At 39.8% G+C, this 55819-nt stretch carries 60 protein-coding genes and 2 pseudogenes (1 of these 62 only partly in view); 28 read left to right on the forward strand and 34 right to left on the reverse strand.

The window, feature by feature from the left end:
• The 3 genes and pseudogenes from LBC_RS03345 to LBC_RS03355 form a co-directional block, all read left to right on the forward strand.
• Nucleotides 1–393, forward strand: the 3' portion of a protein-coding gene (locus LBC_RS03345; protein WP_221254689.1) for a hypothetical protein. The gene continues 570 nt to the left of window position 1, outside the view; only the last 393 of its 963 coding nucleotides appear in the window; its start codon lies beyond the left edge, outside the window; the stop codon is at nucleotides 391–393.
• Nucleotides 390–1034 (forward strand): MBL fold metallo-hydrolase, encoded by a 645-nt coding sequence (locus tag LBC_RS03350; protein WP_221254690.1) that lies wholly within the window; start codon nucleotides 390–392, stop codon nucleotides 1032–1034. The genes LBC_RS03345 and LBC_RS03350 overlap by 4 nt, the downstream gene beginning before the upstream one ends.
• Nucleotides 1035–1051: 17 nt before the next feature.
• Nucleotides 1052–1642 (forward strand): annotated as a pseudogene (locus LBC_RS03355) (magnesium chelatase domain-containing protein); the annotation flags it as partial.
• A 111-nt stretch (nucleotides 1643–1753) separates the two neighbouring features.
• Here the strand turns inward: LBC_RS03355 and LBC_RS03360 are convergent.
• Nucleotides 1754–2194 carry a fatty-acid--CoA ligase gene (locus tag LBC_RS03360; RefSeq protein ID WP_221254691.1) on the reverse strand — a complete coding sequence of 147 codons (441 nt, stop codon included), beginning with the start codon at nucleotides 2192–2194 and terminating at the stop codon, nucleotides 1754–1756.
• Between the two features lies 1 nt (nucleotide 2195).
• Nucleotides 2196–5360: a cytochrome c biogenesis protein CcsA gene (gene ccsA, locus LBC_RS03365; protein ID WP_221254692.1), complete on the reverse strand. Its 3165-nt coding sequence runs from the start codon at nucleotides 5358–5360 to the stop codon at nucleotides 2196–2198.
• Nucleotides 5361–5555: 195 nt separating this feature from the next.
• Between ccsA and LBC_RS03370 the strand changes: the two genes are divergently transcribed.
• The 5 genes from LBC_RS03370 (at nucleotide 5556) to LBC_RS03390 (ending at nucleotide 9827) form a co-directional block, all read left to right on the forward strand.
• Nucleotides 5556–6899 carry an FAD-dependent oxidoreductase gene (locus tag LBC_RS03370; protein WP_221254693.1) on the forward strand — a complete coding sequence of 448 codons (1344 nt, stop codon included), beginning with the start codon at nucleotides 5556–5558 and terminating at the stop codon, nucleotides 6897–6899.
• 146 nt (nucleotides 6900–7045) lie between these two features.
• Nucleotides 7046–7264 carry an acyl carrier protein gene (locus LBC_RS03375; RefSeq protein WP_221254694.1) on the forward strand — a complete coding sequence of 73 codons (219 nt, stop codon included), beginning with the start codon at nucleotides 7046–7048 and terminating at the stop codon, nucleotides 7262–7264.
• Complete coding sequence (locus LBC_RS03380; RefSeq protein WP_221254695.1) at nucleotides 7265–8356, forward strand: ketoacyl-ACP synthase III; 1092 nt, start codon at nucleotides 7265–7267, stop codon at nucleotides 8354–8356. It begins immediately after the preceding gene.
• On the forward strand, nucleotides 8353–9078 hold the full coding sequence (locus LBC_RS03385; RefSeq protein WP_221254696.1) for an SDR family NAD(P)-dependent oxidoreductase: 726 nt from the start codon (nucleotides 8353–8355) through the stop codon (nucleotides 9076–9078). The genes LBC_RS03380 and LBC_RS03385 overlap by 4 nt, the downstream gene beginning before the upstream one ends.
• On the forward strand, nucleotides 9075–9827 hold the full coding sequence (locus LBC_RS03390) for an SDR family NAD(P)-dependent oxidoreductase (RefSeq protein ID WP_221254697.1): 753 nt from the start codon (nucleotides 9075–9077) through the stop codon (nucleotides 9825–9827). Before LBC_RS03385 ends, LBC_RS03390 begins: the two co-directional genes overlap by 4 nt.
• An 83-nt stretch (nucleotides 9828–9910) precedes the next feature.
• On the opposite strand, the gene LBC_RS03395 is transcribed toward LBC_RS03390, so the two are convergent.
• Nucleotides 9911–10465 carry a hypothetical protein gene (locus LBC_RS03395; protein ID WP_221254698.1) on the reverse strand — a complete coding sequence of 185 codons (555 nt, stop codon included), beginning with the start codon at nucleotides 10463–10465 and terminating at the stop codon, nucleotides 9911–9913.
• A 68-nt stretch (nucleotides 10466–10533) separates the two neighbouring features.
• Complete coding sequence (locus LBC_RS03400) at nucleotides 10534–11808, reverse strand: O-acetylhomoserine aminocarboxypropyltransferase/cysteine synthase family protein (protein ID WP_221254699.1); 1275 nt, start codon at nucleotides 11806–11808, stop codon at nucleotides 10534–10536.
• A 164-nt stretch (nucleotides 11809–11972) separates the two neighbouring features.
• On the opposite strand from LBC_RS03400, the gene LBC_RS03405 reads away from it, so the two are divergent.
• The 12 genes from LBC_RS03405 (at nucleotide 11973) to pseI (ending at nucleotide 22552) form a co-directional block, all read left to right on the forward strand.
• Nucleotides 11973–12305 carry a hypothetical protein gene (locus LBC_RS03405; RefSeq protein WP_221254700.1) on the forward strand — a complete coding sequence of 111 codons (333 nt, stop codon included), beginning with the start codon at nucleotides 11973–11975 and terminating at the stop codon, nucleotides 12303–12305.
• Nucleotides 12302–12928, forward strand: coding sequence for an HAD family hydrolase (locus tag LBC_RS03410; RefSeq protein ID WP_221254701.1), 627 nt, complete (start codon nucleotides 12302–12304; stop codon nucleotides 12926–12928). Before LBC_RS03405 ends, LBC_RS03410 begins: the two co-directional genes overlap by 4 nt.
• Nucleotides 12929–12961: 33 nt before the next feature.
• Nucleotides 12962–13213, forward strand: a complete 252-nt coding sequence (locus LBC_RS03415) for a DUF2018 family protein (protein ID WP_221254702.1) — start codon at nucleotides 12962–12964, stop codon at nucleotides 13211–13213.
• A gap of 74 nt (nucleotides 13214–13287) precedes the next feature.
• Nucleotides 13288–13701, forward strand: a complete 414-nt coding sequence (locus tag LBC_RS03420; RefSeq protein WP_221254703.1) for a hypothetical protein — start codon at nucleotides 13288–13290, stop codon at nucleotides 13699–13701.
• Nucleotides 13702–13704: 3 nt separating this feature from the next.
• The gene (locus LBC_RS03425) at nucleotides 13705–14598 is read left to right on the forward strand and encodes a polyprenyl synthetase family protein (protein ID WP_221254704.1); all 894 of its coding nucleotides are present in this window, start codon (nucleotides 13705–13707) and stop codon (nucleotides 14596–14598) included.
• Entirely contained in the window at nucleotides 14598–15863 is a 1266-nt protein-coding gene (gene hemA, locus LBC_RS03430) for a glutamyl-tRNA reductase (RefSeq protein WP_221254705.1), read from the forward strand. Before LBC_RS03425 ends, hemA begins: the two co-directional genes overlap by 1 nt.
• Entirely contained in the window at nucleotides 15860–17569 is a 1710-nt protein-coding gene (locus LBC_RS03435; protein WP_221254706.1) for a proline--tRNA ligase, read from the forward strand. Before hemA ends, LBC_RS03435 begins: the two co-directional genes overlap by 4 nt.
• Complete coding sequence (locus tag LBC_RS03440; protein WP_221254707.1) at nucleotides 17560–17979, forward strand: FxsA family protein; 420 nt, start codon at nucleotides 17560–17562, stop codon at nucleotides 17977–17979. Before LBC_RS03435 ends, LBC_RS03440 begins: the two co-directional genes overlap by 10 nt.
• Nucleotides 17976–18899 (forward strand): hydroxymethylbilane synthase, encoded by a 924-nt coding sequence (hemC, locus tag LBC_RS03445; protein ID WP_221254708.1) that lies wholly within the window; start codon nucleotides 17976–17978, stop codon nucleotides 18897–18899. Before LBC_RS03440 ends, hemC begins: the two co-directional genes overlap by 4 nt.
• A complete protein-coding gene (locus tag LBC_RS03450) occupies nucleotides 18899–20707 on the forward strand; it encodes a menaquinone biosynthesis decarboxylase (protein ID WP_260173437.1) in 1809 nt (602 codons plus the stop codon). Before hemC ends, LBC_RS03450 begins: the two co-directional genes overlap by 1 nt.
• A 42-nt stretch (nucleotides 20708–20749) precedes the next feature.
• Complete coding sequence (gene pseF / locus LBC_RS03455) at nucleotides 20750–21472, forward strand: pseudaminic acid cytidylyltransferase (RefSeq protein WP_221254709.1); 723 nt, start codon at nucleotides 20750–20752, stop codon at nucleotides 21470–21472.
• A gap of 42 nt (nucleotides 21473–21514) precedes the next feature.
• Nucleotides 21515–22552 carry a pseudaminic acid synthase gene (pseI, locus tag LBC_RS03460; RefSeq protein WP_221254710.1) on the forward strand — a complete coding sequence of 346 codons (1038 nt, stop codon included), beginning with the start codon at nucleotides 21515–21517 and terminating at the stop codon, nucleotides 22550–22552.
• Between the two features lie 342 nt (nucleotides 22553–22894).
• Here pseI and LBC_RS03465 read toward each other — a convergent pair whose 3' ends face one another.
• From LBC_RS03465 to LBC_RS03480, 4 genes are read right to left on the reverse strand one after another with little or no spacing between them, the layout of a single operon-like run.
• Nucleotides 22895–25840, reverse strand: coding sequence for a hypothetical protein (locus LBC_RS03465; protein ID WP_221254711.1), 2946 nt, complete (start codon nucleotides 25838–25840; stop codon nucleotides 22895–22897).
• The gene (locus tag LBC_RS03470) at nucleotides 25841–26575 is read right to left on the reverse strand and encodes a hypothetical protein (protein ID WP_221254712.1); all 735 of its coding nucleotides are present in this window, start codon (nucleotides 26573–26575) and stop codon (nucleotides 25841–25843) included.
• Nucleotides 26572–28431 (reverse strand): excinuclease ABC subunit UvrC, encoded by a 1860-nt coding sequence (gene uvrC, locus LBC_RS03475; RefSeq protein WP_221254713.1) that lies wholly within the window; start codon nucleotides 28429–28431, stop codon nucleotides 26572–26574. Before uvrC ends, LBC_RS03470 begins: the two co-directional genes overlap by 4 nt.
• The gene (locus LBC_RS03480; protein WP_221254714.1) at nucleotides 28419–28892 is read right to left on the reverse strand and encodes a hypothetical protein; all 474 of its coding nucleotides are present in this window, start codon (nucleotides 28890–28892) and stop codon (nucleotides 28419–28421) included. The genes uvrC and LBC_RS03480 overlap by 13 nt, the downstream gene beginning before the upstream one ends.
• Before the next feature lie 405 nt (nucleotides 28893–29297).
• On the opposite strand from LBC_RS03480, the gene nhaD reads away from it, so the two are divergent.
• The 5 genes from nhaD to ade all read left to right on the forward strand — a co-directional run bounded on the left by nhaD (nucleotide 29298) and on the right by ade (nucleotide 37948).
• Entirely contained in the window at nucleotides 29298–30671 is a 1374-nt protein-coding gene (gene nhaD, locus LBC_RS03485; RefSeq protein ID WP_221254715.1) for a sodium:proton antiporter NhaD, read from the forward strand.
• Complete coding sequence (gene guaA / locus LBC_RS03490) at nucleotides 30671–32206, forward strand: glutamine-hydrolyzing GMP synthase (RefSeq protein WP_221254716.1); 1536 nt, start codon at nucleotides 30671–30673, stop codon at nucleotides 32204–32206. The genes nhaD and guaA overlap by 1 nt, the downstream gene beginning before the upstream one ends.
• 36 nt (nucleotides 32207–32242) lie before the next feature.
• On the forward strand, nucleotides 32243–35335 hold the full coding sequence (locus tag LBC_RS03495; protein WP_221254717.1) for an ATP-binding protein: 3093 nt from the start codon (nucleotides 32243–32245) through the stop codon (nucleotides 35333–35335).
• Between the two features lie 347 nt (nucleotides 35336–35682).
• Nucleotides 35683–36270, forward strand: coding sequence for a GNAT family N-acetyltransferase (locus LBC_RS03500; RefSeq protein WP_221254718.1), 588 nt, complete (start codon nucleotides 35683–35685; stop codon nucleotides 36268–36270).
• The gene (ade, locus tag LBC_RS03505) at nucleotides 36263–37948 is read left to right on the forward strand and encodes an adenine deaminase (protein ID WP_221254719.1); all 1686 of its coding nucleotides are present in this window, start codon (nucleotides 36263–36265) and stop codon (nucleotides 37946–37948) included. The genes LBC_RS03500 and ade overlap by 8 nt, the downstream gene beginning before the upstream one ends.
• 1092 nt (nucleotides 37949–39040) lie before the next feature.
• On the opposite strand, the gene ppk2 is transcribed toward ade, so the two are convergent.
• Nucleotides 39041–39865: a polyphosphate kinase 2 gene (gene ppk2, locus LBC_RS03510; RefSeq protein ID WP_221254720.1), complete on the reverse strand. Its 825-nt coding sequence runs from the start codon at nucleotides 39863–39865 to the stop codon at nucleotides 39041–39043.
• Between the two features lie 152 nt (nucleotides 39866–40017).
• On the opposite strand from ppk2, the gene dsbD reads away from it, so the two are divergent.
• Complete coding sequence (dsbD, locus tag LBC_RS03515; protein WP_221254721.1) at nucleotides 40018–41796, forward strand: protein-disulfide reductase DsbD; 1779 nt, start codon at nucleotides 40018–40020, stop codon at nucleotides 41794–41796.
• Here dsbD and LBC_RS03520 read toward each other — a convergent pair.
• The 16 genes and pseudogenes from LBC_RS03520 to LBC_RS03595 form a co-directional block, all read right to left on the reverse strand.
• Nucleotides 41793–42410, reverse strand: coding sequence for an MBL fold metallo-hydrolase (locus tag LBC_RS03520; protein ID WP_221254722.1), 618 nt, complete (start codon nucleotides 42408–42410; stop codon nucleotides 41793–41795). The genes dsbD and LBC_RS03520 overlap by 4 nt on opposite strands.
• 163 nt (nucleotides 42411–42573) lie before the next feature.
• A complete protein-coding gene (locus tag LBC_RS03525) occupies nucleotides 42574–43593 on the reverse strand; it encodes a site-specific integrase (protein WP_221254723.1) in 1020 nt (339 codons plus the stop codon).
• Nucleotides 43590–43898 carry a hypothetical protein gene (locus tag LBC_RS03530; RefSeq protein WP_221254724.1) on the reverse strand — a complete coding sequence of 103 codons (309 nt, stop codon included), beginning with the start codon at nucleotides 43896–43898 and terminating at the stop codon, nucleotides 43590–43592. The genes LBC_RS03525 and LBC_RS03530 overlap by 4 nt, the downstream gene beginning before the upstream one ends.
• Nucleotides 43895–44215: a hypothetical protein gene (locus tag LBC_RS03535; RefSeq protein WP_221254725.1), complete on the reverse strand. Its 321-nt coding sequence runs from the start codon at nucleotides 44213–44215 to the stop codon at nucleotides 43895–43897. The genes LBC_RS03530 and LBC_RS03535 overlap by 4 nt, the downstream gene beginning before the upstream one ends.
• Nucleotides 44216–44235: 20 nt before the next feature.
• The gene (locus tag LBC_RS03540) at nucleotides 44236–44553 is read right to left on the reverse strand and encodes a hypothetical protein (protein ID WP_221254726.1); all 318 of its coding nucleotides are present in this window, start codon (nucleotides 44551–44553) and stop codon (nucleotides 44236–44238) included.
• Nucleotides 44554–44655: 102 nt separating this feature from the next.
• A complete protein-coding gene (locus tag LBC_RS03545) occupies nucleotides 44656–45381 on the reverse strand; it encodes a hypothetical protein (protein WP_221254727.1) in 726 nt (241 codons plus the stop codon).
• A 17-nt stretch (nucleotides 45382–45398) separates the two neighbouring features.
• Entirely contained in the window at nucleotides 45399–46178 is a 780-nt protein-coding gene (locus LBC_RS03550) for a phage antirepressor (protein WP_221254728.1), read from the reverse strand.
• Complete coding sequence (locus tag LBC_RS03555) at nucleotides 46178–46399, reverse strand: hypothetical protein (RefSeq protein WP_221254729.1); 222 nt, start codon at nucleotides 46397–46399, stop codon at nucleotides 46178–46180. Before LBC_RS03555 ends, LBC_RS03550 begins: the two co-directional genes overlap by 1 nt.
• A gap of 373 nt (nucleotides 46400–46772) precedes the next feature.
• Entirely contained in the window at nucleotides 46773–47003 is a 231-nt protein-coding gene (locus tag LBC_RS03560; protein WP_221254730.1) for a helix-turn-helix transcriptional regulator, read from the reverse strand.
• The gene (locus LBC_RS03565) at nucleotides 47000–47935 is read right to left on the reverse strand and encodes a P63C domain-containing protein (protein ID WP_221254731.1); all 936 of its coding nucleotides are present in this window, start codon (nucleotides 47933–47935) and stop codon (nucleotides 47000–47002) included. Before LBC_RS03565 ends, LBC_RS03560 begins: the two co-directional genes overlap by 4 nt.
• Nucleotides 47936–48000: 65 nt before the next feature.
• Entirely contained in the window at nucleotides 48001–48174 is a 174-nt protein-coding gene (locus tag LBC_RS03570) for a hypothetical protein (protein WP_221254732.1), read from the reverse strand.
• A gap of 60 nt (nucleotides 48175–48234) precedes the next feature.
• Nucleotides 48235–48828 (reverse strand): ERF family protein, encoded by a 594-nt coding sequence (locus LBC_RS03575; RefSeq protein WP_221254733.1) that lies wholly within the window; start codon nucleotides 48826–48828, stop codon nucleotides 48235–48237.
• Nucleotides 48829–48861: 33 nt separating this feature from the next.
• Nucleotides 48862–49248 (reverse strand): annotated as a pseudogene (gene ssb / locus LBC_RS03580) (single-stranded DNA-binding protein); the annotation flags it as partial.
• A complete protein-coding gene (locus LBC_RS03585; RefSeq protein WP_221254735.1) occupies nucleotides 49241–49558 on the reverse strand; it encodes a hypothetical protein in 318 nt (105 codons plus the stop codon). The pseudogene ssb and the gene LBC_RS03585, both read right to left, overlap by 8 nt.
• 2 nt (nucleotides 49559–49560) lie before the next feature.
• Entirely contained in the window at nucleotides 49561–50397 is an 837-nt protein-coding gene (locus LBC_RS03590; protein ID WP_221254736.1) for a lambda-exonuclease family protein, read from the reverse strand.
• Nucleotides 50387–50713: a hypothetical protein gene (locus tag LBC_RS03595; RefSeq protein ID WP_221254737.1), complete on the reverse strand. Its 327-nt coding sequence runs from the start codon at nucleotides 50711–50713 to the stop codon at nucleotides 50387–50389. The genes LBC_RS03590 and LBC_RS03595 overlap by 11 nt, the downstream gene beginning before the upstream one ends.
• Nucleotides 50714–50766: 53 nt before the next feature.
• Between LBC_RS03595 and LBC_RS03600 the strand changes: the two genes are divergently transcribed.
• Nucleotides 50767–51162, forward strand: coding sequence for a hypothetical protein (locus LBC_RS03600; protein ID WP_221254738.1), 396 nt, complete (start codon nucleotides 50767–50769; stop codon nucleotides 51160–51162).
• Nucleotides 51163–51286: 124 nt separating this feature from the next.
• On the opposite strand, the gene LBC_RS03605 is transcribed toward LBC_RS03600, so the two are convergent.
• The 7 genes from LBC_RS03605 to LBC_RS03635 form a co-directional block, all read right to left on the reverse strand.
• Nucleotides 51287–52009, reverse strand: a complete 723-nt coding sequence (locus LBC_RS03605; RefSeq protein WP_221254739.1) for a hypothetical protein — start codon at nucleotides 52007–52009, stop codon at nucleotides 51287–51289.
• 3 nt (nucleotides 52010–52012) lie between these two features.
• A complete protein-coding gene (locus LBC_RS03610; RefSeq protein WP_221254740.1) occupies nucleotides 52013–52198 on the reverse strand; it encodes a hypothetical protein in 186 nt (61 codons plus the stop codon).
• Between the two features lie 16 nt (nucleotides 52199–52214).
• Nucleotides 52215–53027 (reverse strand): hypothetical protein, encoded by an 813-nt coding sequence (locus LBC_RS03615; RefSeq protein ID WP_221254741.1) that lies wholly within the window; start codon nucleotides 53025–53027, stop codon nucleotides 52215–52217.
• 140 nt (nucleotides 53028–53167) lie between these two features.
• Entirely contained in the window at nucleotides 53168–53419 is a 252-nt protein-coding gene (locus LBC_RS03620) for a DNA-binding transcriptional regulator (RefSeq protein ID WP_221254742.1), read from the reverse strand.
• 2 nt (nucleotides 53420–53421) lie between these two features.
• Complete coding sequence (locus tag LBC_RS03625) at nucleotides 53422–54018, reverse strand: NYN domain-containing protein (RefSeq protein ID WP_221254743.1); 597 nt, start codon at nucleotides 54016–54018, stop codon at nucleotides 53422–53424.
• 226 nt (nucleotides 54019–54244) lie between these two features.
• Nucleotides 54245–54391: a YlcI/YnfO family protein gene (locus LBC_RS03630; protein WP_221254744.1), complete on the reverse strand. Its 147-nt coding sequence runs from the start codon at nucleotides 54389–54391 to the stop codon at nucleotides 54245–54247.
• 10 nt (nucleotides 54392–54401) lie between these two features.
• Complete coding sequence (locus LBC_RS03635) at nucleotides 54402–54818, reverse strand: hypothetical protein (RefSeq protein WP_221254745.1); 417 nt, start codon at nucleotides 54816–54818, stop codon at nucleotides 54402–54404.
• Nucleotides 54819–54909: 91 nt separating this feature from the next.
• Here LBC_RS03635 and LBC_RS03640 point away from each other — a divergent pair, with 91 nt between their 5' ends.
• Nucleotides 54910–55077, forward strand: a complete 168-nt coding sequence (locus LBC_RS03640; protein ID WP_221254746.1) for a hypothetical protein — start codon at nucleotides 54910–54912, stop codon at nucleotides 55075–55077.
• On the opposite strand, the gene LBC_RS03645 is transcribed toward LBC_RS03640, so the two are convergent.
• Together LBC_RS03645 and LBC_RS03650 are read right to left on the reverse strand one after the other, a co-directional pair.
• Nucleotides 55038–55250 (reverse strand): hypothetical protein, encoded by a 213-nt coding sequence (locus tag LBC_RS03645; protein WP_221254747.1) that lies wholly within the window; start codon nucleotides 55248–55250, stop codon nucleotides 55038–55040. The two genes, LBC_RS03640 and LBC_RS03645, sit on opposite strands and share 40 nt — an antisense overlap.
• Nucleotides 55251–55350: 100 nt before the next feature.
• A complete protein-coding gene (locus LBC_RS03650; protein WP_221254748.1) occupies nucleotides 55351–55803 on the reverse strand; it encodes a type II toxin-antitoxin system PemK/MazF family toxin in 453 nt (150 codons plus the stop codon).
• Nucleotides 55804–55819 lie beyond the last annotated feature (16 nt).

Consider the following 55819-nt stretch of genomic DNA (forward strand, 5'->3'; position numbering starts at 1 on the left):
CTAGGGCCTGCTATGAGCGCGGCTAGAAAGGAGGCTATGCTATCGGTAAAAAAGCCGAATTTAAGCTTTGTTGATAGTCCGCTGGGGCTTAGTGAGCTTATTTTAAATAGCGATTTGTTGCTTACTCTAGGGGGGATGAGTACGTATGAGGCGATGTGCCTAGGAGTGCCTGCGGCTGCGGTTGGCTGGAGCTATCTGGCGTGGATTGTAAAGAGCTTTGGCGAGCTTGGAATGATAAGTGATTTGGGTGAGATTAGTGGGGCTTATGAGCGGCTTTTGGGGCTTAATGTACAAAGCGTAAATGAAATTTGTAAAAACGCTCATAAAATAATTGATGGCAGTGCGCTAGAAAATATTAAAAAAGCGTTAGATGAGATTAGGATGGGGAAGTGAGCATTGATTTAAAGGTGTGCAATGAGAATGATTTTAGGATAAACTCATATATCCTAAGCGTGGGCGAGGCGTCTATTGTCATAGACCCAAATAATTATGACAAAATAAAGCAAGCCCTTGGCAAAAATAGGCTTGATTATATTATTTTAACCCATGAGCATTTTGATCATATAATGGCGGTAAATGCCCTAAAAAACGACTACGGCGCACAGGTCATAGCTCAGAAAAAAGCTAGCGTAAATATCACCTTGCCTTTAAAGAATTTATCACGCTTTGGTGGATATTTGCTAGGGCTTATGAACGCACAATCAGACGCAGTGGTAAATGAGATAAGCCTAGATAGGGCTGATGTGGAATTTGATGATGGCTATGATTTAAAATGGCAAGGGCTTAATATTAGGCTTTTTCATACGCCAGGGCATAGCGAGGGTAGCAGCTGTATTATTGTAAATGACTGGCTCTTTTGTGGAGATAGCCTTTTTAGCCATACGGATACTTCATTTATTGGTGGTGCTAGGGCTAGGAGGGTGTATGAGCAAAAAAGTGTGCCGTTTTTTAGCTCGCTGGATAAAAATATGCGAGTTTTTGCAGGGCATTATGATAGCTTTTTGCTTAAGGACGCTTTTATTTTTAAAAATTAGGCTTTGGCTTACAGCTGGGCTTTAAAAACCGCTTTGGCTCAACCAGCGAGGTTGGAATTTTTGAGATGAGCCCACAAGGATTAATAAGTGCTACTGAAATATCTAGTAAATTCTTTACTCGTGGAGAGGCAATAAGTGGCTCAGCTATTACAATCATAATGGAAGGCTCAAGAGCATTAAGTGTAGAAGTACAAGCCCTAGTATGTGAAAGCAGCTACCCAAAGCGAAGTGCAACAGGCTATGAAAGAAATAGATTAGACATGCTCTTAGCCTTACTTGAGAGAAAGCTAGAGCTTGCCTTAGGACATTATGATGTATTTATAAATATCTCAGGTGGTGTTAGAGTAGGAGAGACTGCAGCTGATTTAGCTGTCATTGCAGCTATTGTCTCAAGCTTTAAAAATAGACCCATAAGCAAAGAGAGTGTATTTATAGGAGAGCTAAGCCTAAATGGAGAGATAAGAGATGTCTTTAACCTAGAGCAACGCCTAAAAGAGGCTAGTACTCAAAAATTTAAAAATGCAATAATTCCTTCAAAACCTGCAAATTTAAATGGCATAAAAAGCTACATAGTAAAAGACATAAGGCAGGTTTTAGAATGGATGTAAGAATAAATTTAATTGGGATAAAATGATAGCTATTCATGCTAGAGGTAATGAAAGTATAGGCATAGGTAATCTTTCACGCTGCTTTGAGCTTTTTAAATTTATGTCCTAGGCTTACTTTTTTCTGCTTGAAAGTCCCATGTTTTCATACTCCTCTATTAGGTTAGAATAGGCTGGATTTAGCTTTTTTGCCTCACTGTTTAGATAAGTTACCAGCTTTGCGTCTGAGTTTTTATGGCTTGCAATAAGCAGTATAAAGCTTAGATAAAGCTCTGCTTCTTTGCTTACTGGATTGCTAAACTGTGGCCACTTAAGCTGACAAAAAACATATACTAAATTCGCTAGATCGTTTCTACTTTTTGAGCTATCGCTTGCAAATTTAAGTAGCTCTTTTATATCTGGCGTTTTGCTCTCATTTTCTGAGATTTTAGGCTCATTTTTTGTCTCTTTTGAAGCTACTTTTTCTGTGTTAGAGGCTAGCTTTAGAGCTAAAAATATAAGCAGTACAACAAGCCCTAAAAGTATAATTAGGGCTATGATTAATGCTATTTTCACTTTAAAGCTTTGCTTTAAATGCACTTTTTGCTCTTGTGGCAAGAAGTGCTAGAATTATCATAATAGCTATGGCTACGTAGACAAAATTTGGCACAGGTAGAGGATCTCCAGCTGCGTATGAGTGCATGCCAGATAGGTAGAAATTTACCCCAAAATATGTCATGATAATAGCCCAGTATGCAAACATAGAAAGTGCGGCAAAGGCGTATTGATTATTAAGTCGTGGTACAAAGCGAATATGTAGCACAATGCTATAGACTAAAATTGACACTAGCGCCCAGGTCTCCTTGCTATCCCAGCCCCAGTATCGCCCCCAGCTCTCATTCGCCCACACGCCGCCTAGGAAATTGCCCATAGTAAGCAGGCTTAAGCCTAGTATCATCGCCATTTCGTTTATTCTTGTAGCTTCTGTGATATTGCGCTCTATGTTTGTATTTACGCGATCGCCTTTTATGGCTAGTAGGATAAGCGTAAAGGCTCCGAGCATAGCACAAAGCCCTAAAAATCCGTAGCTAGCTGTTATTACAGATACATGGATGGTTAGCCAGTAGCTTTGAAGCACTGGTACGAGGGTTGTAATCTGTGGATCAAGCCAGCTAAGGTGCGCAACAAATAGCGTAACTCCAGCAAGTATCGCTGTAAGCGAAAGAGCAATAGGGCTTCTGCGAGAAAAAATAAGCCCAGAAAGCGCAAGCGCCCACGCTATATACACAAGCGACTCGTACGCATTAGACCATGGCGCATGTCCTGATATGTACCAGCGCAGTCCAAGTCCAGCTGTATGGGCTAAAAATGCTAATGAATTTATAAAAAGTACTAGCTTTGAGGCTAGATTTAAGCTTAGCTTTGGCGCTAGAATTCGTACAAAAACAAGCACGAGTAAAATAAGCCCAGTGATAAGGTAAATAGGCGTAAGCCTATCAAAAATATCCAAGCGGTTAAAGAGCATTTCTGCGTCTAGCTTTGAAGCGCTAGGCATTACCGCAGCACCGTATTTGCGCTGGTATTCTTTTATTTTTCCTAAGGCATTGTCTGCCTCGCTCCAGCTGCTATCTTTAAAAAGCGCATTATTTATTGCACCAAAATAATCCTTTATAAGCCAGCCCACCTCTGCGCCTTCTTTTGAGCCAAAACTCATCATAGCGCTTGCTGGGGCGTACCATGTGTTATTTTTGTCATCAGGTTTTGGAAAGGCTTTAAAAATCTCCCCTATAAATACCATATAAAGTACGTTTAATCTCTCGTCTACTTTGATGACGTCTTTATCAAAGGTATCCCTTGAGCCAGGGTGCTTACGGTTTGCTGCTTCTACGGCGCGGTTTAGCTTATACTCCATTGCGCCATTTTTCTCTTTTATGAAAAAATCATCAAAGCTAGCGTATTTTGCGCCCTCGCTTATGCCTAGCGCCTCTTTTAGCCTTTTACTCGTACCTACTGCGATAATGGGCTGCTTTTGCCAGTAATCAGGTACGCTCATAAGCGAGATTAGGGCTTGATCTGCATCCATGCCATCTAGGCTATCACTTCTGTGAAATTTGTTTAAAATCTCCCTAGCCACAGTATCTAGAGGCTTCATGCGTCCGTCTGTGCTTTGGATTATTAGCGTGGAGAGCTTTTGGGCGTGTTCTTTGCTTATTACTGGTGTAAAGCTCTTTGCCGGCTCTATTTGCAGTGATTGTGGCGTGCTTGAATTTATCGCATTTATAGAGTTTGCTACATCGTCGGCTTTAAGCATATTTGGGTGTGTTAGGGTACAGGCAGCTATTAAAATAGCGGCTAGTTTTGCGCTTTTTGCCCCCTTTTGTGCGTCTATTAAATTTGAAAGCTTTCTAAAGCGGCTGTTTGGATTTATTACATTTAGCACAAGCCCTAGGCAGAGCAGGAAATATCCTATATATGTAGGCATTTTACCTGGGTCTTTATTAACCGATAGTATCGTTCCTTTTTCGTCTTGGTCGTACGAGCTTTGAAAAAATCTATATCCTTCATAATCTAAAACATTATTCATAAATATCCTATAATCAAATTTATCACCATTTGCGCCTTGTACTTCGACATCGCTGGCATAGCTCATAGGAGACTGCGAGCCTGGGTATCTAGCTAGCTCAAAATCCTTAAGATGCAGGCTAAAAGGTAGCGTTACCTCGCTAGCACCCCAGTTTGCACTAAAAATAATGCCGTCTATTTGCACGTGGGCTGCTCGTCCTATGGCATAAAAAATATCCATCTCTTTGCTTTGATTATCGTATACTAAAGTTGCCTTTATAGCGTCAAACTGTCCGTTAGGCGTGCTTTCAAGCTCTCTTTTTGCGCTTTTTAGTATGGTTTTTGGAGCGAAGTTTATATCATTTACAGTGTAAAGAATTTTGCTTAATTCATGTGGGGTTTTCGCACTTAGAGTCTGCCTTTGGTTTGAGAGCATGTTAAACTCACTTAGCTCCTCACTCGAGCTTATATTAAACTTACCCTCGTTATCCAGGCTAAAAAGTACGTATTTTGGCGTATCAGACACGTTAGCATCAAAGGCAAATGTAACATCATCAACTATTGCTTTTTCGCCTTTTAGCAGATAAACTTCCTCTTTATCGCCGCCTTTTGAAAGCACTAGCTCAATGACCGCCTCTCCATCTTTTGCCTCTTTAAAGGCGTATGAGGCGCGAGGGATAAATTTATCAAACCTAAGCTCAGCTTCGCCCTTTGGCAGGGTTAGCCTTAGATTAAAGTTATTCTTTATCGCATTTGGATTTAGTTTTATGCTCGCGCTTTGTTTTTTGCCTTCTGGTATTAAGGCGTTAAATTTAAGCTCAGTATCTTTTGTGGTTATGATATTTGAGCTTGCGCCCTCTCTTATGTGCATATCGCCCTCAAAGCCCCAGTATCTGGTAATTATGGCGCCCAGCAGTATGACTACAAAGCCAGCGTGAAATAGCAGCGCAGGAAGCTTTTTTGCGCTTATTAGCTTATAAGCAAAGATATTATAAGCCAAATTTATTCCAAGCAGTAGCTGTACCGCTCCAAACCAAGTAGTGCCATACACCAAAGCCCAAGCCGCAGCCGTGGACTCTGAGCTTTCTATGATAGTAGCAGTACCACTTGCTATGGCAAAAATGAGCATCAAAATAAGCGCACTTGCCATACTAAAGAAAGATTTTACGTAATAAAACATCGAATGTACCTTTATTAAAAATGCAAAATTATATATTAAAAATGCAAAATTATACATTAAAAGTAACTGTTACGAATTGTTATATAAAATCTTAATAAAAAGTATGCAATGTAAATTTAATTTAAATATTATATTTTTTAAAGAAAAAATATGCCAAACTTACTAATAAATTTAAAACTTATCAAAAGGCAGGAAATGAAGCAAAATAACTATGACGTAGTCATCGTAGGCGGAGGCATAAGCGGGGCTGCTCTGTTTTACGAACTAGCAAGCTTTAGTGATATTAAGCGGGTGGCTTTGGTTGAAAAATACGAGTGCATTGCGCCTTTAAATACGTGTGGCAGATCAAACTCTCAGACTATTCACTGTGGCGACATAGAGACAAATTACACCTTTGAAAAAGCTGCAAAAGTGCGCGATGTGGCCAAAATGGTGGTAAATTACGCCCTAAAGTACGGATATGAGAATAAATTTATGTTTGCTCATCAAAAAATGGCTTTAGGTGTCGGAGATGCTGAGGTAGAGAAAATTACTGCTAGATATGAGAAATTCCGCGAGCTTTATCCGTATTTGGAGCTTTTTGATAAGGATACCCTGCGCCAAATCGAGCCTAAGATAGTCGAGGGCAAAGACGGCAAAGACCGACCAGAAAATATCGTAGCCATGGGTGTTAGGGATGGGCAGTACACGACTATGGATTATGGCGCAATGAGTGATTCGCTAGTAAAAAATGCAAAAAATATAGGCGGAGATGGTTATGACGTGTTTTTAAACACGCGCATAGATGAGATTAAAAAAGTGGGCGATACGTTTTACCTAAAGGCAGCCGACGGACAGGCGTTTAGCGCTAGTTATGTGGTTGTTGATGCTGGGGCTCACTCTCTGTTTTTAGCGCATAAAATGGGCTACGGCGAGCATTTGGGTGCGCTTCCTATTGCGGGTAGCTTTTATTTTACAAAAAAGCAGCTATTACGAGGCAAGGTGTATATGGTGCAAAATGACAAGTTGCCTTTTGCTGCGCTTCATGGCGACCCAGACATACTAGCTGATGGCAACACTCGCTTTGGGCCAACTGCACTAGCGCTTCCAAAGCTTGAGCGATATAGGGGGCTAGGCAGCTGTGTTGATTTTTTAAAATCTTTAAATTTTGATGGCAAAATCGCGAGTATTCTTGCTGGGCTTTTAAAAGACAGCGACATTAGAAACTATGTCGGTAGGAATTTTGTTTTTGAGATTCCTTATATCAACAAGCGCGAATTTGCTAAAGATGTGCAAAAGATAGTTCCAACTATCACAGCTGCTGATATAACCTATGCTAGCGGCTTTGGCGGAGTGCGTCCGCAGGTGCTAAATAAGCAAACTGGTAGACTTGAGCTAGGTGAGGGCAGGATAGCGACAAATGATGGTATAGCCTTTAACATGACGCCAAGCCCTGGGGCTACGAGCTGTTTTGAGACTGCTCGCATAGATATGGTTGCGCTTTGTGAGTATTTGGGCAAGAAATTTGATGAGGATAAATTTAAAAGCGAGTTAGCTTAAATGTAGGGCTTTTTAATATGTATATAGGCTTTGTGTGTTTGGCTTTATTTACGAAGGTTTGCTGAAGCTAGCTTTTTAAGCGTCCTTAAAAATTTTTTGCTTATAATGCTAAATTAAATAAATTTAAGCAACATAGGAGTTTTATTATGGAATTATCACAAAAAATGGAACTTATAGCAGAGCTTTTAGAGCTTGAGACTAGCGATTTTACTCCGCAAACTTCACTTGATGATTTGGAGGAATGGGATTCTTTGGCGGCTATTTCTTATGTTGTTATAATGGATGAGAAATTTGGTATTGCGGCAAAGCCTGAGGAGATTCAAAACTTTAAAACCATTCAAGATATACTAGATAGTATGAAATAAATGGCAAAAGCTCACATTAAAAATGTAAAAATCTCAGCAGTATGTTGTGCTGTACCAAAAGATAGGCTTAGCTACGAGGATTTTTACGCAAAAATAGACAAAGATACGGTGGATAGATTTGTCAAAGAAGCCGGCGTAAAGCAGAAGTTTTATAGCAAAGATAAAACCACCATAGCCTCTGATTTATGCTGTGCGGCTGCGGAGGAGATATTTAGCAAAAAGGGCATTGATAAATCTAGTATTGATGCGCTTGTTTTGGTTACTCAATCGCCTGATTATCCATCTCCTGCTACCTCAAACACGCTTCAATATAGGCTTGGTTTAAATGAGGACTGTCTAGCATATGATGTAAATTTGGGCTGTTCCGGCTATGTATATGGTCTTTATCTAGCGGCTAGTCATATTAGCTCAGGTGCAGCAAAGCGTGTGTTATTACTCGCTGGAGATACCAATGGTGGCTTTGGTGTGGCAAGTGGGCTAAATGAGCTGCTTTTTGGGGATTGTGGGAGCGCGACTATTATTGAATACACGGACGAGTTAGAGTATGCAGATGGGTTTAGGTTTATCCTTAAAACCATGGGTAGTGGCTTTAAGGCCTTGGGTGCAGTGTCTGGGCTCAGATATGCTTGTGTGGATAATCCAGAGGTAAGACCTGAAATTTATATGGACGGACTTTCTGTATTTAGTTTTAGTATTACAAAAGTACCTGCGCTTTTTAGGGAGTTTTTTGAGAGCTTTGGTGGAGGCGTAGATGATTATGATAGCGTCTTGCTTCATCAAGCAAACAAATCCATAATAGATATGATAAGTAAAAAAATCAAAGCCAAAAACGTCCCCATATGTCTAGATAGATATGCAAATACAGCCTCAGCCACAGTTGCAAATGTAATGTGCGATCATTATGCAAAAACGGTCATGGGGGGGGGTAGCGACGAGAGTTTAAAAATGGTAAAAATAATAATGTCAGGCTTTGGTGTGGGGCTGTCTTTAGCTATTGCGGACACTCATGTAGACACTAAAAATATCCTACCCATCATACACACAAACTTAACGTGGGACGAGGGCAGACAGAAGGTTTTAAACGCAAAATGATAAATTTAAAGGATAAAAATATCCTCCTAATAGGTGCTACTGGTAGAGTTGGTGCTAGTATAGCTCATACCTTAGATGCTTTAGACGCAAATATAACACTAATTGCAAAAGACGAAAAAAGGTTAGATACGCTTTTATCTAGCTTAAATTTAAAATCTAAGCATAAGACTTTGTGTCTTGATATGTGCGATATAGGCTTAGTGGAAGGGCTTATGAAAGATGCTTTAAGTCTTAATGTGGGTAAATTTGATGGACTTGTTTATGCGGCTGGAGTTATTCCTATAATGCCGATTAAAAACACCACTTTTAAACTTTTGCTGGATACGATGAGTGTGAATTTTTTCGCATTTGTGGAGTTTGTGCGCATTTTTAGCAATCGCAAATTCCATAACCTAAACAGTAGCATAGTCGCACTCTCGTCATTTGCAGCCCTTAGTCCTGATAAGGGTCAGATTGCTTATGGTGCTAGCAAGGGTGCTATGGATAGTGCTGTAGTTGCTATGGCAAAGGAGCTTTTTAAAAAGCAAATCAGAGTAAATGCCATACGCCCAGCCATCGTGCGCTCAGACGCTAGGTTAAGCCCTCGTGAAAGCCAGCTAGCCGAGGCAATGGGTGGCACGATAGAGCCAGCTAGCATAGCTGAACAGGTGGCATTTTTGCTTAGTGATTTATCGTCTGGTGTATATGGCAGGTGTTTTGACGTTAGGGGATATTTATCGTGATTAGCTTTCATGGTAAAAAGATACTCGTAACTGGTGCTAGTTCTGGAATAGGGCGTGAGGTTTGCATTAGGCTTAGTGAGCTTGGTGCACAGGTGGTTTTAGTCGCTAGGAGTGAGGAGGGGCTAAAGCAGAGCATTTCTTTAATGAAAGATAGTGCACGCCATAGATATTTTTGTTATGATTTAAGCCAAACGCAAGGCATAGGTGAGCTTGTGGAGGAGGTTGTTAAATTTGACGGAATTAAATTTGACGGCTTTGTACATAGTGCTGGAGTAGCTGGCATATGCCCAGCAAAGGTGCTAAGCCTTGATTTTTTAGATGAGATTTTTAGGATTAATACATTCTCTTATCTTGAAATTTCAAAGCATCTTTGCAAAAAACAGCACTCAAATAACGCTGCTTCTATAGTATATATCTCTACTTTTTTGACAAAATTACCTAAAAAAGCGCAGGTCGCTTACATCGCTTCTAAAGCAGCCGCTCAAAGCGTGCAAAAGGTGCTAAGCCTTGAGTATGCTAAGCGCAAAATCCGATTTAATGCCGTATTGCCAGGTGAGGTACATACAGATATGATAGAGCGTACTAGCCATTTTAGGCAGCTAAAAGGTGAGTATGATAATTTTGTAGGCGAGGAGACTTTTAGGGTTCTTTCTGTAAGTGAAGTTGCAAATATGATACTGTTTTTGTTAAGTGATAGCGCTAGGTTTATAATGGGAGAGAGCTATTTTATCGACGGAGGGGGGGGGTAATTTAGGTAGTTATAAATTTTTATCCTCTAGCTTTTTTGATTAAAGCACTAGGTTTACTTGATAGCTTAAATTTAAAGTGCTATTTATAAAATACACTCTTTTATTTCATACATTTTATCAAATAGTTTGCGCTGTTTGGAGTTTAGAATTTCTAGGGAGTTGTAGCTATAAAGCTTAGTAGTTTGGGTAAATGAGCTATCGTTTTCTTTGTGTGCTACGACTTCGCCCATTTTACCTGTTCGCAGATTTCTTGTCGTGGTGTAAAGAATGTCATAACTAATAAATTTAGCGCCTAGCTTTTCACAGATATAGTGCGTGCAGAATTTATTAACCACCCCACCGCCTTCAAATTTATACACCTCATTTACTAAATAATCCCCTATATAAAACGTATCATCGTTTACTTTTTTAAGGCTTATAACGGCGTAGTCTTTATCGTCCACTGTGATTAAAAACGCAAAAAATAGGTCTTGCTTTTTGAGTAGGTTTAGATAGTTTTCGTGCTGATTTTTTGTGATTATATCTGTATTTAGGGAGGCTTCTCTTACGTATTTTTGATTTCTGTATTCTAAGATTTTGTCATATTTTTCAGGGCTTAGGTGTAAAAAATTCACTATTCTTACGCTTTTTTGTTGCATTTTTTGCCTTTTTTAGTCGATATAATAGCAAATTAAATTTAATGCCAGCCTTTTAGCTGGCATTAAATTTAAATTTTTCTTAGAGCTTCATCTAAGTCGGCTATTAGGTCTTTTGCGTCCTCGATGCCTACGCTTAGGCGGATTAGCCCAGGTGCGATGCCTGCTTTTTCCAGCTCAGCTGCACTTAGCTGCTGGTGAGTGGTGCTTGCTGGGTGGGTTATTATTGATTTGCTATCACCTATATTTACAACAATACTAAAGATTTTTACGTTATCAAGCACAGCTATGGCTGCATCTGCGCTACTAACCTCAAAGCTAAGCAGCCCGCTAGCTCCGCCATTTAGATACTCTTTTGCCCTGTTTTGAAATTTATCTCCATTTAATCCAGGATAGTTTACCGATTTTACCTTTGGATGAGTACTTAAAAACTCAGCTATTTTTAGTGCGTTTTGGCTGTGAGCTTTCATGCGAAGTGGCAGGGTTTCAAGCCCCTGTATAAGCTGAAACGCAGCTTGCGGCTGAAGTGTCGCGCCTATATCTCGTAGCAGTGATAGTCTAATGCGCAGGGTAAATAGATCAAACACCTCGACCAAACTAGCGTACACTAGCCCATGATAGCTCTCATCAGGCTCGTTAAAATGGGCGTATCTAGGATTATTTACAAGTAGGGAGTTTGTCTGCTTTGCGCTTGCTATGATGCCTGCTATGTTTAGTCCCTGACCGCTTATGTATTTGCTAGCTGAATGAACTACTACATTTACACCTAAATTTATTGGATTGCAAAGTATCGGCGTGGCGACGGTATTATCGGCTATTGTGATTATGCCGTGCTTTTTGGCGATTTCTACTATGCCGCTTATATCTGGTATGGCAATTTGTGGATTTGATAGCGTCTCAAAGTAAATAGCCTTTGTCTTTTCATCTATAAGCGCCTCTAATCCATCGCTACTATCTGCGTCAAACACACGCGCTTCTATGCCAAAGCGTTTTATGGTGTGCGTAAGAAGTGTGGTCGCTCCGCCATAAATTTTACGCGCAACGATGATATTATCCCCAGCCTCTGCTAGATTTGCCACGGCGTAAAAAATTGCAGCCTGACCGCTTGAGGTGCTAATAGCGGCAGCTGCACCTTCAAGCGCAGCAACTCTCGCCTCAAAGACATCACAAGTAGGATTTGTTAAGCGCGAATAAATAGGACCTAGCTCACGAAGCGCAAAGCGCGCCGCAGCCGTATCTGCTGAGCCAAAATCAAAAGCCGTGCTTTGATAAATAGGCACTGCCATAGAGCCAAAGCCTGATTTTGAATCATAGCCAGCGTGAGTGGCGAGTGTTGCTTTTTGCATTGTGTCTCCTTTAAATATTATTTAATCTTATTTTACCATATGTTTAGCTTAAAAGTAAATTATAAATAATAAAATAATATAAAAACGATAAAAATTTTCTCAAATTTATATAATCATAAAATCAGGCAAGCTCTGCTATAATCACTCTCTAATAAAGGAGCAAAGTGGACGTAGTAGAGGAAAAAACAAGGCGGGTAAAGTATATAAGAGCGCTTGAGAGAGTGGCAAAGGCTGCAATTTCTGGGCTAAAGCGTGCGGATTTTGACGAGGTGGCTTTTAAAGAGCGGGTGCGTAAAAATATGCAAGTGCTTGATAAAATAGAGCCTGTTTATTTAGATCAGCCTTATACAAAAGCGCTTGAGGCATTTGTAAATGGACTTTTAACACATGCCACAAAAGAGCAGCTTTTAAAAAGCGCAAATGCTCTTGAAAAATTAAAAAATCAAAGAACCTACAAAAAAGATAAACACAAGAACAAATTTAAGGAGGAGAGATGAGGGTTGTTGTATTTGACATGGACGGTACAGTCCTTGATAGCGCTGATGCTATAGCTATAACAGTAAATGAGGCTAGAATGGAGCGAGGTTTAGCGCCTTTAAGTGTTGAGAGAATTATCACAGACGTAAATACTCCAGGTAAAAATTTAGCACTTGAGTTTTATGGCATAGACGAACCAAATGCCAAATTTAAAGATTTGTTTGAGGATAAATTCCGCAAAAATTATGAGCTTTATGCTAGACCTTTTAAGGGCATGGGCGAGTTTTTGTCAAAGCTTAAAAAAGACGGCATGAAAGTAGCCATGGCTAGTAACGCTCCAGCTAGCACGCTTGAGGAGATTTTAAGGCGTGGTGGGATATACGAGCTTTTTGACGTAATAATAGGCGCAAGCGACACTATGCCTCAAAAGCCAGATCCAGCTATGGTGCTTGAGGCGATGAGGCTTACAAACGCAAGCGAGGCTATATTTTTAGGGGATAGCTTAAAAGATGAGGGTGCGGCAAAGGCTGCGAAGGTGCCTTATATGCAGGTTTGTTGGGGATTAGCAGATCCAAGCGCTAGTGCTGAGTATAATGCAAATACGCTTGATGAGGCTTATGGGATTTTGCATAATTTAAAATAAATTTTTGTATAATCACGGCTTTTGGGGGTTAAAATGGATATATTTGACGCTTCTCCTAGGGAAAAATTTTATGACATTATTTTTGCGGCAAATCGTGACATAGTCGAAAATGAACTAGACAAGCTATTTGTTCGCATGATAGCACTTGAGGCGCTTTGTGAGAAGCATGGCGTAAGCGAAGGAGAGATTGCTGGCTTTGTGGCAGAGAATGCTTTTGAGATAGAGCAGGGGCTAAATGATATATATATAGGTATGAGCGGCGATATTTTAAGCCAAAATGAGTAGGCTAAAATATGCGCCTACGCTCTTATTTTGGCTTGAATTTTAAGGCTTTCGGGGCTGAAAAAACTAGGTCTGGTTTGATATTTTTATTTATGGCTAGTCTTTTTAGTAGTGCTTTTGCTTTGGCGCCAAACTTTAGCGCAGAGCATAAATTTGAGCTAAAAAAGGACGAGTGGGGTGTTATTAGGTTTACTGATTTGACTAATCAAAAGGTAGAGGAGTTTAGCTTTCGCTGGACTTTGTATGATTGGACAAATTTAAGCCTTCAGAGCTTTTACAGGCTCTATCCTAGGCAGCATGTCTTAAGCCTACGAATAGGTGGCAGGACGTTTTTGCAGGTGCTTCGTCCACCCACTAAATATCCCCCTAGTGATGAGGTTAAGCTTATGATAAGTTTTACTGGTTTTAGTGCCGGCGTGGCTAGTTTTCACGCTGGAGTTTTAGACGCTGCTGGCAGAATGAGCGCAGAATTTATAGATCCAAAAAGGTAAAAAATGCAAGAGATTAACTCTTTAATATCATCTTTTATAAAAGAGCTTGATTATGAGCCGATTTTACAAATGTATGAGCGTATTAGCACCGGCAAAATGCTGCGTTCTAAGCTCATAATGGCGATAGCTGGCTCTAGCGAAAACGCCATAAATTTATGCGCTATTGTTGAGATGATACACCTTGCTAGCCTTTTGCATGATGATGTTATAGACGAGGCTGACACTAGGCGCGGCACTCCTAGCATAAATGCGCTTTATGGCACAAAAGACGCCGTTATGCTAGGCGATGTGCTTTATTCAAAGGCATTTAGCAAGCTTAGTGGCTTTGCCCCTGAAATTTCAAATAAAATTTCAAATGCCGTGGCTGGACTTAGTGTAGGCGAGCTTATGGATGTGCGTCTTGGTGATGGCTTTAGTGTGGATGTTGAGGCGTATTGGCGCATGATATATTTAAAAACGGCTATTTTAATAGAAGCTAGTGCTTATTCAGCTGCAGTGCTTGCGGGATTTGATGCGGATAAATTTGGTGTGTATGGTAAATCCTTGGGGCTTGCTTTTCAGATTATTGATGATGTGCTTGATATTACGCAAAGCTCGGAGGTTTTAGGTAAGCCTGCGCTTAATGATTTTAGCGAGGGTAAAACTACACTGCCTTATATTTATCTTTATGAGCGTTTGGGAGAAAGTGATAAAGAACGACTAAAAAGCCTTTATAAAAAGAGCCTAAGTTATGATGAGGTTATGTGGCTAAAGAAGGTCATGAGAGAGAGCGGTGCGATAAATGAGTGTGTAAACCGTGCAAAAACTTTAGCCGCCGAGGCTCTTGAGGCTATAAGCGAGTACAAAAATGAAAAACTACAAAGTATCATTAAAAATATGATAGATAGGGAGTTTTAATGCACTATCTAAGCGTGAGTTTCACGCATAAAAATACCACACTAGAAGTCAGAGAGAAGCTTGCCGCAGAGACAGATAGTAAAAAAGAGCAAATTTTAAAGCTCTTAAAAGCGAGTAAAAATATAGATGAGGCGATGATATTAAGCACCTGTAATAGGGTGGAGGTACTAGCCCTTACTGATGATTTGGCTAAGGCAAGCGATCACGCAATGCGCTGCATGGCTGTAAGCAGTGGGGTGTTTGAGGATGAGCTTTTTGAGCGGGCAGACATATATGAGGATAGCGGTGCGATACATCACCTTTTTTCAGTAGCAAGCTCTCTTGATAGTTTAGTTGTTGGCGAAACGCAGATAGTAGGGCAGCTAAAGCAGGCGCATAAATTTGCCTGCTCTATAAAAAGCAGCGGCGATGGCTTAGCGCGTGCGATAGAGGGAGCTACAAAATGCGCTGCTAGAGTGCGAAACGAGACTCAAATTTCAAAAAATCCGATTTCAGTCTCAAGCGTAGCCGTGGCAAAGGCAAAGGAGCTTGTGGGGGATTTGGCTGGTAAAAGCGCAGTTATTGTGGGGGCTGGCGAGATGGGTGAGCTAGCTGCAAAGCACCTAATAGCAAGTGGGGCTAAAGTCATAATCATAAATAGAAGTAGTGAAAAAGCTTTAAAATTAGTCGATGAATTAGGCGAGAATGCGACTTGGGATAGCATACTAAAGCTAAAAGAGTATGTAAACTCTCATGAGCTTATATTTTCCTCCACTTCAGCCCCTCATGTAGTAATCACTGATGAATTGATTGAACCAGCTCCGTTTAAGCGATACTTTTTTGACATAGCGGTGCCTAGGGATATAGCCCTAACTCAAACAGACGATATAAAAGTCTATGCTGTTGATGACCTTGAGGAGATAGTTCGTAAGAACATGACCTTAAGAGAGGAACAAGCTCAGCTAGCTTACTCTATAGTCGCGCAAAGCACTAGCGAGTTTTTTCAGCAGATAAAAAAAAGTGTATCTACGCCCATTATAAAAGCTATACGACAAAGGGCAAAGGAGTGCGCTGATTATGAGCTTAATCTAGCCTTAAAAAAGGGCTACCTAAAGCACTCTGATAAAGATGAGGCTAGACGGCTTATTCATCAGGTGTTTAAGGCGTTTTTGCACTCTCCTACTATGCGGCTAAAAGAGCTAGCCCAGCGAGATGACGCTAGCGATATAGCGGCTGCGACGCAGTATATTTTTGATATAAATTTAGACGAAAAGGAAAGCGAATGAGATTTTCTAAATTCTACGCACCAACTTTTAAAGAGGCGCCAAAAGAGGCGAGCCTGCCTAGTCATATATTTCTCACTCGTGCAGGTTTTATCGAGCAAAATGGCGCTGGGCTTTATAACTTTTTGCCTTTGGGGCAGATGGTGCTTGATAAAATCACTAGCGTAGTCAAAGATGAAATGGACTCTGCGGGCGCACAGCAACTTAGCTTTAGCGTGGTTACAAGTGGCGATTTATGGCGTCAGAGTGGGAGATTTGATGTCTTTGGTAAGGAGCTTTTACGCTTTAAGGATAGAAAAGAAAGCGATTATGTAATAAGCCCCACAAACGAAGAAAGTGCCGTCGCTTGCGTGCGTGGAAAGCTCACTAGCTACAAGCAGCTTCCTATAAATTTATATCAGATTAATACTAAATTTCGTGATGAAGCACGCCCTAGATTTGGGCTTTTAAGAGGGCGTGAGTTTATTATGAAAGACGCATATAGCTTTCATGCTAGCGAGACTGATTTAGACCGTGAGTTTGAGCTAATGCACGAGACTTACTCTCGTATTTTTACTAGGCTTGGGCTTGATTTTAGGGCTGTTGAGGCTGATAGCGGAGCGATAGGTGGCTCTGGGAGTAAGGAATTTATGGTGCTAGCAAATAACGGTGAGGATGACATAATATGCTGTAGCGCTTGCGATTATGCGGCAAATATAGAAGCAGCCAGTCGTGCGCCTAGACTTAGTGATATTGCTGCACCAGAGGCAGAGGCGGCGAAGTTTTACACTCCAGGGACAAATACCATAAAAGATGTGGCTGAGTTTTTCCGAGTTGATGAGTTTTATACGATTAAGGCCGTGATAAAAAAGGCGATTTATGCTGATAGTGAGCGTGTAGTTGTATTTTTTGTGCGAGGGGATGATGAGCTTCAAGATGTCAAAGCTCAAAATGCAGCTGGGGCGCTTGAGCTAGTTGTGGCTGAGGCTGAGGATATAGCAAAGGCTGGGCTAGTGGCAGGATATTGTGGGCCTGTGGGGCTAGCTAGTGGGGTGGAGTTTTTCATTGACCGTGAGCTAGAGGGTGCCACGCAGATGATATGCGGTGCAAATGAAAAGGACTATCACTTTGTTGGTGTTAGTGTGGCTAGCTTTAATGCGGATAGGTTTAAGGATTTAGCCGCTGTTAAAGCGGGCGATAAATGCCCAAAATGCGGCGCACCGCTCGAGGTAAAAAAAGGCATTGAGGTAGGACATATCTTTAAACTAGGACAGAAATACTCAAGCGCTATGAGTGCGACTTTTTTAAATGAAAATGGCAAGGCAGAGGCCTTTTACATGGGTTGTTATGGCATAGGCGTAAGTCGCCTAATGGCTGTAGCTATCGAAGCTAGTCATGATGAGAAGGGTTGCATATGGCAGAGACAGATTTCGCCATTTGACATATCAGTGATACTTTTAAATTTAAAAGATGATGAGGCGGTTAGTTATGCAAACTCTATCTACAGCGAGCTAAAATCCCTTGGTATTAGGGTGCTTTATGATGATAGAGATGAGAGATTTGGTGTGAAAATGAGCGATTATGAGCTTATGGGATTTCCTTATGCGCTGCTTGTGGGTAAGGGGCTAAAAGAGGGCAAAGTCGAGCTTATAAGTAGAAAAGGGTTAACCAAAGAGAGCATTGAGGCAAGTATGGCGTTTGAGATTATAAGGCAGAGGCTATGCGTCTAGGCTGGCTTTGGCTGATTTTAGAGGCGGTTGCGGCTTATTTTTATATGATTAAATTTGGCTTTGGCTCACTTTTATTAGAGTGCATAATAACCGCGATTTTTGGTTTTGTGTTGGCTTTTAGATTTGGGCTTGCTGGACTTTTTAACCGAGTTATGTTTTATGGGGTTAAGGACATTTTTAGCTCACTTGGGTACGGCATAGCTGGGGTATTACTCATAATCCCTGGCTTAATTAGCGATTTTGCAGGTGTTATTATCCTGCTTTTATCACTTATTATAGGGCAGAGCGCACCACAAGATAGGGGCTTTAATCCTCGTAATGGTTTTTACTCGCAAAGCCCTAAAAACCCAGATGATGAGGGCGAGATAATAGACGTTGAAATAATCGAGGAAAGCAGGGGGATAAAATGATAAAAATAGCAACTAGGCAGAGTGTTTTGGCGCTGTGGCAAAGTGAGTTTATAGCGTCAAAACTAGCTGATGAAGGCAAAAGTAGCGAGCTAGTAGGAATGAAAACAAAAGGCGATGTGGTGCTTGATACTCCGCTCGCTAAAATAGGCGGCAAGGGGCTATTTACCAAAGAGCTTGAGGAAAGCATGCTCAGAGGTGAGACAGACATAGCGGTACATAGTCTAAAAGATGTCCCCACTACCTTTCCGCAGGGGCTTGTGCTAGCTGCTGTGTGTGCTAGGACGGATGCTAGAGACGCCATGCTTTCACAGCAATATGCTAGCTTTAGCGAGCTACCATACGGCGCAAAAATTGGTACTACAAGCCTAAGAAGACGCATGCAGCTACTTGCTATGCGCCCTGATTTAGAGATTATTAGCCTGCGTGGAAACGTCCAAACTAGAATAAAAAAGCTAAAAGAGGGTGAATTTGATGCTATTATCCTGGCTATGGCAGGGATTTTGCGACTGGGGTTAAAAGATGAGGTTAAATTTATTCACGCTTTTGATATACAAGAGATGGTGCCAGCTATGGGGCAGGCTGCACTTGGCATAGAGGCTAGGGAGGATATGAGAGAGTGTGTTGAGTTTTTAAACGACCCAGTCTCTGTGGTAGCTACTACTATTGAGCGCGATTTTGTCCATGCTTTAAATGGTGGTTGTCAAGCCCCTATCGGAGTGCATGCTATCCTTGATGGCGAGAGTGTGCTGGTGCGTGCAGTGCTTGGCATGCCCGATGCTAGCGAGATTTTAAGTGATGTTGTTCGCTTTGATGTGGGGGCTTATAAGATAGCTGGAAAGCAGCTAGCGGATAAATTTATAGCCCGTGGTGCGAGAGAGCTTTTAAAAAAAGCTGAGGCGATGGCAGCGGAGATTATCTGATGATAGATGCTGTCTCTTTGCTACGCAAAAATGGGCTGCTTAAGCAGATTGATGAGCGGGTGGATATTGATTTAGAGATAGCTCACACTAGCTACATAGAGGTAAAAAAGTCTGATAGCAAGGCACTTTTATTTACAAATGTAACGGATAAATCGGGGCGCAAGTACCCACCTGTGCTTACAAATTTATACGGCTCAAAGGAGGCTACTAGGCTTATTTTTGGCTGCGAGCCTGATGTTATAGCAGAGCGTATAGAGGCGCTGTTAAAGCCTAAAAAGCCAAAGAATTTTAAACAAAAGCTCGATTTTTTAGCCCATCTTTACTCTATGAAAAACACCCTCGTAAAGCGAGAAAGTGGGCGTGGAGAGTGTCAGGAGAGGGTGCTTCTTGGCGATGAGGCTAGGCTTAGCCTTTTGCCAGCCTTGCGTACGTGGCAAGGCGATGCTGGGCGGTTTATTACCATGGGGCAGGTTTACACTCAAAGTCTTGACGGCGAGCAGGCAAATCTAGGCATGTATCGCTTGCAAATTTATGACGATTTTCGCCTTGGAATGCACTGGCAAATACACAAAGACGGTGCGCATTTTTTCCACGAGTATAAGCGTGCTGGGCGCAAAATGCCAGTCTCTGTGGCAATAGGTGGCGATCCACTTTATATCTGGTGTGGACAAGCCCCGCTTCCAAAGGGTGTGTTTGAGCTTTTGCTTTACGGATTTATTAGAGGTAGGGGTGCACGGCTAGTTAAATCAATCACAAATGAGATTTATATCCCTCATGATGCGGACTTTGTCATAGAGGGTTTTGTTGATACTGATAAATTTGAAATAGAGGGGCCTTTTGGAGACCATACCGGATTTTACACTCCAGCAGAGCCTTTTCCTTTTATGCAAGTAAGCGCAATTACCTCAAAGCGTGAGCCTATATTTTACGCTACTGTGGTGGGCAAGCCTCCGCTTGAGGATAAATTTATGGGATACGCCACAGAGCGGGTGTTTTTACCACTGCTTCGCACTACTGTGCCTGAGCTAATTGATTATAACATGCCTGAAAATGGCGTCTTTCACAACCTAATCCTAGCAAAAATAAACACCCTTTATCCAGCCCATGCAAAGCAGGCTATGCACGCTTTTTGGGGTGTGGGGCAGATGAGCTTTGTCAAGCATGCCATATTTGTACCTAGCGATGCGCCGCGACTTGAGGATTATGATGGTTTTAGCGATTATGTGCTAGATAGATTTGCACCGCATGCGATGCTTATTAGCGAGGGTGTTTGCGACCAGCTAGATCATGCTAGCCCAAACTCCTGCTTTGGAGGAAAGCTCGGCATTGATGCGACTATTGATTTTGCGCCAGTGGCACCAAATTTATTAAGCGATGGTGAACTTTTGGATAAATTTAATACCATCTTGCCAGCATTTAGTGAGCTTTACACCTATAAAAGGCAGAGCAAAAATCCTATCTGTGTGGTTAAATTTGACAAAAGTGTAAGTGCGGCTTTGGTGCTTGAGAGACTCGGTGCTTTAAGGGAGCATTTTAGGATAATTGTCTTACTTGATTCTGATGCTAGGCTTAAAAATCCTTACATGATTATTTGGAGAGTTGTTAATAACATTGACGCTAAACGTGATATTTATATAAATGGCGAACTTGTCTGTGTTGACGCTACGAAAAAGGGCGAAAACGACGGCTATACTAGGGCTTGGCCAAATATGACAGATTGTACTAAAAGTGTGGTAAAAAGTCTAGCGGATAGAGGCATCGTGGGTTATGATGAAGTTCTTTTTGAAAAATTTGAGATATTCGGTTAGGGCTAGGGTTAAAATTTTACACTTTTTGACGATATAGAAAACATGAAAATAAACGAGCAAATTGCGCCCATTGCTATCATACCAGCTCGTGGCGGTAGCAAGCGCATAAAAAACAAAAATATAAAACAATTTTGTGGCAAGCCACTTATAGCCTATTCTATAGAAGCGGCGATTAAAAGTGGGGTTTTTGGCAAGGTTATAGTTACAACTGATGATGAGACTATCGCTAAAGTCGCACGCGAATACGGTGCTTTGGTACCATTTATGCGCCCAGATAGTTTAGCTGATGATTTTAGCACTTCAGGAGAAGCGGTAAATCACGCTATTGAGTTTTTAAGCTCTAATGCCGAGCTTGGGCGATTTGTCTGTACGATATACGCCACTGCACCGCTACTTTCTTTGCGCCCTGAGCTTTTATCGCAGGCTTTTAAGAGGTTAAAATCAAGCGGTGGGGCTAGGCAGGTATTTAGCGCTACTTCTATGAATTTTCCGATATGGCGTAGCTTTAGCGTAGATGAGGATAGCAGGTGCGAGATGTTTTTCCCAGAATACTTTAGCACCCGCTCGCAAGACTTAGTGCCAGCTTACGGTGACGCAGGGCAGTTTTACTTTGATGATTTAGCGGCTCCTGCTGGAGAAATTGGCTTTAGCAAGGATAAGCTTGCATTTATTCTGCCTAGGCATATGGTTTGTGATATAGATACGATTGAGGATTGGCAGATGGCTGAGGTGCTTTACGAACTAAATAAAAAATTAAATTCGTAATTTTAAAGCTTGCGTGTTAGGCAAAAAATCAAAGGAAAAACTGTGAAAGATAGAATAAAAATAGATAGTAAAGAGCTAGGCAGGGGCTGTGCGCCTTACATCATTGCAGAGCTTTCAGCTAATCATGGCGGCGATATTGAGCTAGCCAAAAAGAGCATTTTTGCAGCAGCAAATGCTGGTGCGAGCGCAGTCAAGCTTCAGCATTATAAGCCTGAGACTATCACTTTTAACTCAAATGCGCCTGAATACATGATAACGTCTGGTCCTTGGGCTGGACAGAGCCTTTATGAGCTTTATAATGGAGCTTTTATGCCGTGGGAGTGGACGGCGGAGCTGGTAAAAACTGCAAAGGAAGCTGGTATTACGCTCTTTTCGTCGCCTTTTGATAAGAGTGCGATAGAGCTTTTGGAGAAATTTGATATGCCAGCTTATAAAATAGCCTCGACCGAGATTATTGACACGGCGTTAATAAAGCTTGCCGCAAGCACCAAAAAGCCGCTTATAATCTCAACTGGCAATGCAAGCTTAGCTCAGCTTGATGAGGCGATACAGACTGCGCTAAAAGCAGGGTGCGAGGAGCTTGTCGTACTAAAATGCACCAGTCACTACCCGAGCCTGCCTGAGGAGATGAACCTCTCTGCTATTAAAATGCTTTCAAAAATTTATGGCTGTGTTGTAGGGCTAAGCGATCACACAAGGGGTATTGCCGTGCCTGTGGCTGCTGTGGCTTTGGGGGCTAGTGTGATAGAAAAGCATTTCATGCTTGATTGTAGCGTAAAAAGCGCAGATGACTTTTTCTCTGTTACGGCTGATGAGTTAAAAGAGCTAGTAAGTGGCTGCAATGATGCATTTAAGGCCATTGGAAAGCCTGTGCTTGAGAGTGTAAATTTAAAAGCAGGACGCTCTTTAATTGCGGTTAAGGATATTGTAAAAGGCGAGAAGCTTATTTTTAATAAAAACTTTACCTCACTTCGTCCAGGCGGTGGCATAGAGCCAAAATATTATGATTTAGTGGATAAAAAAACAGCTAAAACCGACATAAAAGCAGGCGCGCTTTTGGTTTGGGATATGATTTTGTAGATGGTTAAAATTTATAAAGCACTGGCATAAAGTTTTAAAATCGGTTAAAATATGCTTTATGTCTAAAGACTAAATTAGTTTCTCTTTAAAGCTAATTCTTGATATATGGTGTGCAAACATTTGATTATAAAGTAAAGATAGCTTTATGGTAATATATGCTTTTTGTTTGATAAATTTATAAGAGATTTTTAAAAAAATTTTGATTTATTAAATTTACTCGCACTAAAAATAGACTGTTTAAATCCTTGGTTTTTTATTTGTATAAAATATTTTGCATTAGATAAGTGGGGTGCATGATTTTAGAATTTTCTAAAATACTAGCAAAGTTAATACTTTGCTAGTTTATGGTATGATTTTTACAAATAGATGTCTATCTATCGCCTTATAAACCTTCCTGTTCTCTCTCTCTCTCTCTCTCTCTCTCTCTCTCTCTCTCGGAGCTGCGCTAAAAGTCATGTTATCGATATTAAACTCCTTTCTTACAGCTTGTTCTATTTGTGATTTTGATATATTTGCCTTAAATATCTTTGTAAATGCCGAATTTATTTTACCTATTTCATTTAAGCTAAATATAAATAAATTTGTATTTACGTTAAATAATTCTCTTGCTTGAGATACTAACTCTGTGATTTGTTCTTCGTTAAATCCGTCTGCTTCATCATCTATCATTGCTATGCGGTAAGCATTTTGTTTAAGCTCTTTTTTAAATTCATCTATGCTATTTACTGCTGTTATATTAAATTCCTTAAGCGCACCTTGGTAAATTTGATTTTGCACAGGGGTCTTTTTGTAGATTAGTATTTTAGTATTTTGCTCATACCCTCCACGCTTTTTCACAAATAGCTCAAATTTTTCTATTATTTTTTCAAGTGTATTTTGTAGGTGTTTTAACGACATAGGTTTTTTAATGGCATCTGTGAAATTTGCGTCGTTTTTTATCTCGTCTATAGAGATTTCTGAAGTGTTTGAGACTATGGCTACTATACTAGCTTGTGCTAGTTTGTTGTTTAGCTCTAGCTCTTTGCATCTTTTAGCTAGGTTTTTGGGGTTTATATTTGATATATCGCAGTCTATGAATATAGCATCAAAGTCATCTTGTGCCACCGAGTTTAGGAAGTTTTTTGTATCACTTAGGCTTGTAAGCTCAACGTCAAAATGTTCAAATGCAAGGCGTAGCATACTTAGGCTTATGTTGTTTTCATCAAGCAGCAAGATACGTGGCTTTTTAAGCATGAATGAGTTTTTGTCTTCTCTAGTTTCAAATTCAATTATGCTTGATATTATTTGATTTGGTAGGAGTGGGTCTTTTAGTATGGTTAGATTCTTTAAATCCTCATACCCAGCCAGCTTTTTGGTGTGGCGCATAAAGGCTATGTCATAGTTCATCTCTCTGATTTTTTTCGCACTTTCAAAGGTTGTTTCAAAGTTTAAGTTCATTCTTTTTAGTGTCAAGTCCATTATTTCATCATACTCCTCATCACCACTTTGTATGTATAGGATATGTAGGCTCTTATTTGTCTCAGGCATGACTAAATGCTCGCCTAGGTTTAGCTTAAGCGTGAAGCTAAACTCCACTCCGCGCTCTATTTGCGTAATTAGCTCTGAGTGCATGATGTTTAGGAAGGTTTTTGCTATATCTATACGCATTTTTACACTATCTGCTAGTATCTCATTTTGTCCTGTAGCTGATTCAAAGCTTTTTATATTTACTGATATATTTACGCTTGCAGTATCTTTTATATCGGTTAGCCTTTTTATCATGACTTGCAGTTTTGAGTTTTTAGCGGCGCTCATAGTAGCTGCTATTATTAGGTTTGAAATTATAGCTTTTAGTTTTGCTTCATCGCCTATTAGCACATGTACAAAAAGTGGATCTATATAATTTATAAAATTTAGTCCTTTTGCTTCTATCTCATCTATAGTTGAACCTATTGCCCCTTCAAATGCCTGTTGAGGGTTAAATTCAGCTTCAGTAGTGCTAATTTCCTCATCTTGCATGTTTATGGTACTAAAAAGTGCGTCAAAGTTTGCAAGCCCCAGGCTTGAGTTATTTTCGATTAAATTTATTATTTTTATCTGCTCTTTACTCGTCGCACTTTTTCGTAAAAATATTAGAGATTGCAGGTTTTGCTTGACTAGGTGCTGGTAGTTTGAACTTATCTTGCCTAGGTAGCTATTTTTTATACTGTTGAATAAATTTATTCTATCAAGTGTACTTTGCATAGAGATTATTTTTGCCATTAGTTCGCGTAATATTTCTATTATGGTTTCGTCTTTATCATCAATTTGTTCCACTTTTGTACTGGTTAGGGCTATATTTTTTGCTTCATTTAGCACTCTTAATTTTTTAAACATCGAAAGGGATATGAAAAAAAGCAATATAAAAATACCCATAAAAACAGGTATTTTTAGTTCGAGTTTTGTGTAATAATTGCGGTTTTTCTCATCTAGATCTTTTTCTAAGATGTTAGAGATTTGATTTAATATTATATAACGCTTTATTTGTAGGCTATATATGTCATTTAATATCTCTATCTTATCCGTAATAATATTATTCGCAAGTTCAAATTTAATCTCTTCTATCTCGGTATCTATCTCTTTTAATTCCTCACTGTTTAGTATTGCTAAAATTCCAGGTGTCATTATATGTTTTTGTAGCATGAAATTACTTACATCGTCGCTTTCAAAGTTTAGTTGTTCTTGTATATTTTTTATATCCAGCTCAGTTTTGCTATTTAGTTGATTTTGTATGAAGGTATTATTTTTATTTATATCAAGCATTTGGCTATAAAGAGAAATTAGTGCTTTTACATATGCTTTTATTTCGTCTATAAAGTGTCCTTGGTCTATATCTTTATAGTTTTGTATCATTATCTCATTTAGCTTTTCTAAAAATCCAAGATATTCAACCAGTCTAACATCTTTTATATTTTTATTTATTGCTATAAATTCCCTAGCTTGATCCAGTCCGTTTACTAGGATATTAAACTGACTTGTGTCATCTTGCGAAGTGTAAAGTGTTTTAAATTTCTTTATAGATTCATCACTTTTTGAGCGCTGCTTTTCTAAGTCTATATTATCAGCCTCTTTTTTTAGATATCTTATACTTATATTTCTTTCGCTGAAAATATCCTTTGATATATCTTTAAGTGCACTTTGTTTTGTTATGGCTACTTCTAGCTTTCTTGAGGCAGCTGCGTCTTTTAAAAGTCCAGTTCCATTTATAGCAAAGTATATTCCTACAGCAAATATGGGTACTATAAGCCAGTAGTCTTTGTAAACTCTCATTTAATTTTCCTTATTTATTAAAGCAGATAAATTTGATAGATAATAGCGTGAGAGCTTTATTAGCTCTTGATACTGATACTGTCCTGCATTTTGTATGCTTTCGTATGTCTTTGCAAGGGGTGTTAGATGAAAGTTAAGCGCAACTTTTTCTAGCTTTTTTGCAATTTTATTTATAGTTACTTTATCATTTGAGAGCATAGCGTTTTGCAATCTTATTTCTGATTTTTGTGCATTTTGGATAAAGTCGCTTAGATATGATAATAGCTCCTCAGATGATAGATCGAGCAAAAACATCTCCTTTTTTAGCCATGCTTCATCAAATTTTTCAAACGCAGCACTTGGTGCTAAGGCTTTCGTGTCTTGAGCGAGAAGATTTGGTAATCTTAGGCTATTTTGGGCTTGTTTTATCTCCTCTTGGGTTTTATTTTCGTCCGTGATTAAAAGTCTCAGCTCATAAATTTCCTCATTGCTTAGCATGTATACATCACAAATTTGAGCCAGCACGCTTATAGTCCGTCCGTCTTTTCGCTTTAGAGTGATGACTCTTTGGCGTTTGTTGCTTTTTATTATGCTTTCAAATATGCTTGTGGCGTCATTTTCTTTTGTGTGTCTGTATACCATGGCGTCTAGGCTTTTGCACTCACGCATAAACACCTCAAAACTATCAAAGCCCAGTATGCCAAGGGCTATATCATTTATCCCCAAAATATTATAAAATTTATCATAAAGTATCATCTATTTTGCCCTTTTGTGCTATCTTTTAGAGTGGATATTTTGGCTGCTATACTTTTGTTTGTAAGCTTTGCTACCTCCTCATATGAAGCCTCATAGATTTTATCAAAACTTCCATAAAATTTAACTAATTTACTAAGGCTTGCCTCGCTTATGCCAGCTTGTTTTAGTTTTGAGGCGGCTAGGTCGTTTTTACGCTTTGTTTTTTGATGAAAGCTAATAGCAAACCTGTGCGCCTCGTCTCTTAGTTTTTGAATGAGTAAGAGCCTGGCATCATTTGTAGCTAGGCTAAAAGTGCCGTTTGATGAGTAAATTTTATCCTTTGCGGCCCCTTTTGCACGGTAGGCTTTTGCGTCTAGCTTTTCTTTTGAAATTGCGATGACTTCGACATTCGCACCGCTACTTGCTATTATTTCTTTGGCTAGATTTAGCAGAGCCTCGCCCCCATCAATCACCCATAAATCAGGCGGACTTAGCTTATCAAAGCGTGTTGCCCTAATCGTGAGTGTTTGGCGCATCTGCTCGTAGTCATTGTTTGCGCTTAGGTGGTAGTGGCGATAGTCGGATTTGATAAATTTGCCATTTTTGTAGCGTATCATAGCCCCAACGCAAGCTTGTGCTTGCATGTGGGAGTTGTCAAAGACCTCTATTGTCTCAGGCACACAGCTAAGTCCGCATAGCTTTGCCAATGCCTTTTCTGCGCTCAGGTCGTATTCTTTATTTGAACTTAAAATAGCAGCTCTTGCATTTTGTGCGGCTATCTCGCAAATTCGTCTTTTCTCGCCCTTTAGTGGGCTTTTGAGGCTAAATTTTTTACCGTGTCGTTTTAAGAGGATTTCCTCTATTATCTGCGCGTCTGCTAGTTTATCTAGGGTATAAATTTTTGTGCTAATAGTCGGAGTATCCACTCCAAAGGCTTGCAAAATCGCCTGAGAGTAGACCTCTTCTATGCCCTCATTTTGCACGTCTTTTGCCATGCTTATGGCGCTATTTACCCCATTTACCCTGCCTCCTGATATGCTAAGCCTAGTAGCGCATACCAGCCCCATATCGCACACCACAGCAAACGCTTCAAAATCCTCCATTTTGGCTAAATCAAGCTCGACTTTTATCTCAAGGCTTTTTAAAAGCTCGATTTTATCGCGCATGGCTGCGGCTTGCTCAAAATCAAGCATAGCAGCATATTTTCCCATCATCTCATTTAGTCTTGGAATTAGTAATGCCGGCTCATTTAGTGCAGCTATGGCGTTTTTTAAAATCATTTCATAATCTTGTTTACTTATCCTGCCTTCACACGGTGCTTCGCAGCGTTTTATTTGATAAAATAAACAGGCTTTTTTATGCTTTAAACAGCCTTTTTTTTGTACGAGATTAAAATTTAGATAAAGAGCCTCAAGTAGCTCGCTAGCCCCTTTATAATAGGGACCAAAATATTGCACACCTTTGCCTTTTTGCACCTTTCTAGTTATCTCGAATCGTGGAAAATCCTCGGATAAATCCACGTAAATATAGGGGTAGGTTTTATCATCTCTTAGGAGTATGTTGTATTTTGGTTTTAACTGTTTTATGAGCGAATTTTCTAATATTAAGGCGTCAGCCTCGCTTGGAGTGATTATAAACTTAAGTTCAACTGTTTCGCTAATCATCTTAGCTATTCTTAAGGATACATTTGGATTTGGTGCTAGATTGGGGGTAAATTTAAAGTAGCTTTTTACCCTATTTTTTAGCACTTTTGCCTTGCCTATATATAGGAGTTTGCCGTCCTTGTCAAAATACTCATACACTCCGCTATTTTCAGGTAGTTCTTTTATCTGCTTGGCTAATTTTTGGCTTAATGAATTTTTTTCTAAGGCTTGCAAATGCGCTCCTTTATGACATTTCTTAATCTTTCAAAGGCTTTAAAGACTTCTTTATTTTTGGCTAAATTTATAAACTTAGCCTTTGACTTTAATGGGGTTTTTATAGGTGGTATAGGGGTGAGATTTATCTGCTTTGGTGGAGTTTTTAGCACGCTTATTCTTATATCTTTTATACTTTCTAGTGCGCTAGGCTGACCATTTAGTTTCGCGCCTGCATTTATCGCTCTTAATAAGCCTTTTATCATATTTATACTACTATCTCGTTTTAATTCGCTTAGCCCCACAGGGTGCTTAACTACGATAAAAAGAAGCTCGCCTTTTGCATAAACAAATGCAATAAGTGGTTTTACGTTGTTTGGTAAAAGCTCAATAAGGGTATGGCACTGAGCGGCGGCGGATAGACCTTTGTAGATAGGATTGTTAAAAAAATGTTTAGTAATTATCGATTTAGCGTCTTTCATAGCGTGATTTTAGCAGGTTTTGCTTTAGTTTTTCTTTGTGGGTGTGGGTATAAGGCAGATCCATTTTATTCAAATTTTAGCGAGCCAGTGCAGCAGAATTTAAAACAGCAATTCCTATTCCACTCATAGTTGGCTTAGCGCCTATTTTTACGCCAAGCTCGTGCGAATGCGCTAAAATCGTGCCGCAAGCCTCGAGGCAATATAAAAGCCATTGACACAAATTAGCGGGGTGTGTAATCTTATACGCTGTGGTTTGAATTTTACAATTTAGAAAAAACACTATCTTTAAAAATAACCCAAATTTATTTTAGTGAGTGATTTTAGCTTTTGCCAGCTTTTTATAAAGTCAAATTTAGAAACTTTTAAGTAAAATGGCAACTAATTTAACTTTTAAAGGAGGCAGTGATGAAATCACTCTTACTTTTTTGCCTATCGCTTTTGCCTGCATTTGCAAGTGACGGCGCAGTGGCAGAACACGCTATAAATTTAAGCACAACTTGGGTTGGTGTTGTCTGTCTTATAGTGTTTGTGGCTGGTTATTATTTTATAGCAGCAGAGGAAGTATACCATGTAAATAAGGCTAAACCAGCGATATTTATCGGTACTTTTATGTTTATACTAATAGGCATTTATATGGCTATTAACGGTATGGATATGCAGCCGCTTGATCACGAAGTCGAGCATCTTATCCTAGAAATTGCCGAGATTGTCTTCTTTCTTACGGTTGCTATGACTTATATTGAGGCGCTTATAGACAGAGATGTCTTTAATACTCTAAAATATAATTTAGTCTCAAAAGGTTACTCATATAAGCGTTTATTTTGGCTTACTGGTGTGATCGCCTTTTTCTTAAGCCCTATAGCTGATAACCTAACTACTGCACTAATTCTTTCAACTGTGCTTCTTACAATAGACCGTACAAATAAGCAGTTTTTAGTTGCTGGAGCTATAAATATCGTAGTTGCGGCTAATGCAGGTGGTGCTTGGAGTCCATTTGGCGATATTACCACGCTTATGGTTTGGGCAGCTGGTAAGTCTCCGTTTATCGATTTTTTAGCTCTTTTCCCTGCCTCTATCATAGGTTGGCTTATTACCGCATGGCTGCTTTCTTGGAGTGTTCCTGCTGGTAGTCCTCACTTTGATGCAAATACAGAGCAGAAATTTTGCATAAAACACGGTGGAAAGCCTATTATATATTTAGGCATTATTACCATTGTCTGTGCTGTACTTAGCCATCAGTTTTTCCACCTTCCAGCTATGTTTGGTATGATGTTTGGTTTATCTTTGTTGGGTGTTTATACATATATATTTAAGAAAATTTATAAAAATGAGGAGCCTTTAAATTTATTCCACTTTATATCAAAAATAGAGCATGATACGTTGCTGTTCTTCTTTGGAATTCTTTCAGCCGTTGGCGCGCTTCACTATTTGGGATTTTTGGATTATTTAGTCAGGCTTTACGACCATTTTGGATTTACGTCTATAAATATAGCAGTTGGCTTTATTTCGGCTATTGTGGATAACGTCCCAGTTATGAGTGCTGTATTAAAATCAAATCCAACCATGAATGCTGATGAGTGGTTGCTAGTGACATTGACTGCTGGAATCGGTGGCTCTATGATAAGCTTTGGTTCTGCTGCTGGGGTTGGCGTAATGGGTAAATTAAAAGGAATTTATACATTTGGTGCGCATATGGCTCAGGCTTGGAAGGTGTTAGCAGGCTACATTGTGTCACTTGTGATATGGTATGTTCAATTTGAAATTTTAGGATTATATTAATGAAACAAGCTGACATTGTTATTTTAGATTTTGGCTCACAGTATACCCAGCTTATTGCTAGACGGCTAAGAGAGCAGGGATTTTATGCTGAACTAATGCCTTTTAATGCAACAATAGAGCAGATAATGGCAAAATCACCAAAGGGCATAATACTAAGCGGAGGACCTGCTAGCGTATATGCAAGCGACGCTTATTTTTGCGATGAGGGGATTTATGAACTAGGATTGCCTATGCTAGGTATTTGCTATGGTATGCAGCTAATTGCACATCACTTTGGCGGTAGTGTGCGAGCGGCAAATGAGAAAGAATTTGGCAAAGCAAAGCTAAGTGTAACCGAGCCAAATGCCCTTTTTGATGGGCTTAATAGCTCTCAGATAGTTTGGATGAGCCACTCTGATAAGGTAGAGGAGCTACCTATAAATTTCAAAGTTATAGCAGTGAGTGAAAATAGCGAGTTTTGCGCATATGCTGACGAGGCTCGTAAAATTTATGCGCTTCAGTTTCACCCAGAAGTCCAGCATAGCGAGCATGGTACAGCGATACTGAAAAATTTCGCTAAAAATATTTGCGGCTGCGAAAGTACGTGGAATATGGGTAGCTTTGCAAAATCTCAAATAGCCAAAATCAAAGAGGAAGTAGGCGACGCTAAAGTCCTTTGTGCGGTCAGCGGTGGGGTGGATAGCTCTGTTGTAGCAGCCTTGCTAGCTCATGCGGTGCCTGAGAATTTGATAGTGGTTTTTGTTGATAATGGGCTTTTAAGGACAAATGAGCGAACGCAGGTTGAAAATATCTTTAAGGTAAAGCTAGGGGTAAATCTTATAACAATTGATGCTAGCGACCTATTTTTAGGCAGATTAAAGGGCGTGCGCGACCCAGAGCAAAAGCGAAAAATCATAGGCAATACCTTTATCGAAGTCTTTGACGCTGAGGCGGCTAAGCATGAAAATGTCAAATTCCTAGCCCAAGGTACACTTTATACAGACATCATAGAAAGCAGCGTCGCAGGGGCTAGTAAAACCATTAAAAGCCACCACAACGTGGGCGGCTTGCCAGAGGATATGAAATTTAAACTCATCGAGCCACTGCGTGAGATTTTTAAAGATGAAGTGCGTGCTTTGGGGCTTGAGCTGGGGCTTAGCAGGGATTTGGTATTTCGCCATCCATTCCCAGGCCCAGGGCTTGCTATACGCATAATGGGCGAGGTAAATGAGCCTAGCCTAAATCTACTTCGCAAAGCCGATGTGATACTTCGCGATGAGCTAAAAAGTAGCGGCTGGTATGATAAGACTTGGCAGGCATTTTGCGTACTTTTAAACGTAAACTCGGTTGGCGTAATGGGTGATAATCGCACCTATGAAAACGCTGTTTGTGTGCGTGTGGTAGATGCAAGCGATGGCATGACGGCAAGCTTTTCAAGGCTTCCTTATGATTTGTTAGAAAACGTAAGTCGCCGAATTATAAATGAAGTAGCTGGCATAAACCGCGTAGTATACGACATCTCATCAAAGCCACCTGCAACGATAGAGTGGGAGTAATTTTGGGCGCTTTGGCGCTCAAATCTTTTTAAAAAAATGCAAAATTTATTAGACTACCTGCTTGCAAACGAATACTTAAACCCAAAGCCACTTGATGAGAATAAATTTGAAAATAAAAAACTAGGCTATAAAAATGTAAATCATCACTTTGGCTTTGAGTTTAAAGATGACTTTAAATCAGCCTTTTGCAATGGGCTTTTTAAGATTGATAATAGAAAATTTATCCCATTTGTAAAAAATGGGGAGCAAATTTTCCTTAAAAGCAATTTTGCCATTTATGGTGGCCTTTATCCGTTAAAGTCAATTAGAGATAGAGTTATTGGCCTGTGTTTAGATAGTAAAAAGAAGCTAAAGTTTGAATTTGAGGAGTATTTAAACGGCGAGTGTGCTTCGTTTTTGTTATTGCTTGAAAATAATAAAAAAGTGGAAAAATCGGTTTTAAGTGATATGAAATTTATCTCAGATGGTAGCGAGCTTGAGCTTGATGAGATATACCAAAACAAAACACTAGATGAGATACTCTTAGCCGACACTTTTGAAGTTGGCTGTTTAAATTTATTCATTTCCACTACGCCATATTTTTTAAAATATTCTAAAGATTTTAGGTTAGAAAATGGCGAATTTGAAGCGTTTTGCAACTCTGTTTTTGCAGAAATTAATAGGCAGTTTGCAGGACTTGAGCTTAAGAGCTTGCAGGGGCTACTTTATATTATAAAAAATGTTTTAGAAAGCGAGCTTTGGTTTTCGTTTGAGAATATAATTTTAGATAAGGTAAATCAAGAGTTTAAAATCGGCAATCAAAGTGGCGAGTTTTTAGATTTTTCAAATTTTAAATGCTTAGTGAGCTTTTCAAACGAGACAGATACCTTGCTAAATAGCTTCTTTTTATCCGACCTATTTTTGATTAAGGATAAGTTTAAAAATAATAGTGCAAATATCTTATTAAAAGAGTATTTTGGCCTAGTGCAAACTAATAGGGTGGATCTTACCAAAGATAGCCTTGCTTTAGAGAGTTTTTGCGAGAGTAAATTTGTAAGCGGCGCATTTTTAAGCAGGCATAAATTAAATTTTTTACAGCAGTTTGCACTTAATAAAATGTTTGAAAAATTTAAAAATCAAGACGGAATTTATAGCGTCAATGGTCCTCCTGGAACTGGCAAAACCACGCTAATAAAGGACATTGTCGCAAATATTATAATAAATAGGGCGAGCGTTTTATTAGATATTGATGAGGCAGATTTTTGGCAAAAAGGCGATAGTGACGACCTTTATAAGTTAAACGAGCGGCTAATAGGACATGAGATTATAATCGCTTCATCAAATAATAAAGCGGTCGAAAATATCTCACAAAACGTCCCATTAGCTAGCGAGATAGAGGGTGAGTTTGACTATTTTGCTGATTTTGCAACTAAGCTTTTGGGTAAGGAGTGCTGGGGGCTAATATGCGCTACCCTTGGAAATAAGAAAAATAGAGATAATTTTAAGACAAAATGCCTAAATAATTCAAAATTTGATAATGCGCTAAATATAAGGCACAAGGAGCTTATTAGAGATAATGAATTTTGTGGCTTAAGCGCATTTTTATTTTACTATAAAAAGCTTTTTGACGGTTATTTATGTGATGATATTAAAACTGCAAAGGATAAATTTAGCCTATCTTTAAAAAGAGTACAAGATATTATTGATGATATTTTTAAAACGCAAAGCGATCTTATACAGGCAAAAACCGAGGCTATAAAAATTAAACAAAGGCTAAATTGGATAGATAAAGAGACAAAGACTATCTGCAATCAGCTTGGATTTGACGTGGCGGATAAGGACTATGTAGAAAAAAGGATAGATTTTTTAAAACAGACAAAGCCTAGCTGGCTGATTAAAATTTTTAACAAAAAGAGGTTGAAAGCTTGGCAAAATGAGTACGAGGGCTGCTTAGAGCTCTTTAAAAATTTAAGTGAAAAATCGCAGCTACAAAGCAAATTAAATGCGTTAAACGATAAATTGCAAGGCTTTTTTGAGGAGGATTTTAAGGGGACTATATTAAAAAGCCATTTTAATAGCGATGAGTATTTTATGGCGGCAAAGGAGTGTTTTAAGCAAGCTTTAAATTTACACAAAGCTTTCGTGCTTGCAAATGGTCCAAAATTTGCCACAAACTTAAACGTAGCCTTTAGTCAAAATGCCTCTAATGACGATAGGCTTTGGGCGTTTAAATCGCTGTTTTTCATCGTTCCATCTATCTCCACCACGCTTGCAAGCGTTAGTAGATTTTTGTCATTTGCTAAAGATAGCGAGTTTGGCTACGCTGTATTTGACGAGGCTGGGCAGGCTAGTTTATCCGCTGGAGTTGGGCTTTTAATGCGTTGCAAGAGGGCGGTTGTGGTGGGCGATCCGTTGCAGCTTGAACCTGTTACTGTTTTGCCAAAGTCAGTAAATGAAATTTTAATGAAATCATTTAACGTCCCTGATAGCTTTGATATCACACAGCATTCATTGCAATCAAGGGCGGATTTAGCTCAAAAATACGGCGCTTTCATAAAAGACGACTGGGTCGGCTCGCCACTTTTGGTGCATAGGCGGTGTAATAAATTTATGTTTGAGATAGCAAATGAGATTAGTTATGCTGGACTAATGGTGTCTGCTAAGGCTGATGAGTTTAGCTTTGGGCTTAAAAAATCGCTTTGGCTTAATGTAAAAAGCGATAATTTTAGTGAGCATTTTTCAGATAATGAGTTTAGGGTGGCGCAGGAGTTTTACCACCTTTTAGCCACCAAAGAAGCTAACATTAAGGCTAGTGATATTGCCGTGGTATCGCCGTTTAAATCGGTTGCGGATAAGATTAAAGGCAGCTTTAAGATAAAATCTCAAACTAGTATTAGCGGCACAATTCACACCATGCAAGGCAGGGAGGCTAAGATTGTTATTTTAATCCTAGGTGGGGCTAGTGAGGGTGCTAGGCAGTGGGTTTGCGCTAAGCCAAATTTATTAAACGTAGCTTTAACAAGAGCAAAGGAAGCTATCGTGGTTGTTGGGGATTTTGATAATTGCAAAAATTTAAACCTTTTTAGGGATTTTTGCGATAAATTTGAGCTAAAAGATATAAGTAGCGATGATGATGTGGTATATGATTAAAGATAGCACTCTTTTATAATTATAAATTTTAAACCACAGCATAAGCCAAATACTGCTAATTAATACCAGCAACTTTTAGCACTTCGCATAGGTTTGGTGCAAAATTGATAAACATCCTTGCAAGCCTTCGTTTGGCTTACACACCACAAGGATTGCTGCAGTGCAATATGAGTTATTAATAAGCCATTCATACGTGGCATAGGGCTTATTTTTGAAATTTGCAAAGCAAGTAGTATTGTTTAAAAGGGCTATTTAGTTTTTACTTTGCTATATTTGGATAAAATAACACTAAAATGCTCTATTACTTTTAATAAGGCGTATAAATTTAAATTTATAAAGGCGGTTTTATGCAGATTTGTTTAGCCACGGCCTCTGATGCTGGGCAGATAGCGCAGATTTACTCATACTATGTCAAAAATACAGCTATTACGTTTGATTACGAAGCGCCTGATGAGAGCGCTATAGGTGAGCAAATTAAGGCTACTTTAAGGCAATATCCATTTATCGTCGCTAAAGAACAAGGACGAGTAGTAGGCTATGCGTATGCGTCTAAGCTAAAAAACAGGCAAGCCTATGACTGGGCGGTGGAGAGTAGTATATATTTGCCAAATACCCACATATCATCAGGTATCGGTAGTGCGCTTTATGATGTGCTTGAGGGGTTACTGCGCGCTCAGGGCGTAGCTAGCGTGTTTGCCTGCATAGCTGCAGGGCATGAGCTAGAGCAGAGTGCGAGCATACTTTTTCATGCTAGGAGAGGATTTAGCGAGGTGGGTCGATGGCTTGGGTGCGGATTTAAATTTAACCGCTGGTATGACGTTATTTGGATGCAAAAGCAGCTTTGCGATCCAGGTGATAGCCCAAAAGAGCCAAAGCCCATTTTAGAGCTTGAGGCTAGGAGGCTTAGCGATATATTAGGTGGTGCTAATGCGTAGAGTTCAGCCTGATTTATTGATTAAAAATGTAAAAGTAGTTGATGTTTTCTCTCTTAATGTGGTGCATTCAAATGTCGCTATAAAAGATGGCAAATTCCTAGGCGTTGGGGATTACTACACAAGCGCAGAGTGTGAAGTAGACGCAGGTGGTGTGTATATGGCACCTACTTTAATAGACGGACATGTGCATATTGAAAGCTCTATGCTAAGCCCAGCGGAGCTTATGAGAGAGCTTGTCTCTCGTGGGGTTAGTAGCATAGTCGCAGATCCTCACGAGATAGCAAATGTCTGCGGTATAAGCGGCGTGGAGTATATCTTAAATCAAAGCGAAAATATCCCAGCCCATGTCTATGTAATGCTGCCTTCTTGCGTGCCAGCGACTGAGTTTGAAACTAGCGGAGCGAGGCTGGATGCAAAGGCTCTAAGCGCGCTTATAAGCCATGAGAGGGTGCTAGGACTTGGCGAAATGATGGATTTTGTGGGGGTTATTAATGGCAAGAGTGAGCCTTTAAAAAAGCTAGAACTAGCCAAAAAGTACAGAAAAGCTATAGACGGACACTCACCTATGCTAAGTGGCGAGCGGCTAGATAGGTATGCTGCGGCTGGGGTTATGAGCGATCATGAGTGTAGCAGTGTGAGTGAGTTTAATGACCGTATATCTAGGGGCATGTGGGTGCAGCTTAGAGAGGGAAGTGCTGCAAAAAATTTAAGCACCCTTTTGCCAGCCGTTACCCTAGCAAACTCAAGCAGGTGCTTTTTTTGCACTGATGACCGCCATCCAAGTGATCTAAAAAGCGAGGGCAGCATAGACTACGTACTAAAAAAAGCGATAAAGCTAGGGCTTGATCCGCTTCTTGGCATTCGCATGGCAAGCCTAAACGCGCACCTTTGCTACGGCATAGAGCGCGCCGGGGCGATAGCGTGTGGGTATAGGGCTGATTTTTTCTTGTTTGATGATTTGCATGACATAAGGGCAAAAAGCGTCTATATAGCGGGTGAGCTTATCGCTCAAGATGGCACTATTTTGACTGGTTTTGGCAGTAAATGCGAGCCTATTTTACGCATGAGGGCGCGCAAGCTAGATAAAAGCGACCTGCGTCTAGCACTTAATAGTGATGAGGCAAATGTCATAGGAATAATCCCAGATGAGCTAATTACTGAGCATTTGCGCTTAAGGGTAAAGCTAGAGCAGGGCGAGTTTAAATTTAGTGATGATGACATTTGCAAAGCTGTCGTGCTAGATCGTCATAGCGGTAAGAGCCACGTTGGACTGGGACTTGTCAAAGGATACGGCATAAAGCGCGCCGCCGTGGCTACTAGTGTGGCTCACGATAGCCACAACATCATTGCAATAGGCGATAATGATGATGATATTTTAGCTGCTGTTAACCGTGTCGTGGAGCTTGGCGGAGGTATGGTCGTTGCTAGTAAAGGGCGCGTGATAGATGAGCTTAGGCTTGATATTGCGGGGCTTATGAGTAGTGCTAGTATTGATGAGGTGGCTAGTGCTGATACTAGGCTTGTTCGTCTTGCTAGAAGCTTTGGCGTTATCGAGGGGGTCGATCCATTTATGACGCTTAGCTTTTTGGCTTTGCCTGTTTTGCCACATTTAAAGCTAACAGATCTTGGATTATTTGATGTGGATAAATTTAAACATATTAGGGTAGATGAGGGCTAGCGCTTTGATCTGATTTTGGTTTATCTTACTTTGTAAGGCAAGGTATAGCTGTATCTTTTGCGACATTTTGTAGTCATTAGGCGGCATTTGCGCATAATTTCTCAGCCAAAGTTGCGGTTATTATGGCTTTAAATCCTTTAGGCTTCGTAGAGTAAAGCACAATTAAAATTCCTTAAAGGTCTGCGATTACTATACTTATCGTCTATTGTGCGCATTATGCTATATTCTGCTATCTGTTACGATTTTAATTTATTAAATCAAATTTAAAAATGCAATAAAATAGGGATAGGCAGGATTGGGTCACAAATTTCAAAGGCAAGCTTTATGTCTCATCTTAGCTTTGCTGGACTCTAAAAATAGCGTTGATACTAAATTAGCGATGCTAGGATTGTTTTGCAGTTTAAAATTTGCAATTAAGCAAAAATACTTAAAATTATTTACAAATTTTTACGCTCTTTTTGGCAAAATACTTTATGCTTAAAAGTCAAAAAATAATCGCTAAATTTTAACCCTAAGCTTAAGTATATCCTCTACTATTTTGCTAGTAGAATGGTCTTAATTTTAGCTGTGTGTGACTACACGATAATTTAGCTTTTGCTTTTATAAAAACAAATGGCTTTTTATGGCGTAAAAATTTGAAAAACTCTTTTTATTAATAGTGCTTTACAAATTTCAAAAGCAACCCCTATGCCACGTATGAGTGGCTTACTCACAACCAATATAGCAGTGAGGCATGTCCAGCTTTGCTTCACCCAGATTTTGCCTTTGCCTACAGAGTGAGAATGAGTGCAATCTGCGCAAGTAGTTTAGCAGGTTAACTGCGCTGGACTTAATTCTTTTGATGCAAGCTGTATAAAAATAGTAAGCTTACTAAGCTTTATTTAGGAGATTTTCTTAGATATTTTTATGCTAAAAATCGTAGTAAAGGAGATAATGCTAAAGGTCTCTTGCACAAATTAATGGTGTTAGGCTTATAAGGTAGTTTAAAATTGCAATTAAAAATTATCCACTTTTAGCATTTAAGGTAAAAACTATAATGGCTTTATAAGAGAGTAGGTATAAAGCCCAGCAAATCATTGTAAAAAGGCGATTTTAATGCGTTTCTTTGTTAAAATTATCCTCAATCAATCTTATCTCCTCATCTCCGCTTCGTACTAGATTTTGGTCGTATTTTAGGTATTTTACGTCTATTTTGTCAGGGTAGTCGACGTGGCTTAAGATATACTTAAAAATATTTATTCGCGCTCGTTTTTTATCGTCTGAGGCTATGATTGTCCACGGCGCTTTTGGCGTGTGGCTGGCTAGGAGCATGGAGTATTTGGCTATGGAGTACTGTTCCCATAGTTCTTGAGATTTTTTATCAACTGGCGAGATTTTAAACTGCTTTAATGGATCTGTTAGCCGCCTCTTAAATCTTCTTTTTTGCTCCGCTTTGCTTACAGAGAGATAAAATTTAAAGCAGATTATGCCAGAGTTTATTATCATCTCTTCAAATTTTGGCACCTCTTTTAAAAATTCCTTATGCTCTTCTTGTGTACAAAAGCCCATCACAGGCTCCACGCCAGCCCTATTGTACCAGCTACGGTCAAATATCGCTATCTCGCCAGCGCTTGGCAAATGCGCAACATAACGCTGAAAATACCACTGCGATTTTTCCACGTCACTTGGCTTGTCAAGTGCGACTATACGGCACCCCCTTGGGTTTAAATGCTCGGCTATGCGTTTTATACATCCGCCCTTACCAGCCGCATCTCGCCCCTCCATAATAATGAGTATGCGTAGGTTTTTGTCCTTGACATGATTTTGAAACTTAAGCATCTCAATCTGTAATCGTCTAAGCTCTTTTTGATATTCAAGGGTGCTTTTTTTGACCTTTATACTTACCTTTTTTGGCTGATTTTTGTCTAATTCTTGCATGCTCACTCCTTCGGTTGTTAAATTTTAGCAATTATTTGTTAAATTTATATTTATTAAAATGCTTGAATAATAATATTTTTTAAAAATGATTATAATTTTACTATCGGTTTAATAAAAAATGTTACAATCAAAGAAAAAATTTAAGGAATTATATGATACGCAAATTCATAATGCTACTGTTTTTGTCGCTTCTGACTACGCAGATATTTGCTAAAAATATCGATGTAAATGAGGCTTTTGTGGTAAATTTAACCCCTGCGGAGGATAGATTTGATGTGGATTTTATCCTAGGAGATGAGAGAATTTTCATCTATAAAAATAGCTTTTCGGTTGTTGTAAATGGTGAAAATATCACAGATAAACTAGCCATACCCATGGGGCAAAATAAGGGCAATTATTCTATTATAAAGCACGATTTTAGCCTTCTTTTGCCGTTTTCGCTTTTTAGCAAAGACACCTCAAGTCTCGTGCTAAATTATCAAGGCTGTGCGGAATCTGGCATATGCTATCGTCCGCAAGTTAGGGAGTTTAGTGTACTAAAAGATGACTCGGGTGGATTTAGTGCAAAGCTTGTAAGATTAAATGGCAAGAGCGTTGCAGCAAAGGATGCTACGGACAATACGTCAGAAAGTGTGCTCGGTGAGCGTGGATTTGTGGATAAATTTATTGCGATTTTTTCAGGGGATTTGGGAAATGATGCGGAGATTGCAAACAGCTTAGCAGGCAGCACTGCTATAATCTCTGCTTTTGTGTTTTTTATCTATGGACTTGCGCTTTCTCTTACGCCTTGCGTGCTTCCTATGGTGCCTATACTCTCAGGTATTATCGTCTCTCGTGGGGGCAGGGGTGGCTTTATGGCGAGCGTGGTTTATGTGTTTGCTATGGCGCTAGCTTACGCAACATTTGGCGTGGTGGTAAGCCTGCTTGGAGGCGGAGTGCAGGCGTGGCTGCAAAATGAGTGGGTGCTTGGGGCTATGGCGCTGGTTTTTGTGTTGCTTGCGCTTAGTATGTTTGGGGCTTATGAGATACGTCTGCCCAGCTTTTCTGGTGATAGATTTTCAAAAAAAGGCGGGCTTTTTGGCGTGGCTATAATGGGTGTGTTGTCTACTTTGGTTGTTTCGCCTTGCGTTGCGGCACCGCTTGCTGGTGCGCTTTTGTTTATAGCTAGAAGTGGAGACGTGCTTTTTGGTGCGATTATGCTTTTTGTTATGGCGCTTGGCATGGGTGTTCCGCTTTTAATTATAGGCATAAGTAGTGGTAAATGGCTGCCAAAACCAGGCGTATGGATGGATGGCGTAAAGAGCGCATTTGGCTTTGTTATGCTTGCTGTGGCTGCGTGGCTTGTAGGTAGGGTTTTAGGAGATAGTGTTGTGCTTGTGCTTTGGGGTGCGATAGGGCTTTTTGCTGTGGCTAGATTTGGGCTTTTTGTTGGCTCGGCTAGCTGGGTAAGAAGGGGTGCGCTTTTAGTGCTTGCTATTTACTCGGTGCTACTTTTTATAGGCGGGGTTGCTGGAGGTAAGGATTATTTAAATCCACTTTTGGCTTTTACTGGCTCTAGTGTCGCAACTATTCACAGCGAGCCAAAATTTATCAAAGTTTCAAATTTAAACGAGCTTAAAAATGCGATTAAAAGTGCTGATGGGACTGTGATGGTTGATTTTTGGGCTAGCTGGTGTGCTAGCTGCATTGAGCTTGATGAGAAAACTCTAAGCAATCCTAGCGTGCAAGCTAGTCTAGAGCGCTTTGTTCTCATTAAAGCGGACGTTAGCGCAAGTGGTGCAGCTAGCGAGGAGATGATGAGAGCTTTTGAAGTAGTAGGGCCTCCTGCGCTTTTATTTTTTAAAGACGGTGCCGAGCTAAAAGAGCATAGAACAAGCGGCTTTATCCCGCCAAAAGCCATGATAAATCTACTTGAGGCTATAAACCCTTAAATTTCACGGCGGATATACTCCGCCCATGAGGTTAGATTTGCCTGTTCTGCTTTTAGCGTGGTGCTAGCCCCATGTCCTGGATAGATGGTATAATCCCCTTTTAAATCGGCACACTTTTGTAGGCTTTTTAGCATATCGTGCGCATTTGAGTATTCAAAATCCCACCTACCTATACTTGATTTAAATAAAAAATCTCCGCTAAAAATCACGTCTTTTATCCTTATCATTGCGCACCCTGGCGTATGCCCAGCAAAATGCAGGTAGCTAAACTCCTCTCCGCCTTCGCTATAGCTACCCTCGTCTACGGCAAAATCGGGCTTACAAGGTGTAAATTTAAAGCCAAATTGATAGCCTCCTAAAAGCATAAACTCATCATCTTTATGAATATAAACTGGTGCTCCAAGCTCGCTTTTTAGATCTGCTACGTCATTTATGTGATCAAAATGTCCGTGCGTGCATAGTATAGCTAGAGGTGTTAGACTTTTTGATTTTAGCTCTCCTAATACCCATTTTGTTGCTCCAACGCCAGGGTCAATGATAAATGCTTTATTGTCTATTTGGGCGATGTAGCAATTAGTGCCAAAATCCCCAAATGCCTTGCAAAATATTTTCATTTTATGATAAACCTTTATAAATTTAGCTGGGATTATATCTCAATTTTGCTGAAAAATCGGCTCAAAAAAGCAAACCTTAAAAAAGAAAAAATTTATAATAAAAGTCGTTTTAACTCCCTATTTTAGGGCTTTTTTATATTTACTGTGCCAAAACTGTGTCAAGCTAAAAATCAAGACTTCTTATTATTGCCTCTTTATCGCTGCTACTGTAGCCTGTAAAATGCCCATAGATTTTCTCCAGCATTGTTAGACTACTATGCCCTAGTGCTTGACTTATGACGTATGGCTCTACCTTGTCATTTAGCAAAAGGCTAGCAAATGTATGGCGTAAACTATGAAGTCCTGTGTATTCCAAGCCTAGATTTTGACAATGTGCTTTAAATCTAATTCTCATTGTGCTATACATATTTTTAAAAATTCGCCCTTTGCATTGTCTAATTTTATACAAATACTCTCTTAAAACTGGCGTTATAAATACCGCTCGTGTCTTACCATTTTTTGGCGAGTTTATGGTTTTGCTTTTACAAGGTACCAAAGTCTTTGAGATTATGATATAATCATCTTTTATATCTTCCCAGTTTAGCGCAAGTATTTCATTTGCTCTTGCGCCTGTATAAATAGCGAAGTATAAAAATTTTTTAAGCTCAGGCTCGGCTTGTGAGATTAAAAACTGAGCCTGTTCTTTTGTGTATATACACCGATTTATCTTTTTTGTCGGCGTTATACGCACTTTAAAAACAGGATTGCTTTTAATAATTCCTAGACGAACCGCCTTATCAAAGCACCCTTTTAGTATCGCTTTTATTACCTGCTGACTAGATGATGAGTAACCACACTTTGCAAGCGTCGCAAAAAACATATCAATGCAAGCAATATTATACTCCTTAATATTTTTATCGCCTAAATGCTCAAAGATAATCTTGCTAAATGAGTTATATGTATAATTAGTCCCCACTTTTAGACTTTTCCAATGCTCTTTATTAAGCTCTATTATCTCGCTAAGCGTGTAATCTCTCTTTAGCCCCCAAGTAGCCTCTATCTCATCGATTAAATCAGGCACTACATTCCGCATTGCGTGATTTAAATTTGCCCTAGTGTAAGCTAGGTCAAGCCCACGCCGATACCTTTTGCCATTTACGCTAAAATCAGCATAAATCTTACCGTTTCTATTGTATAGTTTCACTCTTTGCTCCTTAAATTTAAAAGAGTGTCCCTATCCCAAAGGCGGATTTTACCATTTTTAAGCTTAAAATGCTTGCCCTCATAATACATTCCAGAGTACACACGTAGGTTTAAAGCGTTTTTTGATATGCCTAAAAGCCGCGCCGCTTCAGCAGATTTTAGCTCTTTTGGAATGGCTAGCCGCAGGTGGCTAGCTTCAACGGCATTTATTATCGCTGGCAAACTCTCGTCAATAGCTTGCCTTACAGTCTGTTTTATGACGCTTTCTATGGTGGTGTCTAAGCCTATTTGTGCCGTCTCATTCATTGTTTGTCCTTGATATTTCTAAATTTCTTACTATTTTTCACTGCAGCACAGATTAGATACTCTTTGCCGTCTAGCTCTAAAATAGCAACGTCTTTAAGCCATTTATCAAAATACACTCTAGCGTCGGTTAATACCAAAAGCTCACTTTTGCCGCTTCTAAAGACAAAATCGGTGCGAGTAGGGTCATTTTTATTACGCAAAGTATCGTAAAATCCATAAACTTCAGTCTCTTTGGCGTCATTTCGCTCCACTAGGGTAATATGCGAATAGCTAAAGCTGCCGTCCATTATAAAATCTAAAAATGTTGTTGTTTTCATAATCTCTCCTTTAAATTCACTCAATAAATCTGCTCATCAAGCATCTCAAATAAAACCCTTTGGCTAACTATCAAGCCAAATGCTGTGCTGTCTGTTTGTCCTTTGATTGTGTCGCTTGCATTAAAGCGAAATATCACGTCATCGCTAATCAGCGGCGTATCAAAGTGCAGGTAATAAGTCCTGCACCCATAGTTAAACATAATACATTCACTATCGCCTAAATTAACTATGCTTATACCATCTGTTAAAGCATACCCTCTAGTGTCAAAGGCTAAAATTTCAATGTCTTTTAGCTTAATACCATAGCCATTAATTAACTCATTTATGGTTAGGGTCATTTTAATCTCCTTTTTGTGTTTTTGCACTTATGTCAAGTTCGGCTAAAAAGACTTTTAGTAGCTCGTAGGCTATCTTTTGACTTCATCATCTCTCCTTTAAATTTAACCAACTCTTTTTATGTCTTTAAAAATCAGCTCTAAAACTTCAATCGCATACGTCCCCACTCTGCCATAACGTGGGTCGATGACTGCACCCATAGGCAAGCCCAGCTCATTGCTTAGCTTTTTAGCCTTTCTGCCTAGGGCTGATGAGTTGTAGCTTTTAGCTGGTATGCCCTTTAAATTTGCATAAGCGATAATAGTCATATACTGCTCGTTTGTCATTAGGCGGTTTATGTTGTGCTTTACTTTGGCTAGTTCTTTGTGGTCGTCTCTGCGCTCTTGTTCTATTTGGGCTATGCGCTGTTCTTGCTCTTTTAGTGCCAAAGCAGACTGGTAAAATAAATCTGTAGCTGAGCTTGGTTTGTTTGGCTGGATTATATAATCACTCGCCCAGTCTCTAAAGGCTATGGTTTGTGGCGTTTCACGCAGCTTAAAGCCTAGTGTTACGACGCCTTTTTTAGTCCAAAAGGTCATTTTTTGGGGCGTTTGAGCACCCCCGCTCAAATCCACCGGGGTGTCTGAAAGCCCACCTTTGCCGTCGTTATACATATTTTTATAATAAAAATGCACCCCTTCGACATACTCGGTAGCTCCTTTTGTCCTTTGTTGTCTTATGGCTTCTTGGCTTACTCCAAAACCCTGAGCCACCTGCCTGTCGCTTAAAGCCCAAGTCTTTTCATACTCTAGCACTTCAAGTTCAACATTGTTAAATTTAACTATTTGCATTATTTCTCCTTTAAATTTTAACTTGCTTTTTTAGCCTTAAAATGCTCTATTATCTTAGTGCTTAAGGCGACCTGCCCCTTGGCTGTAATGCGTGTGGTAAAACGCTCTTTTGCCCCTTTTGGGGTGATTATGACTTGTGGTATAACTTCAAAATAGCCATTATCTAGGTATTTTTGATAAGGCATTCTATCATTCATTAAATAGCCTTGTTGTTTTAGCCATTTAAAAATTCTATTACGCCCTACGCTGATATTTTCGCCATCGCACAAGGTTTTTACAAAATCTCCGATAAGTGCTGATGTGGCTGAGGCTTCGACAGCTTTAGCATAGATGACATAGCTTTGGTTTTCCTTTGCTTCTTGCTCGAGCTTTTTGCTCTTGGCTCGCTCGCTTTTTAGCTCGGTTAAAATTTTAATAAAGCTATCAGGGTCTGCTATGGCTTTGTCTATGACATCATCTTTTGCATATACGCCGTGCTTGCGGATACTTGGGATAACCTCGCCATTTACCCACATACGAAAAGGCTTTGCTTTTGGCTTGTCGCTTCTCATCATCACAAAATAAAGCTGGGGTTCGGTTATGAATATCGCTTTTTGCTCCCTGCCTAGGCTATCTGTGATGGGGTAGATTAAATCTAGGTCATCTCCAAACTCCACTTCCACCGCCTTTTTGACATCTGTTGGGTTTTGAATTTCTAACACCTTGCAAATATCAGCTAGACAAAAAAGTGGCTCGCCGTCTTGCGTAATTGCACGCACTTCAAAGTTTTGGTTTTTAAAAATTTGTAACTGGTTCATTATTGCTCCTTTATTTGATTTAAAATTCTTAAAATTTGGGTGTGTTTGGCTTTGGTAGCAGATACATAATTATCCGCAAAGACAAACAAATCAAACGCCATATCAAGCACATCATAGCGCGGGTCTGTGTCATCTTTACGGCTAATGTATTGCTCTAGCAACTTAAAAAAACGCTTTTCTTGCTCCGAGGTGGCTAGTGCCTTAAGGTCGTGGCGGTTCATTTATCAGCCTTAAATTTAAAAACATAAAGTGTTAAAAGTGCCACTGACACGACAAGCAAAATATTGACTAGCTCCATTTTGTTCTCCTTATGGTATAATGGCTCTTTAGGAGTTAAGGGGCTGGCTTACGCCAACCCTTTGATTGTTAATACTGCTATCGCGATTTGGAGTATTAACAAGATGATTTCAAGGATTTGCTTTGTCCTTTCCATCACTACTCCTTTAAAAGAGTTTGTCAAAACGGGTTTTTAATCCGTTTTGATGACATAATTATAGCTTAATAATCTGTTTTTGTCAATAGTTTGCGGTGTAATAATCTATTTTTCGTGTATAAAAGTAGGTTTTTAACCAGCCAAAAAATAGGCTGGTTAGTTTAATTTAGGGCTTTTTTCAAGATTGCCTTTAGTGCTTCGTAGTCTGCTACTTGCTCTTTTAGGTTTTCAATCTCTCTTAAAAGCTCAATGGCTTTGGCTGTTTGCTCGCTAATATTATCTTTTTTGACTGCATTTTGCAAACCGCCCTCTGTCATCCCTATCTTTTCTGCCAACTCTTTGTAGGTTAAATTTCTTTGCTTGCAAAATGCTTTTAATTCATCTGCGGTCATTCTCTCTCCTTATCAAAATTAAATCTTAGTTGATGATTTTTTGAATATGATTTATCAAAAAGATATAAAAAATCGTCCCAGTTATCAGATACTTTCATAAGCGTTATTACGGCTATTAGGTGCTTATCTAGGTGTGGTATGCCGGTATCAAGGGTTAAACTTTGATGATATTTGACTAGATTGTTACCAGCTTCACTTTTTGGGGTTTTATTTCTAAGTTCATCCAAAACACCATTTGGCAATTGCCGATAAATTAGCTCGTTTGTTATCTTGCCTACAACTTGAGGCATTTTGTGATTTGCTTTAAAGCTCCCCCAGCCTTTAAGCCTAAATATCTGTTGGTAAAACTCATCTGGAAAGCGTTTTGTCCATTCTAAAAATTCAGACGATATGTATTTTGCTAATATTTTTTGTAGCTCGTCTTGCTCTCTTTGGTTTTGGTATCCTGTGATTTCATCAATTAGCGCAACAATGCCTACTTTTGCAAATGCTGACATTATATGCAATAAGCGTTTTGCTATGGCTTTTTGACTTTCGTTTAGTATGCCTTTACTGTCAGCCATAACATAAGCCTTACATACATCTACAAATAACTCAGCTTCAAACGGAATAAACCTTGGTCCGCTAACTCCTGAGATTTTTTCCAAAGACTTTGTATCTGCCCCTAAAATCCATATTTTTAACTGGTCCGATAAAAAAGGCTGTATCCAAGACGCCTTTAGGTTTCTAAGCAGTGCCCCACTGCCACCACCCCTTAAGTCCATAGCTCTAGCTGTCCCACGCAAAGATAAAAGGCGGCGACTATCACTTGTAACATAGCATTCGATTGATATTTCGTCTGTTATTTTCCAATCGCCTTTGTGGGTTATTTTTACAGGGGATATTTGAGTTGACTCTGTTTGATTAAGTGCCTTTAATTCTTCGCTGGTCATTTATGCTCCTTATAAATTTAATAGCCTAGATTTTACCCAAAACAGAGTTAAATCAAAATATTTTATTAATGCCTGCACATACAATCTTTTAGCGGCACATCACTAAAAGCTAGCTCGCCTTGTCGGCTTGCTTTTTTAAACTCAGCTTCAATCTCCGCCACTCTTGCCCTACCAGTAAAAAAGCTAGCATTTAGCACCGCTTCGCCACTCTCTTGCAAGGCTTCAAGCTCGCCCTGCATAGCCTTTAATTGCTTAGCGCACCATTTATCAAATCTCGAAATGTCATAACTTCTCCTTGCTCACGCACCAGTTTGCGCTTCGTTTTTAGCTTTTTGTAGCTTTTTTAGTAGCATTTGGCGAGCTACATCATACGGCACTTCTGCAATTTCTCGCACTTTAAAGTACCCCAAAAAATCAGCCAAAACTGTACCTGAGGCTTCTATTAGCTGAGTTAAGTCGCCTACCTGCTCTGGGCTAAGCCTTTCTTTTTGGGCTGCTTTTGTGCTTGATTTTTGCTCTTGCTCGCTATCGGCGTCCTTTTCATCATCGATGGCAAACAGTCCATTTAAAGCATATTTCCTAGCGTAACTACTAGCTGCACCTGTGATTTGACTCTCGTCCATTCCCTTTTTGTTTAGCGGCTCTCTAGCGTACGCAGTGGTGCTTATTTCGCCCTTTTCGCCTCTTATGGTGGCTGTAGCTTTTATGTAGTAGCGCTCATTTACTAAGACTATCTTATCGGTTAGAGTTATAACTACGTTGTGCTTAGCTAGCAGGGGTTTAAGGGCTTCTAGGATGTCCTCGCAGTTGCGGTATGCATAGTTGCCAAATTTATTAAACTGACTTTTTGGAGCTTTTAGCTCGGTTTGAATTTTGCTTAGTATTTCGTGCATTTTACCTCCTTAAAATGGCACTACTTCATCATCGTAGTATTTATTACTGTTTTGGTTTGGCTGATTTTGGATGTATGAGTTGTTTGGCTGTTTTTGTTGTGGCTCGCCTAACATTTCAAGGCTTTCAACTACCACTTTATGACGGCTTCTGTTGTTTCCGTTATTATCCTGCCACTGCTCAAAAACGAGCCTGCCCTCTATTAAAAGCTTGCTGCCTTTACTTAGATACTGATTTGCCGTCTCAGCCTGTTTGCTAAAAAACACAATATCAACAAAGCAGGTCTCCTCCCTACGCTCACCGTTTACGCTAAATTTGCGTGTTACGGCTATTGCGCTATTGCCTATGGCTGAGCCTCCAGTACTGTAGCGTAGCTCTACATCACGAGTTAGATTACCCACTAAAACTATTTTATTAAACACTTTCTATCTCCTTATAAAACTCATCTAAAAAATCCTGTAATAAACCATTTTCCGCTAGCACCGTCTGTATAAATGCGATATGACTTAGCATGTCAAATACGCTTAGCCTTGTGTAGCTTATGGGTACTCCTAGCTCATTGCGTGGATAGTCAAAGTCTAGGTATTTAAGCAGCTGCTTTAGTGCGTCAAAGCTAAGATAAAATGGGCGTATCCCCACACGCAGTCCCTCAATCTTTAAATAGCGCAGACTATGCACGTATGAAAGCACCACGCCGTGCATAAAGCGGTTAAATTCGTTTGAGATTTGCATATTTAATTCACTCTCACACTCCAGCTAATGCTTGCTGGTTTAGCATAAGCCTCATCAGGTATTAGCCCCTTAGCCTTGCAGTAGCTAGCATAGTCAAAGCTGGCTTTGCGCTGGGTTTTGTATATGGTAAGTGAGTAGGCTTTTATCTCCTTGCCGTCTGCTTTTTCTATGGCTCGCTCTTTTAGCTCATCAGCTCTAGCTTGCAGGGCTTTTATCTGCTTGTTTATTGCGCTAAGCTCATCACTTAGGCTAGCCCACTCATCATCTAGCTTACTATCCTTATAAGTGGCTTCAAATTCATTCCATGCTTTTATTAGACGCTTTATCGCCTCGTCATCTCGTTTTATGGGTAAAGTGATAATATCAAGCTCAAAGCTATCGTTTAAGCGCCCCACGCAAAATATGCAGTTTTTAATATTGCAGGCGTAAAACTGGTGCTGGATTTGCCAAAAGTATTTCTCACTTGGCGCTCCTGTTTGCTTTACATACTCATACTCATCAGAGCTAAACTTAATCTCGCAAAACGTATCAGCCCCTGCGTCATATCCATCAAGGCTAGCACAAAAGCGCCCATCATCATCGCTTTGAAATACCGCAGGCTTTAGATTTAAACTCATCGTATCATTTAAATGCTCTCGCAATCTAGGCTCATACTCATGCCCCAGCCGCATGGCTTCGTTTACGTACGTGTTTGATTTAGCATTGCCGTATTTTTGCGCTGCTAGCTCATATGGCTTAATAAAGCCTACTCCCATAACAGCCCCAGCCTCGCTTGCGTTAAATTTATCACGGCGAAACAGAAGCCACTCAGGGCTATTTTGTGTAAGGTTAACAATCATCTCTGCCCTCGCTCCATTTTTCACACTCCCCAGTTTTTAAATTTATTACCACAGTTTCGCCATTTTTTACGCTCTCTAGCAGGGCTTTTTCAGCTTCGCTTATGGTGCGGCGTTCTTTATTTCGCTCTCGCTCGTGCCGTAGCTGGGTCTGTAAAATTGCGATTGAGTTTTGTGCGCGGCTAAGCTCCTTTTTTAGGGCGAAATTACTGCTATTTGCATTTTCAAGGGCAGTGCGTAGGCTTAAGTTTCGCTCTTTTAGCGTGGTTAGCTTTACATTTAGCTCATCATCAAAATCTGTGATTATTATTGTTTTCATATGTTTTCCTTTATGTGATATAATTTTTTCAAATTTAACCCAAGGGGCAACTTGTGAGCTTTGAAAGTGTTTTTAGCTTTTTAGATTTCGTGTTGGAAAATAAGTTGTGGGCGTTTGCCTGCTTTGGTGTGGGCTTTTTACTCGGATATGGCATAAGCTACGCTAAGACCTTTATCGATACAAAAATAGCAAGGCTTGAAGCTACGCAGGCTAAAAATGAGCTAAAAGCCCTGCAAAGGGAGCTAGAAAGCACCAAGGCTGAGCTTAAAGTAGCTAATGAAAAATACGAGCAAAAGCAGTCTGAGCTAAGTGATTTCGTGCATAGGCACAATGCAGAAATCACAAAAGCAAACAACATAATTGCACGCCTAACGCCCCAACGCACACCACCACCCCACCAAAGCAGGCGAAGCGATAGCGAGTATATGCACGAGCATTTTGGCTATTAAGTCACTCACGATTAGCGTGTCTTTTACCACGCCACTTACCGACTGCTCGACCAATCAGCCAGCCAAAAACAAAGGTCAATAGGGTAAAAAGTAGTGCTGTTTCTGCTTCGGTCATCATTACTCCTTAAATTCTCGTAATATCCACGCCATAAGCTTCACGCCACGCCTGCTTGTGATAGGCTTTGACTTCGCCATAGTTTTCATCATCGACATTCTTTCGCTCAAGCCCTAGAGCTTCACTTACTCCCTTTAGCAGACGCCACGAGTAGTCTTTTTCGTGCTTGCCTGTAGCTTTGGCTACCTTTTTAATGCTCGCATAATCCTTACTTAAATCAAGCTTGATTTTAAGCCGCTCAACTTCTCGTGTGGCACTGCTAGCCGTTGCCATTGCAGTAGCCTCCCTTTTTGAGCCTATCCACGCTTTTGCGGCTAGGGCTTCATCACGTTGTTGCTCTAGTGCCTTGCTCTTTTCTTGCTCGATTTTTAAATTTGTAGCTAGTTCGATAACTAGGTCTGGGTTTTTTGCTAGGTCTTTAATGCTAAGCTTTGGCTGGATTATATAATCGCTCGCCCAGTCTCTAAAGGCTATGGTTTGTGGTGTCTCACGCAGCTTAAAGCCTAGTGTTACGACACCTTTTTTAGTCCAAAAGGTTCTATCTGCACCACCGTGACAATTTGTCACAGTGTAAAAATGCACGTTTTCTAGGTATTCGCCACGACTTTTTTGCTGGCGTATCGTGGCTTCATCTACCCCAAAGCCTTCAGCCACTTGCTTATTTGATAAGCTCCAACTATCTTTAAACTCAAGTATCTCAAGCTCAACATTGTTAAATTTAACTAGGTTCATACTTTATCCTTTCGTTTTTATTGTTTCTATTGTAGTTATTAATCTTTTATTTTCGGCATAGACCTCTGCAAAGGCGGAAAAGGTCTCAAATGCAACCTGCCGCCAATCTGGCTCTTTGCCTTTTTTGCCAAAAAACCCCACAGCAATTTCCTCAAATTTTTGCCGTAATGTCTGTTCTAGTTCGTTCATAATTTATCCTTTAAATTTAATTTTCACCTTGGCTTAGCTTTTGAATAAACTCAGGCTTACCATAAAAAGCAAACTCGCCCATTAGCTTGCTCGCTTCGCCTTGCTTGTGTAAAAACTCACTTAGCTTTGCAAGGCGTTCTTTTAGCTCACGATTTGCAGCTCTTAGATTGTCTCGCTCGGCTCTTGTGTGTTTAAGCAGGCTATCATTTTCACCTATTTGCCACAGGATTTTAGCTCGCCTAAGCTCAGCTAGCTCTTTTTTAAGCTGGGTCAGCTCATCACTTGGCGTCCTAGCTTCGATGACTTCGACTTCTAGGGCTTGGCACCTAGCTTGCAGGGCGTAGTTTCTAGCTTGCTCTGCGTCAAGCTGTAGTGCTAGGTTGTTTATTTTGGTGTTATGCTGGACGATTTGAGAGCGGTAGCCGTTTATGCGGTATTTCTCCTGCTTGGCTTGCTTTTTAATAAATGTTTGGCAGTCGGCGATTTGATTTACCAGTTGTAAATTTTTTTCTCTTGCGTGTCTTGCATTTTCAAGTTCTGCGTTAATTGATTTTTCCAGCTCACGCTCTGCCCAAAGTCTAAAGTTTTTAGCTTGTGGGCTTCTGATAAACATACCGAGCTTTATTATGCCACGAAGTGTCCATTTTATAACTGGGCGGTTTTTTGCGTTTAGCTCTGTAACAAAATGGATAGGCTCTACAATCTCGTCGGAATGTCTATTTTTTGTTTTGTTTATTGAATTTTTATCACTTCCGTATTGCTCTGCGACAAAATCTACACTAAACAAAGGTGCTATAACTGGTGATACTTGAGAAAATAAATCCTGCATTTTTTATTCCTTTTAAGAATTATTTTTGCAGAATTATACACTTTTAGAGAATATATGTCAAGTATTTTATTGCTTTTAGAGAATATTTTTAATTTTTGTATATTCTTTTGGGGTATTTTAATAAGGACAAATTGTCCCTATTAACTTCTAGCTTTATCAATTAAAGCGAAGGCTTGGTTAAATTTATCTAGCCTATCCTTTATTTGCTTGTGTTCTATCAAAAGCTTTATAAATTTGATAGCCCATTCAGGTGGGTTGCCGTCTTTCATTGCCCATTTTGCAGGCATTCCACTACTAACCCCCATTCTCTCCGCTAGCTCCTTTTGCGTAATACCTAGCTCAGCGCATACTTCTTTTACTATGTTATTACTCCCCTTTGTCTCTTTCTCCATTGCTATCCTTTCTTTGGGTTGTATTTTTCTGGTCTGCCACACTCATCAAGCAAAGCCTGTTTTAGGTGTGATTTTTTAATCTCCCTGTGAGATGTGGCGTTTTGTATTAGCTCTGTGGCGTATTTATGCCTATTTGGTGGTGTTAGTAATATAAGCGGCTTTTGCGGAGCTAGGCGTTTTAGCATCTTAATAGTGCTGACTAGGTCTGTGTCGGCTGTTATTAAAAATGCTTTGTCAAAGCGGTCTGTTAGGGCGTGTTTGATTAAATTTATTGCGATATTGATGTCGCTTTGCTTTTCTTCGTGGGTTTGGTAGCTTTGCTTGCATATCTTGCATTTTGCAATTTTCTTTTTAAATTTGCCAAAAATAGGTGTAACCCCTGCTTTTTGCAGTGCTTTGGTGTAGGCTTGGTGTCTTGATAGCTTTTCTTGAATATGTGTAGGGCTAGCGGTAAAATAAAAAACCTGCACCAGCTCGTCGCCGTCTTTTAAAAAACGCTCGCAAAGCTTGCGTAAGTCTAGCCATTTTAGGCTATCGTCTTTTAAATCATCAATAGAGTGGTAGAGATTGTATCCGTCAATGTAGGCTATAACTCGCATAAGTCCAAGCCTCCATTAAAAAGAGGCTCGGTTAATAGCCGTAGCTATTAAGTTGTGTGGGGGAATTTTAACAATACTACACTTAAAATAACTTTTATTCATTTACTTTCGCCTCTGTTTTTTAAAGCTATTATATCAAAAACACGTTAAAAGCACTTTTGCAAGCTCTTTTAAATTTATTTTTCGTATTTTTAGGAAAAATAGGACGGATTTTAAATCCGCGTGCCTATTCTTTGGCTTCTCTAATAAACATAAACATAATGTATTGATTTAAACTTACGCCTGCTTCCTTCGCCTTAGCTTCTAGCTTTTCTTTGAGCTCTTGTGGTATTTTTATTTGTAGATTGTAGCTTGTATTTGTCTCTTTCTCCATTTTAACTCCTTTAAAATTTAAAGCTCTGAATGTAGGTGCTAATGAGTGCTTGTGTGGCGTTAGCCAGCAGGCTTTTAGCTCCGCTTTGGGCAGCTTGTTTTAGCAACTCGCCATTACTCTTGTGCTTTTGGTCTATGCTGGGTGGCACAGACTTTAACACACCTAAGCCCTTTAAGGTTAGACGCACATCACTAAAGCTTCCTCCCACCAGCGGTGAAGCCTTGATAAAGTCATACTCGAGTAAAAAGTCAAGCACAGCACCCACAAAAGCCAACTCATCACTGCCTTTTGGCTGGGGGTTCTTGCTGGCTAGCTCATCAGCCATAGCTTGCGTATCAAGGTCTATCTCAAAAGGGAAGGCTTCGTAAAGCCTAGCCAGTATAACGCCTGCGTAATAGTCAAATTTTTCTATGTTGCTCTGGCTCATTTATGCTCCTTTAAACTATTTCTATTATTATACAAAAAGCCCCTTTAAGGTAAAATGTTTTGCCGACAAATACGCCATTAAAGGAGACAGAATGGATAACGAGAGTGTTGTAATTTTAGAAAAAATCTTAAAAGAGCTTCGGCAGGTAAGTGCAGTCATTACTGCTTTTGCGGAAACTACTTTAAGTGATGAAGAGTTTAACGAGTTTGAGCGTAGGTATCATAATACGCTAAGGCTCATTTCAGATGATGAGGACTGATAGTCGTTTTCTGTCCTAAGTTGCCTGTTTGGGCTGTTTTTTGGTGTTAGTGTGATTTGCACTGATACATCATAGCCTGTAAGGTCGGCTAGCAGGCTTCTCGCTACGTCGATAAGCTCTTTATCTGTTATGTCGTTTTCCTTGCAAAACGCCTTTAACTCTTCGCTGGTCATTTATGCTCCTTTAAATTTAGTTTGGTTATAATTGCTTTGTCTTGAAAAGAATTGTAAGCCTTTGGGGTTTAGACTTCTTTTCAACAAACAAAGGAAAAGATTAGTCCCCTACGCTTTGCGTGTGGCTCGGATACCCAGCCTCTGAGCTGGGATATTTTATTATATCTCTTACAAGCTTATCCGCAATAGTGTTAAAATCACTCTTTAATACAGAAATATCAGCAAATCCAATAACCCTACGAGTATCAAAAAGCCTTACCTGACTTAAAAGTGCGCTCTGTGCTTTGCCTTGTTTGTCGGTAAAGATGTGATATAAAAAGCCCTTTTTGTTTGTCTTTGAGCTTAGCGGTATGCCGATAAAGGCGTTGTTGTAAATCTTTGAAAGCACTAATACAGGTCGCCTAAAATCAGGCTTTTTACCATAGATTTCGCTACCTATATTTTTGCCTACTTTTACCCAATACACCCTGCCTAGCTTTACCATTTTTGGCTTATCTTTCTGAGTTTGCTTTTTAATCTCATTCCACTGGTTAAACTCGTTATTTTCGCTCATTTGTTTGCCTTAAATT

It is taken from the genome of Campylobacter sp. 19-13652, from assembly GCF_019702925.1.
In the GTDB taxonomy this organism is placed as follows: domain Bacteria; phylum Campylobacterota; class Campylobacteria; order Campylobacterales; family Campylobacteraceae; genus Campylobacter_A.

Excerpts from the sequence above, each read along its gene's own strand:
- ccsA (WP_221254692.1), bottom strand. The coding sequence starts at position 5,360 with ATGTTTTATTACGTAAAATCTTTCTTTAGTATGGCAAGTGCGCTTATT.
- LBC_RS03370 (WP_221254693.1), top strand. The coding sequence starts at position 5,556 with ATGAAGCAAAATAACTATGACGTAGTCATCGTAGGCGGAGGCATAAGC.
- LBC_RS03375 (WP_221254694.1), top strand. The coding sequence starts at position 7,046 with ATGGAATTATCACAAAAAATGGAACTTATAGCAGAGCTTTTAGAGCTT.
- LBC_RS03380 (WP_221254695.1), top strand. The coding sequence starts at position 7,265 with ATGGCAAAAGCTCACATTAAAAATGTAAAAATCTCAGCAGTATGTTGT.
- LBC_RS03385 (WP_221254696.1), top strand. The coding sequence starts at position 8,353 with ATGATAAATTTAAAGGATAAAAATATCCTCCTAATAGGTGCTACTGGT.
- LBC_RS03395 (WP_221254698.1), bottom strand. The coding sequence starts at position 10,465 with ATGCAACAAAAAAGCGTAAGAATAGTGAATTTTTTACACCTAAGCCCT.
- LBC_RS03400 (WP_221254699.1), bottom strand. The coding sequence starts at position 11,808 with ATGCAAAAAGCAACACTCGCCACTCACGCTGGCTATGATTCAAAATCA.
- LBC_RS03410 (WP_221254701.1), top strand. The coding sequence starts at position 12,302 with ATGAGGGTTGTTGTATTTGACATGGACGGTACAGTCCTTGATAGCGCT.
- LBC_RS03415 (WP_221254702.1), top strand. The coding sequence starts at position 12,962 with ATGGATATATTTGACGCTTCTCCTAGGGAAAAATTTTATGACATTATT.
- LBC_RS03425 (WP_221254704.1), top strand. The coding sequence starts at position 13,705 with ATGCAAGAGATTAACTCTTTAATATCATCTTTTATAAAAGAGCTTGAT.
- hemA (WP_221254705.1), top strand. The coding sequence starts at position 14,598 with ATGCACTATCTAAGCGTGAGTTTCACGCATAAAAATACCACACTAGAA.
- LBC_RS03435 (WP_221254706.1), top strand. The coding sequence starts at position 15,860 with ATGAGATTTTCTAAATTCTACGCACCAACTTTTAAAGAGGCGCCAAAA.
- LBC_RS03440 (WP_221254707.1), top strand. The coding sequence starts at position 17,560 with ATGCGTCTAGGCTGGCTTTGGCTGATTTTAGAGGCGGTTGCGGCTTAT.
- hemC (WP_221254708.1), top strand. The coding sequence starts at position 17,976 with ATGATAAAAATAGCAACTAGGCAGAGTGTTTTGGCGCTGTGGCAAAGT.
- LBC_RS03450 (WP_260173437.1), top strand. The coding sequence starts at position 18,899 with ATGATAGATGCTGTCTCTTTGCTACGCAAAAATGGGCTGCTTAAGCAG.
- pseF (WP_221254709.1), top strand. The coding sequence starts at position 20,750 with ATGAAAATAAACGAGCAAATTGCGCCCATTGCTATCATACCAGCTCGT.
- LBC_RS03465 (WP_221254711.1), bottom strand. The coding sequence starts at position 25,840 with ATGAGAGTTTACAAAGACTACTGGCTTATAGTACCCATATTTGCTGTA.
- LBC_RS03470 (WP_221254712.1), bottom strand. The coding sequence starts at position 26,575 with ATGATACTTTATGATAAATTTTATAATATTTTGGGGATAAATGATATA.
- LBC_RS03480 (WP_221254714.1), bottom strand. The coding sequence starts at position 28,892 with ATGAAAGACGCTAAATCGATAATTACTAAACATTTTTTTAACAATCCT.
- nhaD (WP_221254715.1), top strand. The coding sequence starts at position 29,298 with ATGAAATCACTCTTACTTTTTTGCCTATCGCTTTTGCCTGCATTTGCA.
- guaA (WP_221254716.1), top strand. The coding sequence starts at position 30,671 with ATGAAACAAGCTGACATTGTTATTTTAGATTTTGGCTCACAGTATACC.
- LBC_RS03495 (WP_221254717.1), top strand. The coding sequence starts at position 32,243 with ATGCAAAATTTATTAGACTACCTGCTTGCAAACGAATACTTAAACCCA.
- LBC_RS03500 (WP_221254718.1), top strand. The coding sequence starts at position 35,683 with ATGCAGATTTGTTTAGCCACGGCCTCTGATGCTGGGCAGATAGCGCAG.
- ade (WP_221254719.1), top strand. The coding sequence starts at position 36,263 with ATGCGTAGAGTTCAGCCTGATTTATTGATTAAAAATGTAAAAGTAGTT.
- ppk2 (WP_221254720.1), bottom strand. The coding sequence starts at position 39,865 with ATGCAAGAATTAGACAAAAATCAGCCAAAAAAGGTAAGTATAAAGGTC.
- dsbD (WP_221254721.1), top strand. The coding sequence starts at position 40,018 with ATGATACGCAAATTCATAATGCTACTGTTTTTGTCGCTTCTGACTACG.
- LBC_RS03520 (WP_221254722.1), bottom strand. The coding sequence starts at position 42,410 with ATGAAAATATTTTGCAAGGCATTTGGGGATTTTGGCACTAATTGCTAC.
- LBC_RS03530 (WP_221254724.1), bottom strand. The coding sequence starts at position 43,898 with ATGAATGAGACGGCACAAATAGGCTTAGACACCACCATAGAAAGCGTC.
- LBC_RS03535 (WP_221254725.1), bottom strand. The coding sequence starts at position 44,215 with ATGAAAACAACAACATTTTTAGATTTTATAATGGACGGCAGCTTTAGC.
- LBC_RS03540 (WP_221254726.1), bottom strand. The coding sequence starts at position 44,553 with ATGACCCTAACCATAAATGAGTTAATTAATGGCTATGGTATTAAGCTA.
- LBC_RS03545 (WP_221254727.1), bottom strand. The coding sequence starts at position 45,381 with ATGCAAATAGTTAAATTTAACAATGTTGAACTTGAAGTGCTAGAGTAT.
- LBC_RS03550 (WP_221254728.1), bottom strand. The coding sequence starts at position 46,178 with ATGAACCAGTTACAAATTTTTAAAAACCAAAACTTTGAAGTGCGTGCA.
- LBC_RS03555 (WP_221254729.1), bottom strand. The coding sequence starts at position 46,399 with ATGAACCGCCACGACCTTAAGGCACTAGCCACCTCGGAGCAAGAAAAG.
- LBC_RS03560 (WP_221254730.1), bottom strand. The coding sequence starts at position 47,003 with ATGACCGCAGATGAATTAAAAGCATTTTGCAAGCAAAGAAATTTAACC.
- LBC_RS03565 (WP_221254731.1), bottom strand. The coding sequence starts at position 47,935 with ATGACCAGCGAAGAATTAAAGGCACTTAATCAAACAGAGTCAACTCAA.
- LBC_RS03570 (WP_221254732.1), bottom strand. The coding sequence starts at position 48,174 with ATGCAGGGCGAGCTTGAAGCCTTGCAAGAGAGTGGCGAAGCGGTGCTA.
- LBC_RS03575 (WP_221254733.1), bottom strand. The coding sequence starts at position 48,828 with ATGCACGAAATACTAAGCAAAATTCAAACCGAGCTAAAAGCTCCAAAA.
- LBC_RS03585 (WP_221254735.1), bottom strand. The coding sequence starts at position 49,558 with ATGCAAATCTCAAACGAATTTAACCGCTTTATGCACGGCGTGGTGCTT.
- LBC_RS03590 (WP_221254736.1), bottom strand. The coding sequence starts at position 50,397 with ATGATTGTTAACCTTACACAAAATAGCCCTGAGTGGCTTCTGTTTCGC.
- LBC_RS03595 (WP_221254737.1), bottom strand. The coding sequence starts at position 50,713 with ATGAAAACAATAATAATCACAGATTTTGATGATGAGCTAAATGTAAAG.
- LBC_RS03605 (WP_221254739.1), bottom strand. The coding sequence starts at position 52,009 with ATGAACCTAGTTAAATTTAACAATGTTGAGCTTGAGATACTTGAGTTT.
- LBC_RS03610 (WP_221254740.1), bottom strand. The coding sequence starts at position 52,198 with ATGAACGAACTAGAACAGACATTACGGCAAAAATTTGAGGAAATTGCT.
- LBC_RS03615 (WP_221254741.1), bottom strand. The coding sequence starts at position 53,027 with ATGCAGGATTTATTTTCTCAAGTATCACCAGTTATAGCACCTTTGTTT.
- LBC_RS03620 (WP_221254742.1), bottom strand. The coding sequence starts at position 53,419 with ATGGAGAAAGAGACAAAGGGGAGTAATAACATAGTAAAAGAAGTATGC.
- LBC_RS03625 (WP_221254743.1), bottom strand. The coding sequence starts at position 54,018 with ATGCGAGTTATAGCCTACATTGACGGATACAATCTCTACCACTCTATT.
- LBC_RS03630 (WP_221254744.1), bottom strand. The coding sequence starts at position 54,391 with ATGGAGAAAGAGACAAATACAAGCTACAATCTACAAATAAAAATACCA.
- LBC_RS03635 (WP_221254745.1), bottom strand. The coding sequence starts at position 54,818 with ATGAGCCAGAGCAACATAGAAAAATTTGACTATTACGCAGGCGTTATA.
- LBC_RS03640 (WP_221254746.1), top strand. The coding sequence starts at position 54,910 with ATGGATAACGAGAGTGTTGTAATTTTAGAAAAAATCTTAAAAGAGCTT.
- LBC_RS03645 (WP_221254747.1), bottom strand. The coding sequence starts at position 55,250 with ATGACCAGCGAAGAGTTAAAGGCGTTTTGCAAGGAAAACGACATAACA.
- LBC_RS03650 (WP_221254748.1), bottom strand. The coding sequence starts at position 55,803 with ATGAGCGAAAATAACGAGTTTAACCAGTGGAATGAGATTAAAAAGCAA.